Source organism: Sporosarcina sp. NCCP-2331 (genome assembly GCF_023707945.1).
Lineage (GTDB): Bacteria > Bacillota > Bacilli > Bacillales_A > Planococcaceae > Sporosarcina > Sporosarcina cascadiensis.
This window is the reverse complement of the sequence record NZ_BRCD01000013.1, coordinates 57,294-99,684: the sequence shown is the minus strand read 5'-3', so window position 1 is coordinate 99,684 and position 42,391 is coordinate 57,294. Positions and strand designations below refer to the sequence as shown.

At 43.5% G+C, this 42,391-nt stretch carries 46 protein-coding genes (1 of these 46 running past the window's edge); 11 read left to right on the top strand and 35 right to left on the bottom strand.

The features are described 5' to 3' along the window. The first annotated feature begins 57 nt into the window (after positions 1–57). Entirely contained in the window at positions 58–1,797 is a 1,740-nt protein-coding gene (locus tag NCCP2331_RS09710; protein ID WP_251670298.1) for a M3 family metallopeptidase, read from the top strand. A 615-nt stretch (positions 1,798–2,412) separates the two neighbouring features. Beyond that, positions 2,413–2,766: a hypothetical protein gene (locus NCCP2331_RS09700; RefSeq protein ID WP_153723625.1), complete on the top strand. Its 354-nt coding sequence runs from the start codon at positions 2,413–2,415 to the stop codon at positions 2,764–2,766. A 220-nt stretch (positions 2,767–2,986) separates the two neighbouring features. On the opposite strand, the gene NCCP2331_RS09695 is transcribed toward NCCP2331_RS09700, so the two are convergent. From NCCP2331_RS09695 to modA, 6 genes are all read right to left on the bottom strand, one after another. Beyond that, positions 2,987–3,358, bottom strand: a complete 372-nt coding sequence (locus NCCP2331_RS09695; RefSeq protein ID WP_251670296.1) for an rRNA methyltransferase — start codon at positions 3,356–3,358, stop codon at positions 2,987–2,989. Positions 3,359–3,401: 43 nt separating this feature from the next. Continuing rightward, positions 3,402–4,433: a type 2 isopentenyl-diphosphate Delta-isomerase gene (gene fni / locus NCCP2331_RS09690; RefSeq protein ID WP_251670293.1), complete on the bottom strand. Its 1,032-nt coding sequence runs from the start codon at positions 4,431–4,433 to the stop codon at positions 3,402–3,404. 47 nt (positions 4,434–4,480) lie between these two features. Then, positions 4,481–5,035: a DUF6155 family protein gene (locus tag NCCP2331_RS09685; RefSeq protein ID WP_251670291.1), complete on the bottom strand. Its 555-nt coding sequence runs from the start codon at positions 5,033–5,035 to the stop codon at positions 4,481–4,483. Positions 5,036–5,130: 95 nt separating this feature from the next. Next, positions 5,131–5,802, bottom strand: a complete 672-nt coding sequence (locus tag NCCP2331_RS09680) for an ATP-binding cassette domain-containing protein (RefSeq protein WP_251670289.1) — start codon at positions 5,800–5,802, stop codon at positions 5,131–5,133. Between the two features lie 19 nt (positions 5,803–5,821). Continuing rightward, positions 5,822–6,496 (bottom strand): molybdate ABC transporter permease subunit, encoded by a 675-nt coding sequence (modB, locus tag NCCP2331_RS09675; protein WP_376776813.1) that lies wholly within the window; start codon positions 6,494–6,496, stop codon positions 5,822–5,824. Between the two features lie 29 nt (positions 6,497–6,525). Beyond that, positions 6,526–7,293 carry a molybdate ABC transporter substrate-binding protein gene (gene modA / locus NCCP2331_RS09670; protein ID WP_251670286.1) on the bottom strand — a complete coding sequence of 256 codons (768 nt, stop codon included), beginning with the start codon at positions 7,291–7,293 and terminating at the stop codon, positions 6,526–6,528. Between the two features lie 158 nt (positions 7,294–7,451). On the opposite strand from modA, the gene NCCP2331_RS09665 reads away from it, so the two are divergent. Beyond that, positions 7,452–8,408 (top strand): helix-turn-helix transcriptional regulator, encoded by a 957-nt coding sequence (locus NCCP2331_RS09665; RefSeq protein WP_251670284.1) that lies wholly within the window; start codon positions 7,452–7,454, stop codon positions 8,406–8,408. A gap of 26 nt (positions 8,409–8,434) precedes the next feature. On the opposite strand, the gene NCCP2331_RS09660 is transcribed toward NCCP2331_RS09665, so the two are convergent. The 3 genes from NCCP2331_RS09660 to NCCP2331_RS09650 all read right to left on the bottom strand — a co-directional run bounded on the left by NCCP2331_RS09660 (position 8,435) and on the right by NCCP2331_RS09650 (position 11,909). After that, a complete protein-coding gene (locus NCCP2331_RS09660; protein WP_228551165.1) occupies positions 8,435–9,676 on the bottom strand; it encodes an AI-2E family transporter in 1,242 nt (413 codons plus the stop codon). A 28-nt stretch (positions 9,677–9,704) separates the two neighbouring features. Continuing rightward, a complete protein-coding gene (locus NCCP2331_RS09655) occupies positions 9,705–10,661 on the bottom strand; it encodes an LCP family protein (RefSeq protein WP_251670282.1) in 957 nt (318 codons plus the stop codon). Positions 10,662–10,736: 75 nt separating this feature from the next. Beyond that, entirely contained in the window at positions 10,737–11,909 is a 1,173-nt protein-coding gene (locus NCCP2331_RS09650) for an MFS transporter (protein WP_251670280.1), read from the bottom strand. 147 nt (positions 11,910–12,056) lie between these two features. On the opposite strand from NCCP2331_RS09650, the gene NCCP2331_RS09645 reads away from it, so the two are divergent. Further along, on the top strand, positions 12,057–13,655 hold the full coding sequence (locus tag NCCP2331_RS09645; protein ID WP_153723632.1) for an ABC-F family ATP-binding cassette domain-containing protein: 1,599 nt from the start codon (positions 12,057–12,059) through the stop codon (positions 13,653–13,655). Between the two features lie 91 nt (positions 13,656–13,746). Then, positions 13,747–14,424 (top strand): hypothetical protein, encoded by a 678-nt coding sequence (locus NCCP2331_RS09640; protein ID WP_251670278.1) that lies wholly within the window; start codon positions 13,747–13,749, stop codon positions 14,422–14,424. Positions 14,425–14,471: 47 nt separating this feature from the next. On the opposite strand, the gene NCCP2331_RS09635 is transcribed toward NCCP2331_RS09640, so the two are convergent. Both NCCP2331_RS09635 and NCCP2331_RS09630 read right to left on the bottom strand, forming a co-directional pair. Further along, on the bottom strand, positions 14,472–14,672 hold the full coding sequence (locus tag NCCP2331_RS09635) for a cold-shock protein (RefSeq protein WP_153723634.1): 201 nt from the start codon (positions 14,670–14,672) through the stop codon (positions 14,472–14,474). A 210-nt stretch (positions 14,673–14,882) separates the two neighbouring features. Continuing rightward, positions 14,883–15,176 (bottom strand): DUF1033 family protein, encoded by a 294-nt coding sequence (locus NCCP2331_RS09630; RefSeq protein WP_153723635.1) that lies wholly within the window; start codon positions 15,174–15,176, stop codon positions 14,883–14,885. A gap of 233 nt (positions 15,177–15,409) precedes the next feature. Here NCCP2331_RS09630 and NCCP2331_RS09625 point away from each other — a divergent pair, with 233 nt between their 5' ends. Further along, positions 15,410–16,069 carry a 5-bromo-4-chloroindolyl phosphate hydrolysis family protein gene (locus NCCP2331_RS09625; RefSeq protein WP_251670276.1) on the top strand — a complete coding sequence of 220 codons (660 nt, stop codon included), beginning with the start codon at positions 15,410–15,412 and terminating at the stop codon, positions 16,067–16,069. Next, positions 16,059–17,249, top strand: a complete 1,191-nt coding sequence (locus tag NCCP2331_RS09620) for a toxic anion resistance protein (RefSeq protein ID WP_153723637.1) — start codon at positions 16,059–16,061, stop codon at positions 17,247–17,249. The genes NCCP2331_RS09625 and NCCP2331_RS09620 overlap by 11 nt, the downstream gene beginning before the upstream one ends. Positions 17,250–18,022: 773 nt before the next feature. Here NCCP2331_RS09620 and NCCP2331_RS09615 read toward each other — a convergent pair. The 4 genes from NCCP2331_RS09615 to NCCP2331_RS09600 form a co-directional block, all read right to left on the bottom strand. Further along, a complete protein-coding gene (locus NCCP2331_RS09615) occupies positions 18,023–18,232 on the bottom strand; it encodes a DUF6501 family protein (protein ID WP_153723638.1) in 210 nt (69 codons plus the stop codon). Between the two features lie 79 nt (positions 18,233–18,311). Then, the gene (gene odhB / locus NCCP2331_RS09610; protein ID WP_251670274.1) at positions 18,312–19,535 is read right to left on the bottom strand and encodes a 2-oxoglutarate dehydrogenase complex dihydrolipoyllysine-residue succinyltransferase; all 1,224 of its coding nucleotides are present in this window, start codon (positions 19,533–19,535) and stop codon (positions 18,312–18,314) included. 95 nt (positions 19,536–19,630) lie between these two features. Continuing rightward, positions 19,631–22,441 (bottom strand): 2-oxoglutarate dehydrogenase E1 component, encoded by a 2,811-nt coding sequence (locus NCCP2331_RS09605; RefSeq protein ID WP_251670272.1) that lies wholly within the window; start codon positions 22,439–22,441, stop codon positions 19,631–19,633. Positions 22,442–22,613: 172 nt separating this feature from the next. Next, entirely contained in the window at positions 22,614–23,690 is a 1,077-nt protein-coding gene (locus NCCP2331_RS09600) for an undecaprenyldiphospho-muramoylpentapeptide beta-N-acetylglucosaminyltransferase (RefSeq protein WP_153721260.1), read from the bottom strand. 107 nt (positions 23,691–23,797) lie between these two features. On the opposite strand from NCCP2331_RS09600, the gene NCCP2331_RS09595 reads away from it, so the two are divergent. After that, positions 23,798–25,162 carry an MATE family efflux transporter gene (locus tag NCCP2331_RS09595; protein WP_251670269.1) on the top strand — a complete coding sequence of 455 codons (1,365 nt, stop codon included), beginning with the start codon at positions 23,798–23,800 and terminating at the stop codon, positions 25,160–25,162. A 50-nt stretch (positions 25,163–25,212) separates the two neighbouring features. Here NCCP2331_RS09595 and NCCP2331_RS09590 read toward each other — a convergent pair whose 3' ends face one another. The 10 genes from NCCP2331_RS09590 to NCCP2331_RS09545 all read right to left on the bottom strand — a co-directional run bounded on the left by NCCP2331_RS09590 (position 25,213) and on the right by NCCP2331_RS09545 (position 32,991). Then, positions 25,213–26,001, bottom strand: a complete 789-nt coding sequence (locus tag NCCP2331_RS09590; protein WP_251670266.1) for a CAP domain-containing protein — start codon at positions 25,999–26,001, stop codon at positions 25,213–25,215. 179 nt (positions 26,002–26,180) lie between these two features. After that, complete coding sequence (locus NCCP2331_RS09585) at positions 26,181–27,083, bottom strand: CobW family GTP-binding protein (RefSeq protein WP_251670264.1); 903 nt, start codon at positions 27,081–27,083, stop codon at positions 26,181–26,183. 80 nt (positions 27,084–27,163) lie between these two features. Further along, complete coding sequence (locus NCCP2331_RS09580) at positions 27,164–28,669, bottom strand: lmo1851 family serine protease (RefSeq protein ID WP_251670262.1); 1,506 nt, start codon at positions 28,667–28,669, stop codon at positions 27,164–27,166. Positions 28,670–28,756: 87 nt separating this feature from the next. After that, positions 28,757–29,461: a purine-nucleoside phosphorylase gene (gene deoD / locus NCCP2331_RS09575; RefSeq protein ID WP_153721264.1), complete on the bottom strand. Its 705-nt coding sequence runs from the start codon at positions 29,459–29,461 to the stop codon at positions 28,757–28,759. 76 nt (positions 29,462–29,537) lie between these two features. Next, positions 29,538–29,762: a YozE family protein gene (locus NCCP2331_RS09570; protein WP_153721265.1), complete on the bottom strand. Its 225-nt coding sequence runs from the start codon at positions 29,760–29,762 to the stop codon at positions 29,538–29,540. A 15-nt stretch (positions 29,763–29,777) separates the two neighbouring features. Further along, on the bottom strand, positions 29,778–30,203 hold the full coding sequence (msrB, locus tag NCCP2331_RS09565; RefSeq protein ID WP_264879244.1) for a peptide-methionine (R)-S-oxide reductase MsrB: 426 nt from the start codon (positions 30,201–30,203) through the stop codon (positions 29,778–29,780). Then, positions 30,200–30,730, bottom strand: a complete 531-nt coding sequence (gene msrA / locus NCCP2331_RS09560; RefSeq protein ID WP_251670260.1) for a peptide-methionine (S)-S-oxide reductase MsrA — start codon at positions 30,728–30,730, stop codon at positions 30,200–30,202. The genes msrB and msrA overlap by 4 nt, the downstream gene beginning before the upstream one ends. A 13-nt stretch (positions 30,731–30,743) precedes the next feature. After that, on the bottom strand, positions 30,744–31,316 hold the full coding sequence (locus tag NCCP2331_RS09555; RefSeq protein WP_153721268.1) for a YpmS family protein: 573 nt from the start codon (positions 31,314–31,316) through the stop codon (positions 30,744–30,746). A gap of 8 nt (positions 31,317–31,324) precedes the next feature. Continuing rightward, complete coding sequence (locus NCCP2331_RS09550) at positions 31,325–32,128, bottom strand: SGNH/GDSL hydrolase family protein (protein ID WP_153721269.1); 804 nt, start codon at positions 32,126–32,128, stop codon at positions 31,325–31,327. 26 nt (positions 32,129–32,154) lie between these two features. Next, positions 32,155–32,991 carry a DegV family protein gene (locus NCCP2331_RS09545; protein ID WP_251670257.1) on the bottom strand — a complete coding sequence of 279 codons (837 nt, stop codon included), beginning with the start codon at positions 32,989–32,991 and terminating at the stop codon, positions 32,155–32,157. 83 nt (positions 32,992–33,074) lie between these two features. On the opposite strand from NCCP2331_RS09545, the gene trhA reads away from it, so the two are divergent. Beyond that, positions 33,075–33,710, top strand: coding sequence for a PAQR family membrane homeostasis protein TrhA (gene trhA / locus NCCP2331_RS09540; RefSeq protein ID WP_251670256.1), 636 nt, complete (start codon positions 33,075–33,077; stop codon positions 33,708–33,710). Positions 33,711–33,718: 8 nt separating this feature from the next. On the opposite strand, the gene NCCP2331_RS09535 is transcribed toward trhA, so the two are convergent. From NCCP2331_RS09535 to NCCP2331_RS09515, 5 genes are all read right to left on the bottom strand, one after another. Continuing rightward, positions 33,719–34,198, bottom strand: coding sequence for a dihydrofolate reductase (locus NCCP2331_RS09535; RefSeq protein WP_251670253.1), 480 nt, complete (start codon positions 34,196–34,198; stop codon positions 33,719–33,721). A 13-nt stretch (positions 34,199–34,211) separates the two neighbouring features. Further along, the gene (locus tag NCCP2331_RS09530; RefSeq protein WP_251670251.1) at positions 34,212–35,153 is read right to left on the bottom strand and encodes a thymidylate synthase; all 942 of its coding nucleotides are present in this window, start codon (positions 35,151–35,153) and stop codon (positions 34,212–34,214) included. A gap of 127 nt (positions 35,154–35,280) precedes the next feature. Further along, complete coding sequence (locus tag NCCP2331_RS09525) at positions 35,281–35,877, bottom strand: YpjP family protein (RefSeq protein WP_251670249.1); 597 nt, start codon at positions 35,875–35,877, stop codon at positions 35,281–35,283. A gap of 738 nt (positions 35,878–36,615) precedes the next feature. Next, entirely contained in the window at positions 36,616–37,383 is a 768-nt protein-coding gene (locus NCCP2331_RS09520) for a class I SAM-dependent methyltransferase (RefSeq protein WP_251670247.1), read from the bottom strand. An 8-nt stretch (positions 37,384–37,391) separates the two neighbouring features. Then, positions 37,392–37,823, bottom strand: a complete 432-nt coding sequence (locus NCCP2331_RS09515) for a BrxA/BrxB family bacilliredoxin (RefSeq protein ID WP_251670244.1) — start codon at positions 37,821–37,823, stop codon at positions 37,392–37,394. A 254-nt stretch (positions 37,824–38,077) separates the two neighbouring features. On the opposite strand from NCCP2331_RS09515, the gene NCCP2331_RS09510 reads away from it, so the two are divergent. Continuing rightward, positions 38,078–38,188 (top strand): putative holin-like toxin, encoded by a 111-nt coding sequence (locus tag NCCP2331_RS09510; RefSeq protein WP_251670242.1) that lies wholly within the window; start codon positions 38,078–38,080, stop codon positions 38,186–38,188. A gap of 292 nt (positions 38,189–38,480) precedes the next feature. Here NCCP2331_RS09510 and NCCP2331_RS09505 read toward each other — a convergent pair whose 3' ends face one another. Next, positions 38,481–38,738 (bottom strand): hypothetical protein, encoded by a 258-nt coding sequence (locus NCCP2331_RS09505; protein ID WP_153721277.1) that lies wholly within the window; start codon positions 38,736–38,738, stop codon positions 38,481–38,483. Positions 38,739–38,842: 104 nt separating this feature from the next. On the opposite strand from NCCP2331_RS09505, the gene NCCP2331_RS09500 reads away from it, so the two are divergent. Next, the gene (locus NCCP2331_RS09500; RefSeq protein ID WP_251670240.1) at positions 38,843–39,859 is read left to right on the top strand and encodes a DUF1646 family protein; all 1,017 of its coding nucleotides are present in this window, start codon (positions 38,843–38,845) and stop codon (positions 39,857–39,859) included. A gap of 31 nt (positions 39,860–39,890) precedes the next feature. On the opposite strand, the gene NCCP2331_RS09495 is transcribed toward NCCP2331_RS09500, so the two are convergent. The 4 genes from NCCP2331_RS09495 to NCCP2331_RS09480 form a co-directional block, all read right to left on the bottom strand. Next, positions 39,891–40,325: a hypothetical protein gene (locus NCCP2331_RS09495; RefSeq protein ID WP_153721279.1), complete on the bottom strand. Its 435-nt coding sequence runs from the start codon at positions 40,323–40,325 to the stop codon at positions 39,891–39,893. Between the two features lie 57 nt (positions 40,326–40,382). Further along, a complete protein-coding gene (locus NCCP2331_RS09490) occupies positions 40,383–40,853 on the bottom strand; it encodes a GNAT family N-acetyltransferase (protein WP_251670238.1) in 471 nt (156 codons plus the stop codon). A gap of 38 nt (positions 40,854–40,891) precedes the next feature. Continuing rightward, positions 40,892–41,473, bottom strand: coding sequence for a nucleoside/nucleotide kinase family protein (locus NCCP2331_RS09485; protein WP_251670236.1), 582 nt, complete (start codon positions 41,471–41,473; stop codon positions 40,892–40,894). 230 nt (positions 41,474–41,703) lie between these two features. Further along, positions 41,704–42,391, bottom strand: the 3' portion of a protein-coding gene (locus tag NCCP2331_RS09480; RefSeq protein ID WP_251670231.1) for a proline dehydrogenase family protein. It continues 287 nt past the right edge of the window; the window shows 688 of its 975 coding nt (coding positions 288–975); the start codon falls outside the window, past its right edge — the gene reads right to left on this strand; it ends in the stop codon at positions 41,704–41,706.

Below are 42,391 nucleotides of genomic sequence, written 5' to 3'. Positions count from 1 at the left end.
TTAGAAATTGTCATATTAAACTGTCTCTGCGACATATTGATTGGGTGTGGACTTATTATGGAGGAATTCAAGACGGCAACTCGTTGGAAATTGGATAATCTGCAATGTGGTTTCAATTTAGACAAATATAATTTTTATTTGGGTGGAATGAATGATAAGTTGATAGAACTCGAAAGTTATTCAGAAACAAACATCTTATCTGAAAGTGATTTAGTAATAATTTCTCAACTAATACAACAAATTGACTCAGCCGAATCTTTTTATCATTGCTTACTTACAGAGGATGTTGAGCCATCTTATCTGAGTTCATTAAACGAAACGATCTCAACGTTGAAAAAGCAAGTTTATTCAATACTGTCCAATTTGCAGGGGAATCTACATAGTATGAGTGAACCGCTATACGTAGAATGGGCAAAAGATGTTAAACAGACGGATTTTCTTACCGAATTATTAGACTATGCAAAAGTAGAAGATAAGATTTCAGAACCTTCCACAGTAGGCAGTCTGGAAGCTCATTACCTGCAAGTTAGAGATAGCTTAAGAATAAAATTTGATTACTTGAACGAAATGAAAGAACTGACTTTTGGAGAAGCAATCGATCTAGCCATGTCGCATCCTGCGCAATCTTATCGGACTCTTATATTCCAGGAACTTAACAAAACTCTTGAAGAACAGGCGAACAGCTTTGCTTCGATTTATAATCAAATGGTGGGACTGCGACTTCATGAAGCTCAGATAAAAAAAGTAAATTGCCTTGATGAATCGTTAATTTTAAATGGAATTTCTAAACAAACACTGGATGTAGTGTGGGAGACTATAGATTCAAATTTACATGCGCTCTCCAAATATTTTAACGTAAAGTCAAATAAAGCTACCAATGAAAGACTTGATTGGCATGAATTCATGTCTCCATCTCCTAATGATCCTGCACAACTGACTTTCGATCAAGCTGTTGATGCAATTACAAAGTCTCTTGAAAGTATCGACAGCAATATGAGTGAGTTTGTTAAGGATGCAGTTGCTAACGGATGGGTGGATGCAGAACCACGTATAACAAAGCAATCTGGGGGATTTTGTGTTCCATTCATTTCAGAAGGAGAGTCTAGAATCTCCTTGAATTTCGATAATAAAATTAACAGCGCAAGGATACTGGCACATGAATTTGGCCATGCCTGGCACTTTAAACAAATGTCGGTTGTTCCTTCCCTTCGTTTTTTAGAAGATACGTTAGAAATGACAGTAGCAGAAACGTCCTCCATTTTCTTTGAAACTGTATGTATTGATTATCTCATACAAAATACTAGTGATATTTCAATCAAAAAATCAATCCTGGGGGAGAAGATTGAGCGAAGTTTAACTTATTTGATGTCCATAAAAGGTGCTTTTTCTTTTGAGGAAAGATTTTATGAATGCAGAAAGTCTGGTCTGTTAGATGCAGAACAGATAGAAGAACTTTCATTACGGTGTCAGAATGAAGCTTATGGAGGTAATTTACGTAATTATGAGCCTTTCGTGTGGATTAAGTATGGACAGTTCTATCAAGCGAATACTCCGTTCTATAACTATCCCTATACCATTGGCTTCTTATTAAGTTTAGGACTTTTAGATTCGGCTAAGAAAGATCAACAATTTGACCGCAAGTTTCAAAGCTTTCTGAGTGAAACCAGAACGGTACCCTTAGAACAATTAATGAAGAAGCATTTCCAAATTGATCTGTCACAGCGAAGCTTTTGGCAGCAATCATTACAGAAAATAATACAGGATATAGAGCTGTTTCAGGAATTAACAGTCTCGTAATGTAATGATGAGTAGAGAAGAGGAGATGATGGAGGAATGGCAAATTGTAAATATTTTTCCAGTCGAGGATTATTTTATGAGAGCTTTAAAAGAGCTTGAAATTGAGGGGGGGGATCATCCCTGCCCATATGACACACGGTTGGCACTCCCTTTGAATAAAGGAAGGCAGACTAAGTACGCCGCTTCCTGCGGCAACGTCTGCATGACTCACTTCGTGTGAGCCCGTGTTTACATGGTGACATACAAAGCAATGAACATGTTATTCCAATTTGGGATGTTCCTCGTAGCAATGGCAACAGCCATTGTAGTGATGATTGCTCTATTCATCAACAGAAAAAAGTAACCACCCTCCGCTACTGCCCAGTAAGCTGAGTGGTTACTCTTTGGTAACACCTTATGTTTTTAACTGGTCAACCGCACTTCATGCGGATGTCAGCTACATTGACTGGGTGTTGACGCACCCGGTCTTTTTTAGTATATGCTCAGTTTACCACAATTATGTAGAGAGTACACATATATTACGAATCAGAAGCATAGGGCACGCTGGAAACTTTCGGTACTAGAGGAACTGAAAAAGCATTTATTATATTAACAGTGTGGAATAGGGGAAATGCCATGATTCAAGATCTGTCGCATAGTACGTATATCACATTATATGATTATGAGAATGTGGATGTCGTTTTCAGATTCATGAATGGTAATCTGAATGAAATAAAAGTCACAATGAAAAGAGATTCTTCCTATGCACATCCAAATGCAAGAGTCATACTGGGAACCTCAACATACCAAATTTTTAGTGAAAATTCAGGACTGAGAGTTGAACGGTACAATTTTATCGGCAATTATAAAGAAGAGTTTTGGTGTAAAGATTTGATTATGGAACATCCGGAAGATTTTGCAGGAAGTAATTTATTTTTAACGAATTGTGATTCAGACCAATATAGAATTTTTCTTGGTATAGCGGCCTAATGAAACTGAGAGATTTACTTGAATAAAACGCTGTAATATGTAGATATCATTTACAAAATAACGATAGTGAAACGATTAGGTTAAAAACTTAAAAATACTGTTCCGTCTCACTATCGCAAGTATACTCCATAATGATATATAACTTCCTATAATTTATATTATGTTCGGGGCGTTCCTTGATCGATATATTTCAAACGCTCTTCATTGGCCTCTCATACCGCTATTCAATACGATTCTTATGATCTTTTGTTTTCAATTCATCAAAATTGATATGACCTACACTGTATTCAATCACATCGTTAATAAACAGCTTATGGTTTTTCGCCAGTTGCTTGACCGATTCGAGCAACTCCTGATCGTATGTTGTTTTATATTGCACACGATCTTTCGGGCGCAAGTTTTTATCATACGTAACAAGTCCTTGCTCTAAAACGTTTCGTAAACCATTTTCCAATAAATAATTGCTGTATGTATAATATTCTTCGGATAAATCCTCTAATTGCTGTAAAATCTCCTGACTGATATTTGTACGGAATTTGATTCTTGTTTCGTCTGTTGTCTGAACCATTTTACCGTTTACTAATTTCCACATAATGATTCCTCCTTGCATACGTAATAAACCCGTGAATCACCGCTCACGGATTTATCTTCTGCAGCCGATCTGTTTGCTGCAGTTCGCCGACATTCTTCGCGCCGACCGCAAACATCGCCATCCGCAGTTCTAATTCTCTAACTTCCATTGTCTGTAAAACGCTTTCTGCAGAGATGGTAGCCTGTTCTAAAATAGCTCTGCCGAATCCTGCGAAATCTGCACCCAGTGCGATACATTTTGCCGCATCGACACCTGTATGCAATCCACCGCTCGCAATAAGCGTTTTTTCATTCATAACGGGTTTGACTGACTCTATAGAAATAGTAGTCGGTATACCCCACTCACTGAACGCGGCTGCTGCTTGCTGTTTAATCGGATCGGTTCGGTATTTCTCAACCTGACTCCACGACGTGCCCCCTGCTCCGGCAACATCAATGAATGAAATTCCGGCGTTTATCAGTTTTTCAGCAGTCGAACGGTCAATTCCCCAGCCTACTTCCTTCACTCCGACTGGAATCGATATATCATTGCAAAGTTTTTCGATTTTTGACAGTAAACCGTTGAAATCGATGTTTCCCTCAGGTTGAATAACTTCTTGCAGGATATTGAGGTGCAGAACCAGTGCATCTGCGCCGGTGTATTCGATAATCTTTCTGCATTCACGCTCAGTGAAACCGTAATTCAGCTGCACAGCTCCTAAATTCGCAATGATTGGAATCGTGGGAGCGTACTTTCTAAGATCGAATGATGGGCGGTAAGCCTCACTCTCAATTAATGCGCGTGTTGAACCCAGCGCCAGCGCCCAGCCTTTTTGCTCTGCAGCAAGCGCTAAGTTACGGTTAATTGATTCAGCAAAGTTGGCGCCGCCTGTCATAGAACTGATCAAAAATGGTGATTTACAGGGTTTTGAGAAGAAGTTTTGCTCTATATCTATGTCATCAAACGACAGTTCGGGTAATGCGTTATGTATAAAGTGATAGTTCTCTAAGCCCGTCGTGATGCTATGGCCGGTAACATGCTCGTCCAACACAATCTGGATATGCTCTGCTTTTCGATCATTCAGCTGCTTGCTCACTTTTTTAGCTCCTCTTCGGTTGATAAGTGGTACATTTTTAAAATTACTCAATAATCTTCTTCATTATCATAATGAAACTCCAAATTTTCATACAGATCAGACAATATATCGTGATACCCCCAGCCTGTACCTATACTGTCAGATACTACTTGGCGCAACCTTGAATGAAAAGCTTTATATAACTCTTCATTACTCTCACATGTCTTTATAACTTGAGCAAACATGTTTTCCATATTTGTATAAAAAGCTTCGTCGATATCGCCGTACGTTACCGTAAACTCCGTGCCGAGTTCAACAAAAAATAATTGAAGATCTGTAATTCTCATTCGATCATTTGTCAGTTTGGCAAATTCCCTGATCCGTTTCTTGACATCAGGCAAATGAAGTTTCAGAACACCTCTTCTTGTAAAAGAGAAATCTTTTTTCATTTGTGTTTTTTCCTGTATTAATAGCTCCTGTGCAGTTTCCTCGCCTTCAAATTGTAATGAAAAGAAAAGTTGTGCCTTTTCATCAATTTTATGAAGTTCCGCAATGAGCTGAATGATTTCATTCGAATCAAGTTGTTTTAAATGTTTCTTTAATTCGCTGATTGTTAATTTCATTGGAAGATCCCTCACTGCATACAGTTTAATTTCTCTCTTACAGTATACCTGTTTCACTATGGTTTAACAAAAACAAACAGCTCTGTTCCAATGAATCAGAGCTGTTTGTTTTTGTTATTTACAGACCAAGTCTCATCCGCAATCTTTCCCTGTTCCAAATAAATAATCCGGTCACCGAGTCTTTCTGCTTCATCCAGGTCATGTGTAACAATCATAAACGGAATTTTCCACATATCATGGAGCCGCAGAAGCTCATCTTGACATTGCTGCCTTGTTTCCTTATCGAGTGCCGACAGCGGTTCATCCAGCAATAATACAGACGGACGCGCAGCAAGTGCCCTCGCTAAACCGACGCGCTGTTTCTCGCCGCCTGATATTTGATGGGGATATTTCTGCAACAAATGTTCGATGCCCAGTACTTGCAGGAGCTGCTTAATCATCTCTTTGCTTTCGTTTCTCTGATTTTTCTTCACACCATACCAGATATTCTTCTCCACAGTCATATGCGGAAACAAGGCGTAATCCTGAAATAGATAACCGATTTTACGCTCTCTTGCGGGCATGGGCTTTTCATAGCTGTCGAAAAATATTCGTTCATTAGAAACAATCATGCCGCTGTCAGGGTGTACCAGTCCTGCGACGCTGTTTAAAATTGTCGTTTTCCCAGACCCTGATGGCCCGACCAGCACAAGTATTTCGTTGCCCATTTCAAATTCAATGTTCATCTCATAATGTGCGAGCTGTTTATGTATTCGTACGTTCAGCATATTGTTTCCTCCCTGTTGGTTAAGAACGTGTAAACCGGCGGATATTTCGTTTGCTCCACCAGTTGACCCATAAGATCAGACTAAATCCGAAAACAATAATTATGACGACCCAAAACGTCGCTTTTTCCATCTGACCGGATTCTACTGCGAAATAGATTGCCATCGGAATCGTATCTGTTTTACCCGGTATGTATCCTGCAAGCATTAAAGTGGCACCAAATTCACCCAGCCCTCGTGCGAATGAAAGAACCAGTCCTGCCAGCAGTCCTGGCCATGCAAGTGGAAAGACGACCGACCAAAACACTCTCCATTCTGAAGCCCCCATAGTCCGTGCAGCATTCGAAAGCCGTTCATCCAGGCTCTCAAATGCGGCGGCTGCACTTTGATACATGAGTGGAAATGACACGACGATCGAAGCAATTACCGCACCAATCCATGTAAAGACAATCTGGAAATCGAACCACTCCACTAACCAGCTGCCGATCCAGCCTTTCTTACCGAATAAAATGAGCAAACCAAAACCTACGACGGTAGGCGGCAGTACGAGCGGCAGCAAGAACAGGGCTTCTAAAACACTTTTACCGAAAAAATCACGCTTCGCCAGCAGATAAGCGATAAAAACGCCTGCCAGAAATACGAAGAAAGTGGAGATGGCAGCCACTTTCAACGACAACAGCAAAGGTGAATAGTCCATATCAAGCAAGCCCTCTCCCCCTTTTCCTCTTACTTAAATCCGAACTTCTGTAATGCTTTTTCACCTTCATCACTTGTCAGGAAATCCAGAAAGTCCTGTGCGGCTTCTGGATGTTTCGAAGCTTTGACAACCGCACCTGGATAAACAATCGGCGCATGCCACTCTGGGTCTGATTCAGCCAGTACCTTCACATCCCCTGAAACAAATGCGTCACTGGAGTACACCACGCCCAAATCAGCGTTGCCCATTTCAACATATGTCAAAACCTGGCGTACGTCAGATCCCATTACCAATTTAGTCTGCAAAGGCTCCCATAAATTCAAGTTTTCAAGGGTTTCCTTCGTGTAACGCCCTACAGGAACCGATTCAGGCTCACCAACTGCAAAATGATCAACGTCTGCCGGATCAATATCTTTAAATGAATCAATCCTAGAGTCAGAATCTTTATGTGCAATCAATACTAGCATATTTGAAGTGAAATTTTCTCTTGAACCGTCAAGAATCAATTCTTTGTCTTCCATATCATTCATGTCTTTCGAGCTGGCGGATAGAAAGACATCAGAAGGTGCCCCATTCTCGATGTTTGCGGCAAGCTTCCCCGAGCTTCCGAAATTATATGTCAGCTTAACTCCTTCATGCTGCTCTTCGTATGTAGATTTTAGATCTTCCAATGCATCAGTCAAACTGGCCGCAGCAGAAATTAAGAGTTCTGCTTCTTCAGGCTTCTCACTTTCCGAACATCCAACTAAAATAATCGACAAAATTGCAAATAAAGCTGTAAGTAAAAAACGCTTCATTTCACTGCTCCCCTCTTTTATCTACATATAACAAAACATATCTATTTATATCTAGTTATATCTAAAAATATCATATTATGCTTTCTTATACTTGTCAATTTTGCATTTTTGTTGGAAATGACGGAAGATAGTAAGGAGTGTTTATTGGGGGTTGAAAAATGAGCCACACAGAAAATAATATATCCTATACAACTGAAGAAATTGCACAGCTTTTAAAAGTTTCAAAGCTGACGGTTTATGACTTAATTAAAAAAGGCGAAATCCGAGCATACCGCGTCGGGCGTCAGATGCGCGTTGATGCCGTCGATTTATCTGCTTATAAGGAACGCTTGAAAAGCGGCGGTGAAATGATGCCGTCGCAGTCGGCTCCAGCTAAACCGATAGAGCAGCCTGCTGAGCCGGTTCGTGATCCATCTGTTATTATCAGCGGGCAAGATTTGAGCTTGGACATACTGGCAAGCTATATAGAAGAAGCGCATCTCGATTTTCGTCCTCTGCGTTCATTTGCAGGCAGTTTGAACAGCTTGATCAAAATGGTACAGGGAGAAGCCGATATCGTCAGCACGCATTTATTCGATGGCGAAACCGGCACTTATAATCTGCCGTACATCAACCGTCTGCTGACGGGACATTCCTACCTTGTCGTCAATCTGCTCGGCAGAACGGCCGGATTCTATGTGCAGAAAGGCAATCGTAAAAAGATCAGAAGCTGGGAAGACTTAGGACAGCCTGGACTTCGTATCATCAATCGGGAAAAAGGATCAGGGGCACGTGTGCTTCTTGATGAACAGCTGCAAATCGCAAACATTTCGCCGCGCACGCTGGCAGGTTATCATGACGAAGAACTGAATCATATGGCTGTGGCTGCTCAGGTCGCTTCCGGCAAGGCAGATGCGGGTGTGGGGATAGAAAAAACGTCCCGTCTGATCGATGTCGATTTTATTCCCCTCATTCAGGAGCAGTATGATCTGGTCATTTTAAAGACTGATGAAAATGAGAAACTAAGGGATTTTTTACTTGCCACTATACAGTCGTCAGAATTCCAGGTCAAAATCAGTGCAATCGGCGGCTATGATCTGTCGAAGACCGGTACGATTCTGTACGAAACTCCATAAAAAATAACCCGCCGATTACGTGCGGGTTATTCTCTCTCTTCTTCTAAATCCTTCTCTATTTCCTCCACCTCGTAATACATGTCCTCTTCTGTTTCAAATCGATTATAACGCAGTGTGAACAGATGGAACATGTGAGTGGCGACGACTTTCAGCAAGGCATATGTAGGAATCCCGAGTATGACACCTGCCACACCGAACAGTGATCCTGCCGTCAATAAAACAAAAAGAATGGTAATCGGATGAATATGCAGTGACTTCCCCATAATCTGTGGTGAAATAAACTTGCCTTCGACCACTTGTACAATTGTCCAGACGATTGCAAGCTTGACCAGCATGAATGGAGAAGTAACCACCGCAATAATAGCGGCTGGTGTAATTGCGATGACCGGACCTAAGTACGGCACAATGCTTGTAAACATCGCCAGAACCCCGAGCAGCAAGGCATATTTCATTTTGATAATGAGGAACCCGATGGAAACCATGATTCCAATGGCGATAGCTACTAAGATCTGGCCTTGAATATAAGCACTGATCTGCCTGTCAGCATCCCGGAAAATAATCATTGCATCGTTGCGCAGACGAGGCGGCAGCATGCGCAAAGTCACTTGAGGCAGCTTCTCTCCGTCCTTTAATAAGTAAAACAGAATCAGCGGAACCGTGAACAGTCCTAGAATAATGCCGGTTAAAGCAGAAATGAAAGAAGTGACACCGGAAGCAATCCCTCCGAGTGTTTCGGTAAAGAACTTTCCGATACTTTCAAAGCCGGAATCTAAAAATGTATTGACATTGAAGTTAAATCCTTCATAAATAGGAGCGAATAAAGAGTTACGGAAAAATGCATCCATATCCAAAATCAGCTGCTTAAAATACGAAGGGAACTCCTCGAATAGATTGATCGACTGTTCGCGCAAGAAAGGCAGCACGAGAAAAATCACCAAAGTCAGCAACCCGGCAGCTGCCAGGAAGATGATTAAGATTCCATAGACCCGCGGAATTCGCAGCCGTAACTCCAAAAAGCGAAGAATTGGCCGCATCAAGTAATAAAGAATGGTCGCGAGCACGACTGGCAGAACGACCGTCGAGAAAAAGACCCGGATCGGATAGAAAATGAACGATACTTGAGTAAAGATCAAGATAATCAGTCCGATGAACAGCAGACAGAGAAGTACAAATATAGTCGATTGCCCACCAAGAAATCCAACGATCGGTGATGTCGAACGTATAGACCAAAAATCCCTTAATGAATTCTTTTTGGGCGGCTGTCTCACAACCTCTCTCCTCCCTCCGAATGAACGGTTACCGTGCCGTTAGAAATGAACGGATTGCTTCCCTGTTTTTATCTAAATCAATTTCAATGACAGAACCCGCATGCTGATACGAACGGAACGAATAGCTGTCTTCTACCGGAATTCTTAATGTGTTAATGTCCAGTTTGCGTTTTGCTAACACCGTCAGTAATTTTGTCAGCTCTTCTTTCGACGTAAGATCAGTTGTAATGAAATTATCCAGCGCGCCGGCAACTTTTGGAGCCTTCAATAGAGTAGGGGCACTGAACAGCTCCCCTTTAATTGCCTGAATAACTTCCTGCTGGCGGTTCACCCTGCCGAAATCTCCTTCTGAATCGGCACGGAAACGGGCGTAGCCTAATAATTCTTTGCCATTCAGCCGCTGAACGCCCGGAGTCAGCGTGACCCCGATTTTCTCGGACATTTCTTGTTTAACATCTATTTCTAGGCCTTGTGGAAAGGTAATATCCATTATTGATTCGAAGTTATCGAAATCCACTACGGCATAATGATGAATCGGAATATTGAACATGCCGGTTATCGTTTCTTTCGCTGTCTGTACTCCGCCCAGATAATAAGCAGTATTTAATTTATAGGATTGGTACCCTGGAATCTGTGCATAAATATCCCGCATAAACGAAATGAGATTTGCAGTTCCATGGGTCTGATCCCACGACAGCACCATCATCGTATCAGTTCGGTACTTGCCCGACCCGTCGTTATCTATGCCCAGCAGCAAATAATTTTCTGTTGTAGGGTCTTGTGGATTCAATAAATCACCCTGGAATTCCCCCGGGTCAATTTTACTTCCCGCGGTCAGCGCTTTCCCTTGTTTGTATTGTATATAACAATAAGCCGATACGGCGATAATGCCTAGCAATAAGGCAGTAAAAATGACTCTGCCAATCCGGAGTTTACGTTTCTTTTTCCTGCGCGTCGGCAGCTGTTCCTCCAAATGATCATCCATGTACCCTTCATTCCTCCAATATCGCTGTAGTCCTGTAATAAAGACGTTTCTGTTCACGACGGGTTGCGTCTTTATTCATGCTTTGCCGGGTATTCGGCCAATCTTGATTGCCAATACTAGCATAGCCGTAAATAAAAGGAGAAATACGAATAATGTAACTTGGTGATTTCCTGTGTAATCATAAAGCATGGCAACTAACAGCGGCAGAATCCCTCCGATAATGAAACCGCCTGTCTGCATCATTGCAGTCCAGGCATTTGTTTCTTCAGCTGTGTCCGTTGCATCTATTGGCATCAATAGACAAATGGGAAACAGGCCGCCCAGTGGAATACCCATCAGCAATACACCGATTGAAAAAAGAAGAGGCTGTTCAGTCCACATAAAACCGATTGAAACAATCCCGATCAGCAGAATACCCACCAACGCGGGTGTCCGTGTTTTAAAGCGCTGCAAAGCAATAGGAAAACCAATATTCATAAAAATCTGCACGACCGTCATACTGCTGAGCAATGTGCCTGCCTGCAGTAAAGTCAGTCCATTCGTCACGGCAATCGGCACGAGCCATGTCAGTACGGAAAAGAATAATGCCGTCTGCAATCCGAAAAACACAAGAAAGCTCCAGGCTGTTTTGCTTCTCCAGGGACTCTCCCCTTTTTTCACAGTTTGGCCAATCGCTTGTTTCACTGCAATCGGATTTTTCGAGCTGACTCGCCAGGCGATCATTCCAAGCACGGCGAGAACAGCCCAAATCGCCAATGCAAGATGATAATTTGCTTTTTGGTAGAATACTCCCGTCAGACCTGCACTGAGTGTTGCCCCCATTCCCATGCCGAATGAATAAATTCCGACAACCGCTGCAACTTTCAACGGGAAATACTGTTTTATTAACGCAGACAAAAGAGGACCGATGACCGCAATCGCAATCCCTGCAGCCAGAGCTGTAAGCAGTAGTATACTGAAAGAGGACACAATAAGACGTACACCTGTGGCGGCTGCCAATAAGAGCAGCATCAAATACATCGTCTTATTCAGCCCAATTGCTTTGTTAAGAATAGGTGCGAGCATAGCAAACGCGCCCATACAAATGACAGGGATGACCGTCAGTAAACTGACTTGCGTGTTGGAAAGCGTCAAATCTTCCCTAATGATATCCAGCATCGGACCGATTGATGTAATGGCCGGACGTAAATTGAGCGCCACTGCAAATATAGCGAACAGCAATAAAATTTGAGTTGATTTCGAGCGCAACGATAGTCCTCGCTTTCAATAAAACATTCCAGATTTTCTCTTTCCTTCTTATCGTAAACCGAAAATGCAATCTGTTCCAGTCAAAGATTTCATTTCGCCGTATTTTCATGTATAATAGGAGCATTGTGAATTTAGGAGGATTTTATTATGTTAGCAGTGAGTAATGTTAGTCTTCGTTTCGGCGACCGCAAACTGTTCGAAGATGTAAATATACAGTTTAATCCAGGGAATTGTTACGGGTTAATTGGCGCAAACGGTGCGGGTAAATCTACGTTTATTAAGATTGTTTCAGGTGAAATTGAACCGCAGACAGGCAACGTCATACTGGGAAAAGACGAACGCTTGGCTGTATTGAAGCAGGATCACTTCGAATATGAAGAATTTGAGGTTATGGAAACAGTGATTATGGGTCACAAAACTCTCTATGAAGTGATGAAAGAAAAAGATGCGATTTACATGAAGGAAGATTTCTCTGATGAAGATGGCATGCGTGCAGCTGAACTTGAAGGAGAATTCGCTGAGCTGAACGGTTGGGAAGCAGAATCTGAAGCTTCTGTCCTTCTTCAAGGTCTTGGCGTTCCGGAAAGCCTGCATCACGTGAAAATGGCTGAACTTGCAGGATCGGACAAAGTTAAAGTTTTGCTTGCTCAGGCTCTATTCGGCAAACCGGACGTATTATTACTGGATGAGCCTACCAACCACCTGGATTTAAAAGCAATCCGGTGGCTTGAAGAGTTCCTGATCAACTTTGAAAATACAGTAATCGTTGTTTCTCACGACCGTTACTTCTTAAACAAAGTTTGTACGCATATTGCGGATTTAGACTTCAGTAAAATTCAAATATATGCAGGGAACTATGATTTCTGGTATGAATCCAGCCAGCTTGCGTTAAAACTGTCACAGGAACAAAATAAGAAAAAAGAAGAGAAAGTCAAAGAACTTCAAGCGTTTATTGCGCGTTTCAGTGCCAATGCATCGAAGTCCAAACAAGCGACTTCGCGTAAAAAGACGCTGGATAAGATTGAGCTGGATGATATTAAGCCGTCTTCCCGACGCTATCCTTTCGTGAACTTTTCGATGGGGCGCGACATTGGAAATGATGTTCTGACGATTAAAGATCTGACAAAAACAGTTGATGGCAAGACCTATATTAAAGACGCTTCTTTTACACTCGGAAAAGAAGATAAAGTAGTATTAATTGGTAATCCATTGGCTAAATCTGCTCTTCTGGATGTTCTTGCAGAAGAAACTGAGCCAGATGCAGGATCCATCAAATGGGGCGTTACGACAACCCGCGCCTACTTCCCTATCGATAACACGGAATTTTTCGAAGGATCTGAGCAGACGCTGGTCGAATGGCTGCGCCAATATTCTCCTGAAGATGAAACCGAAACATTCTTACGCGGTTTCCTCGGCCGTATGCTGTTCTCAGGCGAAGAAGTAAATAAAAAGCCAAGTGTGTTGTCCGGTGGAGAAAAAGTACGCTGTATGCTCTCTAAAATGATGCTGACAAGTGCGAACGTGCTGATGCTTGATGAGCCGACGAACCACTTGGATCTAGAATCTATCCAAGCATTGAACAACGGTCTGATCGCGTTTAAGGGCGCTATGATTTTCACGTCCCATGACCATCAGTTCATCCAGACAATTGCTAACCGGATCATTGAAATTAATGATGACGGTACGATATTCGATAAAATGATGTCTTATGACGAGTACCTGGAATGGAAAGGTCAAAAAGCATAAAGTTAAAAAGCCGTTTCCCTTTGTGGAAGCGGCTTTTTGCTGAATAATTTTAGCTGTTTCGGGTATACCACAAAATAAAGGAGGTTTTCACATGAAACGTAATGGATTGTTCCTGTTTATTGCGCTTCTGCTTGTACTTGCCGGCTGCTCATCAAAACCTGCCACTTCTCTTGACGGTAACAGCAGTTCAAAGGATGATCCGATAAAAGACGAACAGACAAATGAAAACCAATCGGAACAAGAAAGTGCAGAGAAAACAGATGTATCTCTTCTCGACTATTTCCTGCCAGACGGCTCAAGCGCTCACTATAAGGGAGAAGGAAATGAATATGCAGAGCTGGATATCACTGTGGACTCACCGACAGAAGATTATGTAGTGGTGCATGAGAATAACGGCGGTTCATTTATCCAGAAGGTCTATAAGCTTGAGGGTGATGAAATTCAGATTCTCCAAGAGCAGCCTGTTGAGATTAAAGCGGAATTGCCGAATAAAGAAGAGTTACAGGCAATGCAGCCAATCGGAATTTACTTGAAAGGCCCCATAGAAAAAGGGACGAAGTTTGAAGACTGGGAAATCACCGAAACAGATGCGACCGTGGAAACGCCTTATCAGAAATTCGATGAGGCAATTGTAATGGAGCAAAAAGACGAAGATTACATTAATCGGAAATACTTGGTGAAGGGTTTTGGCGAAGTGAAACGTGAGTCGATTATGACAACAGAAAAAGATTTCATTGTTACCTCCACACTTGAAACAGTTACGAAATAAAATGACCCATACAAAAAGGCACCCGTCAGGATGCCTTTTTTAGTGGATTATAATTTCACAACGTTAGCTGCTTGTAAACCACGGTTACCTTCGACAACTTCAAATTCAACCTGCTGACCTTCGTCAAGAGCTTTGAATCCGTCGCCTTGGATTGCTGAGAAGTGTACGAAAATATCGTCTTCTCCGTCAACTTCGATAAAACCGAAGCCCTTTTCTGCGTTAAACCACTTTACTGTACCTTGTTTCATTCGATTACCTCCAAAAATATATAAGTACTTGTTAATATATGAACTTCCGCATAAAAAAATTCACATATTACAAAAAGTACCGACGAAGCCGATCACTTTTGTAATAGGTGAATCCATTCGCATACGGTTGTTCATTTAATTTACTTAGAGCAAGTATACCATAAGTGGAGTAAATGTCAAATTAAAACAAGCACAACTTACAGAATGTTTTCACGATATACACGGCTGATCGTTATGCAGCACAACAATTCCATGATAAATCTGCAGATCTCCTTCACACCCGTCGCAATAATGTTTTTCGGAAGCGGACCAAAATGCATGAAAACATCCTTTGCGCGCCTCATAGCGTTCAAAGTGCTGTTCCATTTCCGTTAAGACTTTATTGAGATACTGCTGCATGTCTTTTTCATCCAAAAATGTTTCTGAAGAGACGGTAAAATCTCTCCACTCCTCAAACATCCACCATGGTTCAAAGTCCGCTTTCATATACACTACTTCATACATTAGTATGCACTCCTTCACTGGCCCTATGCACGAATGACATTAATTCTAGCAAATCTTCCACCTATAGAAAAGTAAAAAGATTGATGCGCCGAAATATATGAGTTTTTGTCCAGTTTCAGCTATAATTACTATAAGAACAATAATTGAGCTCCCTCACTTATCAACTTGATGAAACTTTTTCGATGTTAATCCGTAAATAATGTATAGATAGAATGGAAGGTGGCCTGAAAAAAATGAATCATATCAAAAACTTCTTTACACGGCACTTGCTTATGGCTCCGACAAGTTTCCTGACTTGGTTTATTCTGTTGGGAGCAACGAGCTTACATTTTGTTGTCAGCTCCGCGATTGGAATTGGATTGTATGCAGGCGGTAACTTGGCCATCAAAGAAATACAATTGCGATCTACGTTAAAACAATACGGTATGACAAGATCTGAATATAAACATATTGAATATCAAGTTTCTGAATCTAAGAAAAAATTGAAACGGCTGGGCAATATGTATGGACAAGTACGTTCCATACAAGCATTTAGACAAGTATATGATATGGCTTCCATGGCCAGAAGAATTATTAAGATCGTTCAAGTGAATCCCCGCAAATTTTATCAAGTGGAGAATTTCTTTTACGCGCATCTTGATTCTGCTGTAGAATTGACATCGAAATATGGATTATTGGTAAATCAGCCGTTAAAAGATCAGGAAATCAAAGTGGCACTTCAGCATACACGCGAGACGCTGTCTGATTTAAATTTGGAAATGGAAAGAGATCTACGCAGTGCGGTTGCGGCTGATTTGGAGCAGCTGAAAATGGAAATAGATTTTGTGGATGTAACGATTAATAAAGGTAAACCGCTGTTGGAATCGAAAGGGGAACATTCTAATGACAGATAAAAATACACAGGCAGAAACAACTATGGACGATTTACTGGACAATCCATTTGATCTGGATGCCAGTCTTTTACCTAAGGAAATGGAGTCAACGCTTGCAGAAAGCACATCTTCCACTAAGCTGATTGATCGACTGACGGAAGAAGAACAGGTCAAAGCGAAGCAGCTGGCTGCACAAATTCCTGTCGGTAACTATGAAGCAGTCATCACATATGGAGCGAATGCACAAAATGAACTCTCCCGCTTCTCCCATAAGATGCTGGATCATGTTCAAAGCAAAGATATAGGACCAGTCGGCGACGTCTTGAATGAGCTGATGAACAAGCTGTCAGAGATAGACCCTGACGACTTGTCGGAGAAAAAGAAATCTGGCCTTGGTCGTCTGTTCGGCAAAGCCACACGCTCTGTTCAGGAAATGATGACCCGCTATCAAAAACTCGGCACACAAATCGATAAGATTGGTGTGCAGCTTGAACATTCAAAACGCGGTTTGATGGATGACGTGAAAATGCTCGACAGCTTATATGAACAAAATAAAACGTATTTTCAGGCATTGAATGTATATATTGCAGCTGCTGAATTAAAAGTCGAGGAGATCAATCAAACGATTATTCCCGAACTTCATAAAAAAGCACAACAATCGAATGATCAGATGATGGTGCAGGAAGTGAATGACATGGCACAATTTGTCGACCGCTTAGAAAAGCGTCTGTATGATCTGCAGCTGTCACGTCAGATTACTATTCAGAGTGCACCACAGATCCGTATGATCCAGCAGACGAATCAGACATTGGCTGAGAAGATTCAAGCATCCATTATGACGTCTATCCCTCTCTGGAAAAATCAGATCGCGATTGCACTTACATTAAATCGCCAAGCCAAAGCAGTTGAGTCGCAGAAATTAGTGACAAAGACGACGAATGATCTGCTCCTACGCAATTCAGAGATGCTGAAAGTAAACAGCATTGAAACGGCGAAAGAGAATGAAAAAGGCATTATCGAGATCGATACACTGAAGAAAACGCAGGAAAACCTGATTCAGACGATCGAGGAAACGCTGGTTATTCAGGCAGACGGCCGTGCAAAGCGCAAATCAGCAGAGATAGAAATTGCCCGCATGGAAGAAGATTTGAAAACAAGACTGCTTTCTGTATACGAAGAATCCAAAAACCGTCCTTCTTAAAAAAGGGCGGTTTTTTCTGTGGAAATGAATGTGTAAATAGTTGAGATACCGTTTCCCTGCGTTCCAGGCGGACGCGTGTCCTGCGGGCCCTCGGTGAGCCAAGCGAACAGCGAAGGGTTCGCTTTGCCGTATTTCTGCGCTCTTTGCAGAAATTAAGGCAATACAGGGTTCCTTCTACATGCTATGGTCGCTTTGCTCCCTTCAGTTGTCTCATCCTATCGGGCTGATCCTCCCGGAGTCGCCGCCTGGAACGAAGGTACACTGGCTGGTGTTTTAATACTTTGTGTGTGAGTAGGCAGTATGAGCATAATATTTGGGATGATTACGATTGGTTAGGTATTTCATGCTATACTTATTATTCTGCAAAGGCTAAAATTCTTGTGATCAATGCGTTTTCAAAGTCGAGAAACGAAATCACACCCACAAAAATACACACACTTAGAAAAAGCAATATGATATAAATACTCCACACCAGCGAAGGCGCAGCTGCGGGGTCGGCCTTACGCTATGAGACAACTGGCGTGTTCTTTGCCAGCTGGCTCATAGCGTAAGGCAATCCCCCAGCGCCGTAGCGGATTTAAACTGTAAACTCACACTTCGTTCAGATTCCTGCAAAGTTGAGCAACGAAACCCGCATATACTAAATCCCCATACTGCCAAACTGCAGCAGGATTTACACTTCAGCTGGAACGCAGGAAAACGCTCTCCTGCCACTTACAAATTCACAATCTGCAACAAAAAACCGCCCTTTTCCAAGGACGGTTTCAAACTGCTTACAACTGCTCGTTGGCAAAATAGGTCTTGTAGTAGCCCCCTACTTTTCCTGAATTATCAACGACAAAGATAAACTCGTCTGTTTCGTTTTTTACTTCATATGACTTCCCCGCTGTCAGCATATGGTTTACCACATACTTTTCAGCATTCGAATGCGTACACGTCACTGTCTTCAACGTCGGTGCGTTCAACCAGTTTAAATAGGACATGGAATGGTCTCTCCTTTCTTTCATTCTATATAAAAGCGACCCGCGCATACAGCCGCGGGTCGCTTGCTTGTTTAAGTGATTAAGAACCAAGAAGAAGATCTTCAGGGTTTTCAATCAATTCTTTAACCATCTTCAAGAATCCTACTGAATCTTTACCATCAATTACACGGTGGTCATAAGAAAGTGCCACATACATCATTGGACGAATCTCGATGTTGTCTCCAACAGCGATTGGACGCTTTTGAATAGTGTGCATACCTAAGATACCTACTTGTGTACCGTTAAGGATTGGAGTAGACAATAGTGAGCCGAATACTCCACCGTTTGTAATCGTGAAAGAACCGCCTGTCATGTCAGCAATTGTCAACTTGTTGTCGCGTGCTTTTTTAGCAAGCTCCCCGATTGATGCTTCAATTTCAGCAAAGTTTTTACGATCTGCATCTACTACGTTCGGCACAACGAGTCCGCCTTCAGTAGAAACTGCGATACCGATGTCAAAGTAGTTCTTCAACAAAATTTCATCGCCATCGATCTCAGCGTTAACGTATGGATATTTCTTCAGTGCAGCAACTACTGCTTTCGTGAAGAATGACATGAAGCCAAGTCGTACATCGTTCTGATCGAAGAACTGGTCCTTCTTGCGTGAACGAAGAGCCATCACGTTTGTCATATCGATTTCGTTAAATGTAGTCAACATGGCTGTAGATTGCTTCACTTCAAGCAAGCGCTTAGCGATAGTCTGACGGCGGCGAGTCATTTTCTGGCGGGTAATACGTCCGTCGTCTTTAGACGCTGCTGCCGGTGCAGCTGGAGCTGCAGGCTGTGCTTTAGGAGCATTCGTATGAGCTGCTACATCTTGTGCGCGTACACGGCCCATTGGATCTACAGGTGATACAGCTGCAAGATCAATTCCTTTTTCACGCGCTAATTTACGTGCTGCCGGGCTTGCGATTGTACGGTCTGCTGAAGATGATTCTTCAGCTGCTGCCGGAGCGGGAGCTGCCTGTGCAGGAGCAGGTGCTGCAGATTCTTCCTTAGCAGCTTGTGGAGCTTGCTGTGCCGCTGCACCTGCAGCGCCTACAATAGCAATTACTTGGCCGACTTCAACTGTGTCGCCTTCAGCTGCCAGCAGTTCAGATACAACACCAGCTTCTTCTGAAATGACTTCAACGTTTACTTTGTCTGTTTCCAATTCAACGATGAATTCACCTTTATCAACGTTTTCACCAGGTTGCTTAAGCCACTTTGCAATTGTACCTTCTGTAATCGATTCTGCTAATTCAGGTACTATAATCTCTGCCACAATAAATTCCTCCTCGTAGATATCCCGTTTTTAACGGATTGCTACTTCATCTAAGTAGTTTTTACTTATACTGTAAAGCTTCCTTACTTGTTATATCACTTTTTCAGAGCTTCTTCAATGATTCGATTCTGTTCAGTCTTGTGAGAAGCACCGTCGCCTTCAGAAGGGCTTGAACGGTGAATGCGTCCTACATAAGAAATATCTTTTCCATCTGCGATTTCCTGCAGATATTTATAGGCAAATGACCAAGTTCCCATGTTTTTCGGCTCTTCTTGTACCCAGACCAAATCTTTCACTTTCGGGAAACGCTCAAGAATTTCTGTAATCTTATCAGACGGGAATGGATACAGCTGCTCTACACGAATCACATGCAAATGATCGAATCCTTCACCGTCTTTAATTTTTTCAGCAAGGTCTATTGCTACTTTACCGCTGGCAAACAGGATTTTCTTAACCTTTTCAGGCTTAGTACCGGTACCCGGCTGCTCAAGAACGGTCTTGAAGTGACCTTCTGTCAAATCATTGACATCAGCTCCGACTAACGGATGACGCAGCAATGATTTTGGTGTTGCGATTACCAATGGACGCTCTGCTTCGCTTCCAAGAATCTTGGACTGACGGCGCAGAACATGGAAGTAGTTTGCAGCACTGGAGATATTCGCTACTGTCCAGTTGTTCTCAGCACATAGCTGTAAATATCTTTCGATGCGTGAGCTGGAGTGTTCAGGCCCCTGTCCTTCATATGCATGAGGTAGAAGCAAGACCAGTCCTGACTGCTGACCCCATTTAGAATAGCTAGATGAAACGAACTGATCGAACATTACCTGTGCCATATTGGAGAAGTCGCCGTACTGTGCTTCCCATACTGACATAGTCTTATCTTCTTCCAAGTTATATCCGAACTCATAACCAACAATTCCTGCTTCTGTCAATGGACTGTTGTATGCCACGAATGAAGCATTAGATCCGCCGATATGGTGAAGCGGAACGAATTCTTCACCCGACTTTTCATCATGCAGGACCAGGTGGCGCTGTGCGAATGTACCGCGCTGTATATCCTGACCTGACATTCGGATCGGTTTGCCATCCTGCAAGATGGAACCGAATGCTAATTGCTCTGCATGCGCCCAGTCGATCTTTCCTTTGCCGTTGAACGGCTCTTGGCGGCGTTTTAGAATTTTATCCAGCTTGCTGAATACAGTGAAGTCTGAAGGATATGTCAGCAGTTCTTCATTCATTTTACGCAGACGGTCTTCGGAAACACCGGTTTCCAGGTCGCGCGGCAATCCGGCAAGAACAACTTCCGGGGTTGCATTCGAAATCTTAGGTGCATTTACAGATTCTTCTTTCACTCGGTCATATGCAGCCTGCATTGTCGCGATTACGGAAGAATCCATTTGTTTTACTTCTTCATCCGTCATGATGTTCTGCTCCGCAAGACGCTGTCCATACAATTGACGAACTGTCGGGTGCTTGTGAATTTCATGATACATCACTGGATTTGTCACCAATGGCTCGTCCATTTCGTTATGCCCGTAACGACGGTAGCCGATCAGGTCAATCAGCACATCTTTGCCGAACTGCTGACGGTATTCGAATGCAAGCTTGGCTACAGCCAGCACTTCTTCCGGGTGGTCTGCATTCACGTGGAATACAGGCACTTCGAAACCTTTCGCGGGATCAGATGCATAGTGTGTAGAACGGGAATCATAGTATTCAGTCGTGAAGCCTATTGTATTATTGGCGATGATATGAATGGATCCGCCTGTCTGGAAACCGCGGACTCGGCTGTAGTTGAATGATTCAGGTACGATGCCTTGTCCAGGGAACGCTGCGTCGCCGTGTACGAGCACTGCATAAGCTGCATTTGTATCCTGCTTCGGGATTCCTGGGCTATCCGTGTTTTCCTGAGCCGCTCTAGTCTGTCCTGTAATGACAGGATTGACTACTTCCAGGTGTGACGGGTTGTATCCTAAGAAACGATTTAACCCGGACTCTCCTTTATAAAGAGCGCCCATATGGTATTTTACATCACCGAACCAGCCACGGGTTACTTCCAATGAATCGTCTTTTGGCAAGAACGGGGAAGCAGGTACGCCGGCAAATTCAGCGAACATCATTTCGTATGGTTTGTTTAAGTTATGAGTTAAGACGTTCAGACGTCCTCGGTGTGCCATACCAATCAGCATTTTTTTCATTTGAGCTTCTTCAGAGCGGCGTACAAGCTCGTCAATTAAAACGACAAGAGTGTCTACCCCTTCAATAGAGAAACGTTTGGCACCGACGAATGTACGATGGATGAATTTCTCGAAGCCTTCAATTTTCGTCAGACGTTCAAGAAGATCTTTTTTCTCCTCTCCCGACAAGGTTGACTGAACGTCTCCGTTTTCAATTTTTGATTGAATCCAAGTACGCTCAGTTTCATCGATTAAGTGAGAAAATTCGTATGCAATGGATCCGGTATACAATGATTTTAAATAATTCATTGCATCGAGTCCGTTTTCTACTGATGATGGAACGTTTTTCAAGAACAAAGATGCTGGCAATCCGACCAGATCGCTTGCTGTCAGTCCGTGATATGAAAGTTCAAGACGTGACGTATCCTTCGGCCGATCGTTTAATGGATAAATGTCAGCTGCAAGGTGACCGTAAGAACGAATGGCTTCCAATAAGGAATAGACAGCCAGAACTTTGCGAAGATCCGTTCCGGAACCTTGAACAACTGCTGTCGCCTCTTCGCCTTCCGCCATCGTAGGCGCACCAAAATTCCTGAATAGCTCAGCTAACTCAGGATCTACCGCATTTGAATCTGTTTTGAACAGATCGTACATTTCCATTACATACCCAAGGTTTGGACCCGAAAATGCTGCATACGGGGAACGATGGGAATCCACATTGTTCGACATGTAATATGACCTCCACATTTGCCTATTGGCTTGTTGTGATTATTTTATATACTTCTATACAATAATAGCACGCAAATCCTAGAACTCAAAGGGATTAATACGAAGTTGTGAACATTTATAAAAAGATAATATAAAACTAGTGAAAACAGTGTTACTTAACAGTTATTATCTATTATTTCTGAAAAGACAATATCAAATCTGCCATTTTTTCAGGGGTTTTCGGCTCAGTTGTCTGCTCGATATTCGACAAAAGCCGACTTTTCTCACGTTCAAGACTTCTGAAGCGTTCTTCCAGGGGCTGATCCGAAAATTCTTCTTCTTTTACTTGTATAGCTAATCCTTTAGAAGCAAAATAAGATGCATTCAAAATTTGGTCACCGCGGCTTTTTGAAGCAGCGAGAGGAACAAGCAGCATAGGTTTATGAATAGCCAGCAATTCGAAAATGGCATTAGAACCGGCCCGTGAAACAGCGTAATCCGCAGCCGCCAGCAAATCAGGCAGCTCATCGGTCACATATTCATACTGAACATACCCCGGTAAATCATCTAACAAACGTTCTTCATTTCCTTTGCCGCATAAATGGATGATCTGATAGCTTTCCAGGAGCTGAGGCAATGCTTTTCGAACTGCTTCATTCAATAAAGCGGATCCTTGACTTCCGCCCATTACAATGAAAATAGGGCGCTCAGCAGTCAATCCGGTACGTTTCAGCCCTTCTGCACTGCTCCCGCTGAAAAGTTCGGGCCGGATAATCGGGCCGGTGCAAACGGATTTTTCAGAAGGCACATATTGCAGAGTCTGTTCAAAGACGGTAAAGATTTGTGAAGAGAACGGTAAAGCCAGTTTATTTGCAAGTCCCGGAGTGACGTCTGATTCATGAATGACGACGGGGACTTTAGCAAGTTTTGCCGCCATCACGACAGGAACTGAAACGAAACCTCCTTTTGAAAAAATTATCTCAGGCTTCAGTTTTCGGAGGATACGCAATGCCTGAAGAGTCCCCGCGCCTACCCGAAAAGGGTCTGTGAAGTTTTTCGCGGAAACATAGCGCCGCAGCTTTCCGCTCTGTATCGCATGATAAATTACTTCAGGATGACCTTTCCCGATTAGTTCCTTCTCGATACCTTCATGTGAACCAATATAATGTACTTCATATCCTTTACCCAAAAATACGGGAATTAACGCTTGATTTACAGAAACGTGTCCTGCAGTACCGCCGCCTGTTAATACAATCACCGGTCGCTTCATTCTTTACATCCTTCCCCTATGAGTTTATACAATCATTTTCCTTCGTTTTTCATGGTACAATGACTGTTGTCAAAAGAACCTTATATAAAGTTGAGGGAATAACAATCATGTCTGTCGATACAAATACTTTACAGCAAAAAATATCATTGTTCATCAAAATAATGATACCTATCTTAATTACCCAAGTTGCACTCTATTTAATGTCATTCTTCGATATTTTGATGACAGGGCGTTACGACACCTATCATCTGGCAGGTGTCACCATCGGGACTTCTTTCTGGGCACCGGTGTATACCGGTCTTGCAGGAATTTTGATGGGACTTACTCCTATTATCGCACAGCAGATCGGCGCGAAGAACAAATCGAGTGTACGCCCTACCGTCCAGCAAGCATTATACGTATCTCTTACTCTTTCGGCAATCATTTTTATTCTGATCAAATGGGCGGTGCTTCCGGCGATCATGAATATGCCGCTGGACGTTCAGGTGAAACAGGTGGCCGCGGACTATCTGACCGGAATGAGTATTGGTCTGGTACCGCTGATGGCCTATACGGTACTGCGCTCATTTTTTGATGCGCTCGGAGCCACACGCGTTTCCATGCTGATTATTTTAATTTCCGCTCCTATTAATATCGTGCTGAACTATTTATTGATCTTCGGCAATTTCGGTTTTCCGGAATTAGGCGGTGCAGGTGCGGGATATGCTTCAGGATTTACCTATTGGCTGGTATTTTTTATCGCTGCATTTATTGCCTGGTCATCCCGTCATTTTAAAGAATTTTCCTTATTCAGCGGATGGCCGCGAGTTTCATTTACCAGATGGAAAGAAATATTGGCGGTCGGCGTGCCGATCGGTCTCTCGATCTTTGTCGAGATCAGTATTTTCTCCGTTGTGACCCTATTAATGAGCAGTTATACAGCGCAAGTCATTTCTGCGCATCAGATTGCGCTGAACTTTACGTCGCTGCTCTATATGGTTCCGCTCAGTGTCTCAATGGGTACGACCATACTCGTCGGTCAGTCAATCGGCGGAGGGCGCACGAAAGATGCACGGCAATTTACGTATCTGGGAATCGGGTTTGCCGTACTCTTCAGTTTCCTATCCATATTCATCTTACTGATGCTGCGTGAAGAGATTGCTTCTATGTATACGCCGGATCCGGCAATTATTACACTTGCTGTTCACTTCTTTATCTATGCAGCCTTCTTCCAGCTGTCAGATGCCGTACAGGCACCGATACAGGGCGCATTGCGAGGGTATAAAGATGTCACGATGACTTTCTTGGTCGGTGTCTTCTCTTTCTGGATCATCGGTCTGCCGACGGGCTATCTGCTTGCTGCTTATACGGAACTGGGTGCTTACGGCTACTGGGTCGGGCTTATAGCAGGTCTGACAGTCGGCGCAGTCATTCTCTCATTCCGCTTACGATTTATTCAGAGTATGCAAACCAAGAAGTCTCTTGAGTTATAAGACTATATAAAAAGACGATGACCAATTACATAGGCCATCGTCTTTTTTACTTACTTCTGAATGAATTGCTGTGTCCAGTAATTTCCGTTTGCGTCATGTCCGATACCGATATGAGTGAATCCCGGCGTTAAAATATTCTCTCTGTGACCCGGGGAGTTCATCCATCCAGTTACGACTTCCTGCGCGCTTCGCTGACCCATCGCAATATTCTCCGCTGCTGCACGATACGTAATGCCATTCATCTTCATTTGATCAAAAGGTGAACCGTATGTAGGGCTCGTATGGGAGAAATAATTATTCTTCGCCATATCTGCAGATTTTTGTTTGGCTGACTTTTGCAGAGCAGCATCAATTTGCAATGGCTTTAATCCCGCTTTTGCACGTTCTGCATTTGTTAAATCTAAAACAGCCTGCTCATTTGCAGAGACATTAGCATTGACAGACGGCTGTTGCTGCTGTGGCTGCTCATCAGTTGGCGGCGTGCTTGGCTGCTGCGGTTTTTCAGTTGGAACGTTTGGTTTTTGCTCAGGCGTTTCCACCGGTTTGTTTGGTTTCTCGACTGGCTTTTGTTCAGGCTTTTCAACAGGTTTGCTTGGCTGCTCAGGTTTTTCCACCGGCTTGCTAGGTGTTTCAGGCTGAGGCTTTTGCAGCTCGCCATTCAAATAGCAATTATATGTTTTCCAAACATAAGCGTAAAGATCTTTGGTTTCCATATTTTCGACTTTCCACTTATACGTATGCGCCTGGGTCTGAACGGTATTGATCGTGCTTGCCTCTGTTGCATGAGTAGGCAATAAAATAGCTGAACTTAGTAAGATGATGGATAACGGTTTTTTCATCTCGGTCCCTCCTTTTCTACGTGACCAATCATAACGTTTGAGAAAAGGAGAAAACTTGATGAATATTACCAGTCTTTCCAATGAAAGCGTCAAACCTTGTCAGATCAAGAGTCCGCTTCATTCGTTTTGGCAATATTGTCCGCCTTGTAAGATTATTACCAATGAAAAGGGGTTGACAATTATTTTTCTGGGCAATATTCGATATCTTTTATCTGTTCCCCGATGATTACGAGTTTCGAAGGAATTTGCATATACTCCGGTATCCAGTTTACCATTCCATATGCATATTGGAATAAATGCGAGTATCTGGAACCTTCAAGCTGAATATACCCTTTCATCCGGTACACCGTGTCGGGCAGCGAGCGCACCCACTCTTCAAAGTGTTCCTGGTTAACGGGCTTGTCGAACGTCAGCACTTTAGATGACAGAGGCAGTCCTTTTCCAGAAGTGACTGCAAGTTTAGGAGAAGCTGCTGTGTTCATCATTTTTTCCACATAACTGAAATCTACCTTCGCATTCGTCGTTTGCACTAGCGCTGCATAACTGTTGAACTGTGTTACCTGCAACGTTACAGTCGCCAGTTCATCCGCAGTCAGCAAGTCTGTTTTATTCAGCAGCATGAAGTGCGCATGACGAATCTGCTCGAGGAACAGTGCCTGCATGCGCGGAGAAAGCTTGTCACGGTCAATCCAGCGCTTCGCATCGACAACGGTGATAATTCCTTTGACTTCCAACTGCTCGGCGAATAAAGGGGAATAGACAGCATCCAGTGCTTCTACAGGATGAGCAGCACCTGTTGTTTCAATGAAAAGTACATCGACTTCGGGATAATCCGTCAGTAAGCCCTGTAATTGCGCCTCTGTTGATTCGGCGCTTGTACAGCAGATACACCCGTTCAATAGTTCTTTCAGCGGGACCTCACCCGCCCCTTCTACAATTTGGCTGTCTATATTCATTTCTCCGAATTCGTTCATTAAGACGGCTGGCTGCTTCCCCGATTTTTTCACCTGTTCGATCAGCTGAACGAGCAATGACGTTTTCCCGCTGCCGAGAAACCCGCTCAGTAAATAGACATCTATCAACTTTCCTCATCCTTTCTTCCGTAAAAACGCGTCCTAGCTCAAATCAGCTGGACGCGTTTTTGGGTCCGTAGTCATACGGATTACTTTTTTAGTTCTTTTAAGACGACTTCTTTCGCTTTCAATAACTGAGGATCATCTTTTTTCATTTTCTCGCGAAGTTTTTGCATTAAGCCGATTGTCGTATCGCCAGTCAGAATACCTGTCTGTTCGACAGAGAGATCTTTCTGCAGTTGTTTCACTGCCTGTGATGTGCTTTCGTCATATAGACCGTCAGCTTCTCCCGGATCATACCCCACTGCTTCGAGCATCTCTTCTGCTGCCTGAACGGCAGGCGATACTTGTCCTTCTTTCAGTTCCTCAGATGAATCCAGGAAAGGAAGGCTTGCGTATGGAGGATACGGCACCTTGACATCCGGCTCGATTCCCTTCTTGTGAATCCAGTTGCCGTCAGGTGTCAGCCACTTTGCAGTTGTCAGTTTCAAATTCGAACCATCCTGCAGTTGTGTAGGCGTCTGTACCGTTCCTTTACCGAACGTTTTTACACCGACGATCGGAATATGCGCAGACTCTTTCAAGGCACCCGCTAATATCTCAGAAGCCGAGGCACTGCCGTCATCCACGATGAGCGCCACCGGGATCTCTACTTTTTGGCCATTTGATGCCGGGAAGATCTCAGGCTGTCGACCTTTTTCCTGTGTTTGGAATAATGCCTTGCCTTCGTCTACAAATAAGTCGGAAATATCGATTGCCGCGCTCAAAATACCGCCCGGGTTCTGACGCACGTCGATCAGCACGCCCTGCATGCCTTTTTCCGTCATTTCATTTAATGATTCCAATAATTCTTGATACGTATTTTCAGAGAAAGATGTAATATTAATATGTGCAATCTTATCATCCAGCATTTCTGCATACACCGTATGGATTGGAATCACATCACGTACAATTTTCACATCAAACGGTTCTTTATGTGTACCGCGCTGCACCGATAACGTAACGGTCGATCCTTTTTCTCCCCGAATCAACAGCACTGCTTCCGAAGAAGACATGCCTTGAATACTTTTTCCATCTACTGACATAATCGTATCATTCGGAAGAAGGCCTACTTTTTCAGCCGGTGAATTCTTTATCGGCGATACAATGCTGATATAGCCGTTTGACTCCTGGATCTCCGCACCAATCCCTTCGAAACTCGACGAAATGCTTTCATTCAGCTGTTTAGCTTCTTTTTCATTCAGATAGTCGGAATACGGATCGCCAAGTGCGTCGACCATGCCGTTAATTGCACCGTCTATTACATCCTGGTCATTGATTTCATCAAAATAACTTTGTTTCAATTGATCGTATGCATCGAAAAGTTTTTTGAATTCTTTTCGTTCACTGCCCACTTGCTGCGGTTTCACAACCTCTACTACTTTATCTTCTCCAACTGTCAACGCAACAAATGTGACTGCTGCGGTTGTTAAGACGAGCGCAAAGATGAGCATGATCAACGAAAACGGTTTAATACGGATATACCGGCTAGGTTCCGGTTTTATTTCCGGTTCCGGTTCCGGCATGCCGTTTTCTTGTGAATCGTTCTCGTTCATCGTCTTCCCTACTTTCTATACTCTCATGAAAAGAACCGCTGCCAAGAGCGGTCTTTTCGGGAGAGTTCTGTATCAGTTCTGTATGGATTACTCAGCAATTGCCGCTTCAAGAGCCACTTCAATCATTTCATTGAATGTAGTCTGGCGTTCTTCCGGTGTCGTGATTTCGCCTGTCAGAATGTGGTCACTTACAGTTAATACAGCAAGTGCCTGGCAGCCGTAGCGTGCAGCAAGTGTATAAAGGGCTGCTGCTTCCATCTCTACAGCCAGTACGCCGTGACGCGCCAAATTCTCGTGCTGACCGTCTTCATTATAGAAGAAATCTTCTGTATAGACGTTACCCACCTGTAAATGAAGGCCCTTTTCTTTCCCTGCATTATATGCCTTCATCAGTAAATCAAAGTTTGCGATCGGCGCATAACGAATAGGTCCGAATGATACATCATTCAATGAAGAGTTAGTCGTAGCAGCCTGCGCCAGAATGACATCGCGTACCTTGACGTCTTTTTGAATCGCTCCGCACGTTCCTACACGTATTAATTTTTTCACCCCGAATTCCTGCATCAGTTCTGTTGTGTAAATTGATATAGATGGAACACCCATGCCTGTCCCTTGAACAGAAACACGTTTCCCTTTATACGTGCCTGTGAAGCCGAACATATTCCGTACTGAATTATACTGCACTACATCTTCTAAAAAAGTTTCGGCAATATACTTCGCACGCAGCGGGTCTCCGGGCAATAGAATCGCTTCTGCGATATCCCCTTGTTTTGCATCAATATGTATACTCATTTGATTCAGCCTCATTTCACTATTTTGTTTTTATCATACAGTGAATAATGGCGAGATGCAATGAAGACCTCGCCGTTCACCTGCTGCATACATCCTGGTAGATCGCATACAATTCGTCAAAAGTGACAGAGCTCAAATCGGCATCTGCCTGATCTTCAATATAGCGTGACAGCAAATCAAATTCCTCTTCATTTTTCGGAAAACTGGCATCACGAAACATTTTCTCTGCGAACATGGCTTTCAGATCATCTTTCCCGCCGCCGCGGTATCTCAGCGCAAAATGATAAAAGGATCGGTCCATCGCCGTCACCTTCCCTTACTCAAATAATCCCTTATATTCTCCATAACCTTCTTTGTCCAGGTCGGTTGCCGGGACAAATCGCAGGGATGCAGAGTTGATACAGTAGCGCAGTCCGCCTTTATCAGACGGTCCATCCGGGAAGACATGTCCCAAATGGGAATCTGCTGTTTTACTTCGTACTTCAGTGCGGCGCATGCCGTGAGCCGTATCAAAATGCTCCGTTACTTCCGCTGTTTCAATCGGCTTCGTAAAGCTCGGCCATCCGCAGCCTGCATCATATTTATCATTTGAGCTGAATAAAGGCTTGCCAGAGACGATATCGACGTAGATTCCGTCTTCATAATGTGCGTCAAACTCATTGCGAAAAGGCGGTTCAGTACCGCTTTCCTGTGTGACGTGATACTGCATTTCGGTTAATCGATTTTTCAAGTCTTCCTTCACGAGCGATCCCCCCAATGTTGTTGGATAAATCCTGCCCGGCCTGAGCCGACAGAATAACGTTCATAATGCCCCGGGTTCTTTTCATAGTATTGCTGATGATACTCTTCTGCCGGATAAAACGGATGGGCAGGCAGAATTTCTGTGACGACCGGCGAATTAAATTTGCCGCTTGCTTGCAATTCATTCTTCGACTCTTCCGCTTCTCTCTGCTGTTCAGGAGAGTGCGTGTAGACTGCGGATTTATATGATTCACCGCGATCACCGAATTGTCCGCCTGCATCTGTAGGGTCAATCACCTGCCAGAAAATATTCAGTAATTCGGGATACGAAATAATTTCATCATCAAATTCAATCTGGACAGCTTCGCGGTGGCCTGTCGTATTAGAACAGACTTCTTCATAAGTCGGATTCGCTTTATGCCCTCCCGTATAACCTGATGTGACGGAACGTACCCCATCGTATAAATCAAACGGTTTAACCATACACCAGAAACATCCGCCTGCAAATGTTGCGTATTGTGTAGCCATATGTGCAGCCTCCTTAGTTTTTTGGAATTAATACTTCCAATATAATATCATTTTCAGCTAAATTCACTTCTTTTGCCTTCACTTGTACATCTCCGGATATCGGCAGATCCTGTAAATTGATAAAAATCTCTTCTTCTTTTGCGCGTACAACCATCCAAGACGGCAGCTCCACTGAATTTTTCAGTAATTTCAAAACAGTTGATGGAGGAATCGTTAAATGTCCTAATTCCATAGACGATTGCTTAAGGATTAAGTTTCCATCCTCTTGCACTACCGGATCAAAATGCATGGCCAGCGGCAGTGTATATGAAAATACCGTCAATTCAGATGTCAGCAGCACGTCGTCACGCATTTCGAGTTCAACCGGGAGCGATCCTTTTACCGCTTTCCGAATATACGTATTCGCAATACCTTCAAAGTTTTCTTTCGTTGTATTCAGTTCCAGCGTATAGCCTTCCGTCTGTGTGGCGTCTGATTCGGGAAGAGGAGGTGATGTAGTCGTACCGCCAATCAATAAAATCAGGCCGACAAGCGATGCGGCGACCAGTCCTGCCAGGCTGAAAAATGCTATTTTCCAAAAATTCATTCTTGCATTCACTCCACTTCCAGCTCAATCGCAGAACATTTTTTCATCTCTTCGACAAATCGATCTGCCATCAAATCATATCCTTTACTGTTCGGATGAAAGAAATCTGTATGATAGACCATGTTTTTATTCGAATTAAATAAATCTTTTACAGGTACGAAACAGGCTGCCCCGTCCTTTTTCACCTGCTCTTCCAGCGAAGCGTTCCAATCATCGACAATCTCTTCAAATTCCTGCACCTCATCCGTCACGACGGTAAATGGATTATACATTCCCGCCACAATAATTGGCGCGTTCGGATTCAGCAATCGTATCAAATGGAACAACTCTTCCATCCTGTTTTCGAATTTTCCGAGTTCCTTATAAAAATCCGAAAGTTTCATCTTCATAAAATTTCCCTTAACTACTTTCATCAAATCATTGCCGCCCATGGTAAAGACGATATAATCTGCTTGTACGATCGCTTCCTGAACTTCGGGATCTTCCAATTGGTCTAAAAACTGGTCACTCCGCCGTCCTCTTTTGGCTAAATTCACGGCATCTATTTCCTTTATACCTTTCCATTGTTCCATTTCTGCTGTCAAGCGTCCGAAGTAACCGCCTTCTTTACGTTCATCTCCCACTCCCTGTGTCAATGAATCTCCTAGACCGAGGACATTGACGCGTTGCGGAACAAAATATTCCGGAATGGAAAATGGTTCAAAGAGAACAGGTTCTCTTTCTGGCAATGTCGTTTCTTTTTGGCTAAATGGTGCTTGGCACCCCGATATGAACAATGAGAAGACGAATAACAGCATGATCATTCTTCTCATAAACTCTATCTTCCCCTCTTACATTATCAGTCTGTGTAAAACATAAATCCAATCGCACCTTCGCCGGTATGCGTACTGACGATCGGCGTAGTAAATGTGAGTTTCACTTGGATGCCCATTTCTTCAATCTTTTGCTTTAACGGCTCGGCCATCGCGAGCCCATTGGCATGAGCAATCCCGACACTCCGTATAACTTTCCCTGCCGTCTCGTTTTTAAACTCATTCATCAAGTAGGTAACGACCTGTTTATGACTGCGAGCTTTTGCGACAGGCGTATACACGCCATCCTTCAAAGTCGCAATCGGCTTGATATTCATCAGTGAACCGAACATTGCTTTGCCCTTCCCGATACGTCCGCCCTTCACTAGATTATCAAGAACGTCCACGACTACGTACAGGGAAGAGCGTTTGCGGACGCTTTCTACCGCCTCTGCAATCTCATCACGGGACTTCCCTTCTTCCGCGAGACGACAGGCTTCTAGCACTTGGAATGTCAGCGCATGTGAAATGTACATAGAATCAATAACGGTTACGTCTGACGCGGATGCCTGTGCTGCCGTTTCTGCAGATTTCACCGTGCCGCTCATCCCTCCCGTCATATGGATCGAAATAATCTGGGAACCGTCCGCCCCCAGTTCATCATATAATTTCTGAAAGACACCCGACGCAGGCTGCGAACTTTTTGGAAGTTCCTTTGATTCGCGCATAAGGTCTAAAAATTCATCTGGCTGAAGTTCTACTCCATCTATATACGACTGATTATTGATTTGAAGCGTCAGCGGTACAACATGAATCTGATATTTTTCAATCATTTCTTCTGTCAAGTCTGCAGTTGAATCTGTGACAATGTGTATTTTTTTCATGTGAACTGTCTCCTTTGTCAAGTGCGGTATGCGATTTTCTATTATTTGTTTGCTATAGTGTTCATTGAAGGGGGTGTCGTCAGTTGAATGACGCATTTGATTATAAAAATCTGAAAGAGGAACGCTTGAACGCGATCACTCATGCTATCGGCTTTGTGCTGAGCATACCTGCACTGGTTTACCTGATTTTGGCAGGCGTTCATCGCGGCTCTGCAATCGCCATCGTCAGTTTCACCATATTCGGCGTTTCCATGCTGCTGTTGTTTTTAATGAGTACGTTACTACATAGTATGCCTATTAAGGTGAAAGAGATTTTCGCCATATTAGACCATTCTTCAATTTACGTTCTAATTGCAGGCACCTATACACCATTTATGCTCGTTACATTAAGAGGAGCATTGGGCTGGACATTGTTCGGCATCATATGGGGTCTCACACTGCTCGGAATTTTATTCAAGATTTTCTTCATTAACCGGTTTGAAAAAGCTTCCCTCGCGCTGTATATCATCATGGGCTGGCTGATCATTATTGCCATCAAGCCGCTTTATGAACAGCTGCCGGCTGCAGGATTCTGGCTGCTGGTGACTGGCGGGATCTTCTACACATTCGGTTCTGTCTTTTTCGCATGGCGCCGCCTGCCGTACAATCATGCAATTTGGCATCTATTCGTCATCGCAGGCAGTGCATGCATGTATTTCAGCGTCCTTCTTTATGTATAAGGGCGCTGTTATTTTTTGTCCCAAATTTGATAGACATACGGCGTGCCGTCTTCCGCATATTGTGTATCGGACTCATTCGTCAGTTGAAAGCCTTCATTATATTCCGGGAAAAATGTGTCACCCGGATAGGACTTTTCGATAACAGTCACGTATAGCCGGTCAGCCGTTCCCATCGTCATTTCAAAAATCTGCGCTCCGCCTATGATCATCACTTCTTCTGCATAGTCTCTTGCTTTCTGAATGGCTGTATCCAGATCATGTACGACCACTGTGCCTTCCGCCTGATACGATTCATTTCGCGTAATGATGATGTTCAATCTGCCTTTAAGCGGACGTCCGATCGAATCGAACGTCTTCCTTCCCATCACCATTGCTTTTCCCATGGTCTTTTCTTTGAAGTAAGCCAGTTCTTCTGGAATATGCCACGGCATTTGGTTGTCTTTTCCTATCACTCGATGCAGATCATGTGCCACTAGTAATGAAATCAACTGTTTCTCCTCCTCATACCGCGATCGGTGCTTTGATTCTTGGGTGCGGATCATAGCCTTCTATCGTAATATCTTCTGTCTGCAAGTCGAAAATGGAACGGCCTTCATAACGGACTTTCAAAGTCGGCAGGTCTCTTGGATCTCTTGACAGCTGCTCTTTTACTTGATTTATATGATTTTGATAAATGTGGGCATCACCGAGCGTATGGATAAACTCTCCCGCTTCAAGTCCGCATTCATGTGCAATTAAATGAATCAATAACGCATAGGACGCAATATTAAACGGCACGCCAAGGAACACATCCGCACTTCTTTGGTACAATTGGCATGACAGTTTTCCGTCCGCTACGTAAAATTGGAACAGCAAATGGCAGGGCGGCAATGCCATTTCATCTACTTCTGCCGGATTCCAGGCAGTTACGATATGACGACGTGAATCAGGATTCGTTTTGATGCTTTCGATGACTTGCGCCAGCTGATCGATCACACCGATTCCCGAGTCCCATGCACGCCACTGTTTCCCATAGACAGGCCCCAAATCCCCGTGGTTTTGAGCAAAGGTTTCATCTGCAAGTATTTTTTCTTTAAATGCTGCAAGTTCTGCTTGATAAACTTCTGCAAACTGCTCGTCTTCCAGTACTCGATGACCGAAATTCGTCATATCTGGTCCCGTGTACGCTTCACTTTTCACATAGCGCTCAAATGCCCACTCGTCCCAAATGCCGTTACGCTCCTGAATGAGCGTCCGAATATTCGTATCGCCCTTCAAAAACCACAGCAATTCAGACACGATTAAGCGAAACGCCGTCCGTTTTGTTGTCAGCAGGGGAAAACCTTGCGCCAGATCAAAACGCATCTGATAGCCAAACACGCTGTACGTTCCAGTTCCGGTACGGTCTCCTTTTTTCGTTCCTGTTTCAAGAATATGTTCACAGAGATTTAAATATTGCTTCATTTTCAAACTCCTCTATCTAAAGATGCCACTTGGTTAAAGTAGTTACATTATAGCATTATTTCCGCTTCGACAATAATAATGTCTATCCCCGAAATTCAGACAAAAAAACACACCGCAAAATGGCATCTTACGAAAGCCATTTTGGCGGTGTGTTTTTCGACCAATAAATATCACCCAGTGTGTGATGCGCGGTAAATTCGTCTTCAGCCGTGTGGTAATGAAAATTGTAAAAATAGCCGTCGATCGGGCGCTTTTCTGTACGTACATGGAATCGGATTACGTCTTGTTCTGCCGTTTTATCGTAGACATGGAAAATCTTTTCTGCGTAATCGCCTGAAGGCTGTTCCGTAATTGCGAGCCGGCGTTCTGATGCGTTATGTAAGCTTGTCTGGATGACTGCCTCGATTCGCGGGAAAATTTCCGTATCAAATTCATTTTGAATCACTGGCCCGATGCGCTCGCCAAACTTTTCGTAAGATAGCGAACGTGCAGTGCCGAGCAGCAAGTCTTCATCTGAAAGAGTTGGATAAGCAGGTGTAGTCAGCTGATCCGTTGGCGAGTCACCTAAATCAATTGAATAATGGGTATCACGTGTCGTGGAATCGGTTTCATTCGGTTCGTCTTTGTCTTGAAAATTCAGCCAGATTTCATGGCTCGGCGTAATGGCACCAAGCGTTAATACTGCGACAGAGGCAATCATAAACCGCTGCAGCCATTGCTTCATATTCCCCACTCCCTTCAAAATTCCGTCATACATCTTACTTAGTCATACGAAATGCACGGCAAAAGGTTTCTTCTTTCTCTATTTCATTGTACAATAAAGTCAAACTTGTATCATTCTTTTCACAAAAAGTTCGCTGATTGCAAGTTAAGCGGAATTCAACCAACCGAAATGCTGGATAAAAGGAGGTCGCAACAATGGACGTTAACATGCTGCTGGGAATCGGAATGCTAGTATTGACTCTATACCTGAGCTCCCTTAATTTCACTCATTAATGAACAAGTGCTGAGAGCGCCGTTTAGACTCGACAGGCGTTGGAGGAATAGCAATAAAGGCGTTCTTTGCCTTTACTGCTATTCTGAAACGTCCCGAGAGTCTGGCGCTCGAAGCCGGATGAAATCAAAAGCGGAAGACGCCGTTCAGCCTCGACAGGCGTTGGAGGGCTTAAAAATAAAGGCGCTCTTTGCCTTTATCTTTAAGACCAAAACGTCCCGAGAGTCTGGCGTCTGCAGCTGGATGAAACCAAAGTAAAAAACTGTGCACACTGAGTTAACTCTCAGTCTGCACAGTTTTTTTATGAAAATTAAGTTGGTACGCTCGGTTGAGAGCCAGTTTGGTGCGGTCTGAAGCGAGTTACAAGCGTTCAAATAGAACTTTCGTTCGGATGTGTGTAAGGCAGTTTGGTTCGGTTCTGCTAAGGTTTGGTTTGCTGCTGCAGAACTTTCGCTCGGATTGGCATAATCACTTCTCCAAAACACCATAATGCACTTTCGTATGTAAACGAATTTGCTGAATAAAACCAAACCGCTTGAACATGGGCGACTGATAATGGTCTTTCAGCACCACGCGCCGCTTGCAAACTCTTAATGCCTCCTCCACCCACTCTTCCGTCAAACTGTAAGAAGTCCCGACCGACCGCAGGCTCTCAAAATTAGAAGATTCCTCGATGGGTGTAGTAAACATAGGATCAAGGAACACGATGTCATAGGAATTACTCGGACGAGTTTTCAAAAACGTCACCGCTTCCGAATGAATGACTTGAATGCGCTCCATTGCTTCTCGTAATAAAGGAAAATCAATCGGGAAACTGTACAGGCCCGTCTTCGTTAAAAATGCGACGATTTCATCTGCTTCTGTCCCTGTTACTGTTCCTTTTTCTCCGACGGCGCTTGCCGCAATGATTGAATCCGATCCGAGACCTAATGTGCAATCTAAGAATGAATCACCGGGTAAGAGTTCTGCTGCGGCTACTAAAGGATCGGTTTCGCCTTTTAAGATACGCTTTAAACGATAGGTTGCAGAATTCGGATGAAAGAAAAATGGTTCTTCGCTGCCTCTCTTATAAAACGAAAAGCGGTCCTTCCCCGCCACAAGCACATCCGATTGATAGATGTCCTGCAGTTTGGTGATGGACCGCTTTTTTCGTTCAACGACAGGAGCCTGCAAACGTAACGCTGCTTCTTGCAGCAAAGCAGCGGACTGTTCATCAGGTCTTCCGGCCGTCGTCATAATCAGGCTCACTGACCGACTACATTCGTCAATACATCGACGAGGTGATCTTTAATATGATCTTTGTCAAAGTTCTCGATTTGTTCACGAGGCACGAAATACGCAAGTTTGCCTTGATTCCATATCGCAATCGAAGGAGAGCTCGGTGGAATTTCGGGGAAGTGCGCGCGCATAGCTTCCGTCGCTTCCTTGTCCTGTCCGGCAAACACCGTCAATAAATGATCGGGCTTCACTTGTTCCACTGCTTCACGCACTGCGGGGCGTGCCAAACCGGCTGCACAGCCGCAGACAGAGTTAATGACAATAAGTGCTGAACCTTCTAACTCTTTTAATGTATCTTCCACTGCCTCAGCTGTTGTCAGTTCAGTAAATCCTGCAGTTGTCAATTCTTCGCGCATCGGGGTAACAATCCCACGCATGTACTCGTCGTAAGCATTCATTGAAAATCTCCGCCTCTCTAAAATAGATACCGTTTCTATCTTATCGCGTTCAGTGGAGATTTTCATCTTATCTACTCGCCCTATTAGTTATGTTGCTTTTAAAGTCAATAAAGTTCAATGAGGTTTCTTACTAATAATGAAGGAACATATGATCCCTATTAGGTTTCTTTTCATACTTTGTAATGGTATAATTGAAGAGTAGAAGACATACAGCGGATGGGCGGTTGGCACTCCCTTTGAAAGGGGGTGTTTACATGGTGACATACGAAGCAATGAACATGTTATTTCAATTTGGCGTGTTCCTCGCAACAGCGGCAACAGCCATTGTAGCGATAATTGCTCTATTCATCAACAGAAAAAAGTAACCACCCTCCGCTAACGCCAAGTAAGCTGAGTGGTTACTCTCTTTGTAATACCTTAAGTCTTTACTGGCCAACCGCACTTCATGCGGATGTCAGCTGCACTGACTGGGTGTTGACGCACCCGGTCTTTTTTAATATATGTTTATCTTACCACATTTATACGATTTCAACACCTATTTTAGTTGCTGTACCGGGTTCTCATGCAATTACTATAGGGTTGCTGAATCATTAAAAGGATTGCCATCCATGTGAACCTGAGATATAAATCGTTGTCCTTTTGCAAAAATTATCATCTTCACTTTTCGTCTTCTTCACAATCTTTACGTTTCACAATCGTCTTACTGCCCGAATACAACCCGCTCGCCGACAACCCCATAATGATCCCGCCCAATATTCCTGATTTCCAATCATACGGAAACAAGTAAAAGATCCCGCCACCAATACCTAACGCAAGTGATAAAATCGGCATCAGTTTTTTTGGCAGGCCATATAGTTTTAGAAGTTCTATCAATCCGATAATAACCGGAATCAGTACAATATCTGTTACTTCCAAAGCGTGTCCTCCTCCTCTTTTTTCTATTCTATTCAGACTGTATGCAAGATGAATCGGCGCTTTGCATAGAGTAAAGAAGAAATATTGGCGAAAAGGAGAATGACATGGTTATTGGATTGATAGGTATTTTAGTGCTGGTCCTATTGCTGCCATTTACGGTACACCGCATAGAGCGCAACCTGGAACTATTTTTGTTCTTGATGGGCTGCGCTGCCGCATATATCAGCGGAGTGCTGCAGCCGCCGCTCATCACGAAGGCACTCCAAGACCCTCTTCATATTACGTTTGCAGTCATTGCAGCGGGCATTGTCTTCCGCTGGGTGCGCGGTCCTTTTGAGAGTGCTGTTCTTTATTGGAGCCGGCTCCTTCCATTCCGGCTTTTCCTGGCCTGTATCATCATGATCCTCGGTTTCATTTCGAGTATCATTACCGCGATTATTGCAGCACTTGTGCTTGTTGCCATCGCTTCCGTGCTGCAGATGGACCGCCGTTCAGAAATACGCTTTGTAATCCTGGCATGTTATGCAATTGGAATGGGCGCGGTGCTGACACCTATTGGAGAACCGCTTTCGACGATTGCGACCAGTAAATTAAACGAGGATTTTTATTATCTGATGAATCTGCTTGGATGGGATATTGTGGCGGGCGTTTTCGCTTTCGGATTGCTGGCCGTCTTCTTGATCAAGCCCAGTCGCCGTTCAACCCGGGATTCGTCCGGACAAGCGGCGGAGTCATATGGGGGCATTCTCGTAAGGGGGATGAAAGTCTATATTTTCGTTCTTGCATTGACACTTCTAGGTGCAGGGTTCGAACCGCTGATCCGTCTTTATTTACTGGACCTCCATCCGCTGACGCTATATTGGATCAATATGATTTCTGCCGTCCTCGATAATGCGACACTGGCTGCGGCGGAAATCAGTCCCGCAATGGACGAAGCAACCATTCAGGCAATTTTACTCGGATTGCTCATTAGCGGGGGGATGTTGATTCCCGGGAATATCCCCAACATTATCGCAGCAGGCAAATTGAATATTCGGAGCGGTGAATGGGCGCGTACCGGTGTCCCGCTTGGCTTGTTTGCGATGGTTGTCTATTTTGCCATTTTGCTCGCGAGGCAATGAAAAAAGACCGCTGCCATGGCGGTCTTGTCCATTACTTGTTTACCTTAACCCATACTTTATACTTATCGTCATCTATCTCGACAGTCTTTGTATTGGGATTTGCTGCACTGTTTTTCTTTATGTACCCTGCTTCAAATGATGCAGTGGCAGTACTCTCGGTAGTTATTTCTTCGGAAGGTACACCAATGCTTATCGCATCTGTCACTGACCAGGAATCTTTTTCAGATTTTTTCACATTGGCGATAAATATTTCTTCTTTTTGATCCATATTGCCTTTATAGACAGTAATTACCCGATCGTTATCTACTTCCAGCGTTCTGTAAACTTTGATCACTTCTGCGAAACCTTCTTCTGCATGAAGCTGATCGAGCGCTTCTTCCGGTGTATTTGACATGCTGCTTTTACTTGCCGCGCAGCCTGTTGCCAGCAATAGAGTCAGAAGTAAGAAAAATATTTTCTTTTGCAAAACATCAGCTCCTTCTATAAGTATATCTACCTTGGTTTTCGGCCCATTAAACACAAGTCAGCGCAGCAACTTCCTCATGACGACAACTGGAACAGATGCTCCGTCAGCTCTCTTGACAATCGTTTCTTCATAGATGTAATAACCAATCGACTGATAAAGATGTATATTTTCCGGTACATCTATCCGCACTTTGCATAATAATTCATGCTTATTTTGTTGTTTTGCAAGATCTTCTAAATAATTGAGAATTTTTTTGGCGATGCCCTGGCCATGTCGTTCAGGAATTACAGACAGCCTGAAAAAATACATGCTGTTCTCTTCCATGCGAAAACGCACCATCCCGGCCGGCTGATCTTCCACATAGCAAATAATCGCCTGCTCGCCGTTTTGCAACCCTTCTGACAGAGTTTGTACCGTTTCATCCAGCGCGCTGGAAGGCGGATTCTCATTTTGATATTTTAGAAACGCCTGGATCATAATATCGTGAATGACAGGCGCATCCTGTACTGTGGCTTGAATGATTTTCATAGAACTCCCCACTTTTTGCAATATGTTTGGAAATCAGCTTATGCTTTCTGTATATAATCAGCCAGCAATAGAGGATTACACTCTCTCATATATATCTCTTCCGCCGGGAAATATCTGTGCTCATACTTGTCGATAATCTTTTCTCTGCTGCCGATATATGTATCTCTTTCAAGCACACGCGAAAGTCTGGTCTGTCTGTTTACATCAAGATAAATAACGTAATCAAAGTACGGCCGCAGCTCTGGACGCTGCAGAAACACACCTTCTATAATCACCGTTGAGCCAAGTGGAATTTCAATTTCCTGCTCACTGTAGCTGTCTGTTTCCTTATCATACAGTTCCAGAGTACGTTTCACTTCCAAGCCGTTTTTCAAGGGCGTTAACAATTCGCTGTTCAAGTACTCATACCGCCACTGCAGCTGATAATAGCAGAACCATTCTTCGTGCTCAGCGTTGTAACGGACTTTCTCCGGATGTATGAAATCGTCCAGATGAAACAGATAGGCACTTTTTAACGACTGCAACAGCTTTAATGCATAAGTTGATTTTCCTGATCCGCCCAATCCGTCTACTCCGATCAGTACGGATCGTCCCGATGATTCAGGCAGTGTAGGTAACATATCGCCATTTTCTCCTAACTATCTTTACTTTATTTGTCCATCCTGCGCAAAAAAACTTCAAAGTTATTATCACTTTTTTGCTGCCTTATAAACGTCTAGGACATATTTTAATCTAAGAATATTTTCCTTCATCATACCATACTGCACTTATTTTCCATTAAGATAATGTTTAATCAGTGGATTACACAGAAAAAGCATTGCCCGTATGCAATGCTTTTCTGCAGACTTTATTATTTCCCCCGCTTCGACAAGCGCCCAAGCAAGAATACCCCTGCCGCCAGACCGATCACGGTATTGGTCTTTCTAGTAAACACTTGCTTCGTCATCAGATTAATGTTCTGCGGACGTTCTGCCAGTCTGCGCATGAAATAGCCGTACCAATCCTCTCCGAACGGTACATAAGTACAGAATTTATAGCCTTCCTTAGCTAAAGAAAGCTGCAGATCTTTACGGAATCCGTAGAGCATCTGGAACTCGAACTGATCATGCGGAATACCATATTCTTTTACAAAACGTTTCACATGGCCAATGATTTTGTCATCATGTGTGGCAATAGAGGTAAACGTTCCATGTAGAAGATGCCACTCGATGATCTTAATGAAATTCTCATCAATTTCTTGCTTTTGCTGATAGGCCACGGCAGGCGATTCCTTATAGGCGCCTTTCACCAGACGCATCCGTAAATCCCGATGAGCGCGTGTATCCTGTAATGCACGGTGAAAATAAGCTTGAATTACGGTCCCGATATTTGTGCAGCCTTCTTCTGTCAGTTCATCAACTAGCCGGAACGTCGGCTCAAGCCTCGGATAGTTTTCCATATCCAAATTGACAAAGATGCCATCACGGCCGGCTTGCTCCGCAATTTCTTTGATTTGTGCTTTGCAAAATTTATAATCAATGTCGAGGCCGAGCTGGGAA

What these genes read in the sequence shown, in the direction of transcription:
- NCCP2331_RS09710 (WP_251670298.1), top strand. Translation starts at nt 58, where the DNA reads ATGGAGGAATTCAAGACGGCAACTCGTTGGAAATTGGATAATCTGCAA.
- NCCP2331_RS09700 (WP_153723625.1), top strand. Translation starts at nt 2,413, where the DNA reads ATGATTCAAGATCTGTCGCATAGTACGTATATCACATTATATGATTAT.
- NCCP2331_RS09695 (WP_251670296.1), bottom strand. Translation starts at nt 3,358, where the DNA reads ATGTGGAAATTAGTAAACGGTAAAATGGTTCAGACAACAGACGAAACA.
- NCCP2331_RS09685 (WP_251670291.1), bottom strand. Translation starts at nt 5,035, where the DNA reads ATGAAATTAACAATCAGCGAATTAAAGAAACATTTAAAACAACTTGAT.
- NCCP2331_RS09680 (WP_251670289.1), bottom strand. Translation starts at nt 5,802, where the DNA reads ATGCTGAACGTACGAATACATAAACAGCTCGCACATTATGAGATGAAC.
- modB (WP_376776813.1), bottom strand. Translation starts at nt 6,496, where the DNA reads ATGGACTATTCACCTTTGCTGTTGTCGTTGAAAGTGGCTGCCATCTCC.
- modA (WP_251670286.1), bottom strand. Translation starts at nt 7,293, where the DNA reads ATGAAGCGTTTTTTACTTACAGCTTTATTTGCAATTTTGTCGATTATT.
- NCCP2331_RS09665 (WP_251670284.1), top strand. Translation starts at nt 7,452, where the DNA reads ATGAGCCACACAGAAAATAATATATCCTATACAACTGAAGAAATTGCA.
- NCCP2331_RS09655 (WP_251670282.1), bottom strand. Translation starts at nt 10,661, where the DNA reads ATGGATGATCATTTGGAGGAACAGCTGCCGACGCGCAGGAAAAAGAAA.
- NCCP2331_RS09645 (WP_153723632.1), top strand. Translation starts at nt 12,057, where the DNA reads ATGTTAGCAGTGAGTAATGTTAGTCTTCGTTTCGGCGACCGCAAACTG.
- NCCP2331_RS09640 (WP_251670278.1), top strand. Translation starts at nt 13,747, where the DNA reads ATGAAACGTAATGGATTGTTCCTGTTTATTGCGCTTCTGCTTGTACTT.
- NCCP2331_RS09635 (WP_153723634.1), bottom strand. Translation starts at nt 14,672, where the DNA reads ATGAAACAAGGTACAGTAAAGTGGTTTAACGCAGAAAAGGGCTTCGGT.
- NCCP2331_RS09630 (WP_153723635.1), bottom strand. Translation starts at nt 15,176, where the DNA reads ATGTATGAAGTAGTGTATATGAAAGCGGACTTTGAACCATGGTGGATG.
- NCCP2331_RS09625 (WP_251670276.1), top strand. Translation starts at nt 15,410, where the DNA reads ATGAATCATATCAAAAACTTCTTTACACGGCACTTGCTTATGGCTCCG.
- NCCP2331_RS09620 (WP_153723637.1), top strand. Translation starts at nt 16,059, where the DNA reads ATGACAGATAAAAATACACAGGCAGAAACAACTATGGACGATTTACTG.
- NCCP2331_RS09615 (WP_153723638.1), bottom strand. Translation starts at nt 18,232, where the DNA reads ATGTCCTATTTAAACTGGTTGAACGCACCGACGTTGAAGACAGTGACG.
- NCCP2331_RS09605 (WP_251670272.1), bottom strand. Translation starts at nt 22,441, where the DNA reads ATGTCGAACAATGTGGATTCCCATCGTTCCCCGTATGCAGCATTTTCG.
- NCCP2331_RS09600 (WP_153721260.1), bottom strand. Translation starts at nt 23,690, where the DNA reads ATGAAGCGACCGGTGATTGTATTAACAGGCGGCGGTACTGCAGGACAC.
- NCCP2331_RS09595 (WP_251670269.1), top strand. Translation starts at nt 23,798, where the DNA reads ATGTCTGTCGATACAAATACTTTACAGCAAAAAATATCATTGTTCATC.
- NCCP2331_RS09590 (WP_251670266.1), bottom strand. Translation starts at nt 26,001, where the DNA reads ATGAAAAAACCGTTATCCATCATCTTACTAAGTTCAGCTATTTTATTG.
- NCCP2331_RS09580 (WP_251670262.1), bottom strand. Translation starts at nt 28,669, where the DNA reads ATGAACGAGAACGATTCACAAGAAAACGGCATGCCGGAACCGGAACCG.
- deoD (WP_153721264.1), bottom strand. Translation starts at nt 29,461, where the DNA reads ATGAGTATACATATTGATGCAAAACAAGGGGATATCGCAGAAGCGATT.
- NCCP2331_RS09570 (WP_153721265.1), bottom strand. Translation starts at nt 29,762, where the DNA reads ATGGACCGATCCTTTTATCATTTTGCGCTGAGATACCGCGGCGGCGGG.
- msrA (WP_251670260.1), bottom strand. Translation starts at nt 30,730, where the DNA reads ATGGCTACACAATACGCAACATTTGCAGGCGGATGTTTCTGGTGTATG.
- NCCP2331_RS09555 (WP_153721268.1), bottom strand. Translation starts at nt 31,316, where the DNA reads ATGAATTTTTGGAAAATAGCATTTTTCAGCCTGGCAGGACTGGTCGCC.
- NCCP2331_RS09550 (WP_153721269.1), bottom strand. Translation starts at nt 32,128, where the DNA reads ATGAGAAGAATGATCATGCTGTTATTCGTCTTCTCATTGTTCATATCG.
- NCCP2331_RS09545 (WP_251670257.1), bottom strand. Translation starts at nt 32,991, where the DNA reads ATGAAAAAAATACACATTGTCACAGATTCAACTGCAGACTTGACAGAA.
- NCCP2331_RS09530 (WP_251670251.1), bottom strand. Translation starts at nt 35,153, where the DNA reads ATGAAGCAATATTTAAATCTCTGTGAACATATTCTTGAAACAGGAACG.
- NCCP2331_RS09525 (WP_251670249.1), bottom strand. Translation starts at nt 35,877, where the DNA reads ATGAAGCAATGGCTGCAGCGGTTTATGATTGCCTCTGTCGCAGTATTA.
- NCCP2331_RS09520 (WP_251670247.1), bottom strand. Translation starts at nt 37,383, where the DNA reads ATGACGACGGCCGGAAGACCTGATGAACAGTCCGCTGCTTTGCTGCAA.
- NCCP2331_RS09515 (WP_251670244.1), bottom strand. Translation starts at nt 37,823, where the DNA reads ATGAATGCTTACGACGAGTACATGCGTGGGATTGTTACCCCGATGCGC.
- NCCP2331_RS09510 (WP_251670242.1), top strand. Translation starts at nt 38,078, where the DNA reads ATGGTGACATACGAAGCAATGAACATGTTATTTCAATTTGGCGTGTTC.
- NCCP2331_RS09500 (WP_251670240.1), top strand. Translation starts at nt 38,843, where the DNA reads ATGGTTATTGGATTGATAGGTATTTTAGTGCTGGTCCTATTGCTGCCA.
- NCCP2331_RS09490 (WP_251670238.1), bottom strand. Translation starts at nt 40,853, where the DNA reads ATGAAAATCATTCAAGCCACAGTACAGGATGCGCCTGTCATTCACGAT.
- NCCP2331_RS09485 (WP_251670236.1), bottom strand. Translation starts at nt 41,473, where the DNA reads ATGTTACCTACACTGCCTGAATCATCGGGACGATCCGTACTGATCGGA.